This window comes from Mycolicibacterium pyrenivorans, from assembly GCF_025821625.1.
GTDB classification, from domain to species: Bacteria; Actinomycetota; Actinomycetes; order Mycobacteriales; family Mycobacteriaceae; genus Mycobacterium; species Mycobacterium pyrenivorans.
Window position 1 is genome coordinate 1 of record NZ_JACKSH010000089.1, and the last position, 57,671, is coordinate 57,671.

54 protein-coding genes, 1 tRNA gene, 3 rRNA genes and 2 pseudogenes (1 of these 60 running past the window's edge) are annotated in these 57,671 nt (G+C 66.4%); 14 read left to right on the plus strand and 46 right to left on the minus strand.

Annotated features, from left to right (window positions below; genetic code table 11):
• Nucleotides 1–9: 9 nt before the first annotated feature.
• The 4 genes from rrf to murA form a co-directional block, all read right to left on the minus strand.
• Nucleotides 10–123 (minus strand): 5S ribosomal RNA (gene rrf / locus H7I57_RS10840).
• 111 nt (nt 124–234) lie between these two features.
• Nucleotides 235–3,364: ribosomal RNA gene (locus tag H7I57_RS10845) — 23S ribosomal RNA — on the minus strand.
• A gap of 448 nt (nt 3,365–3,812) precedes the next feature.
• Nucleotides 3,813–5,335 (minus strand): 16S ribosomal RNA (locus H7I57_RS10850).
• The 16S, 23S and 5S rRNA genes sit together here, the layout of an rRNA operon.
• A 452-nt stretch (nt 5,336–5,787) precedes the next feature.
• Nucleotides 5,788–7,041, minus strand: coding sequence for a UDP-N-acetylglucosamine 1-carboxyvinyltransferase (gene murA, locus H7I57_RS10855; RefSeq protein WP_264023498.1), 1,254 nt, complete (start codon nt 7,039–7,041; stop codon nt 5,788–5,790).
• Between the two features lie 82 nt (nt 7,042–7,123).
• Between murA and H7I57_RS10860 the strand changes: the two genes are divergently transcribed.
• Nucleotides 7,124–7,699, plus strand: a complete 576-nt coding sequence (locus H7I57_RS10860; RefSeq protein WP_264023499.1) for a cob(I)yrinic acid a,c-diamide adenosyltransferase — start codon at nt 7,124–7,126, stop codon at nt 7,697–7,699.
• Here H7I57_RS10860 and H7I57_RS10865 read toward each other — a convergent pair.
• The 16 genes from H7I57_RS10865 to fadD1 all read right to left on the minus strand — a co-directional run bounded on the left by H7I57_RS10865 (nt 7,693) and on the right by fadD1 (nt 22,433).
• Nucleotides 7,693–8,139: a DUF2550 domain-containing protein gene (locus H7I57_RS10865; RefSeq protein ID WP_264023500.1), complete on the minus strand. Its 447-nt coding sequence runs from the start codon at nt 8,137–8,139 to the stop codon at nt 7,693–7,695. The two genes, H7I57_RS10860 and H7I57_RS10865, sit on opposite strands and share 7 nt — an antisense overlap.
• 11 nt (nt 8,140–8,150) lie before the next feature.
• Nucleotides 8,151–8,516 carry a F0F1 ATP synthase subunit epsilon gene (locus H7I57_RS10870; protein ID WP_264023501.1) on the minus strand — a complete coding sequence of 122 codons (366 nt, stop codon included), beginning with the start codon at nt 8,514–8,516 and terminating at the stop codon, nt 8,151–8,153.
• 27 nt (nt 8,517–8,543) lie between these two features.
• On the minus strand, nt 8,544–9,995 hold the full coding sequence (atpD, locus tag H7I57_RS10875; RefSeq protein WP_264023502.1) for a F0F1 ATP synthase subunit beta: 1,452 nt from the start codon (nt 9,993–9,995) through the stop codon (nt 8,544–8,546).
• A gap of 43 nt (nt 9,996–10,038) precedes the next feature.
• A complete protein-coding gene (locus tag H7I57_RS10880; RefSeq protein WP_264023503.1) occupies nt 10,039–10,968 on the minus strand; it encodes a F0F1 ATP synthase subunit gamma in 930 nt (309 codons plus the stop codon).
• Nucleotides 10,969–11,013: 45 nt separating this feature from the next.
• Entirely contained in the window at nt 11,014–12,660 is a 1,647-nt protein-coding gene (gene atpA / locus H7I57_RS10885) for a F0F1 ATP synthase subunit alpha (RefSeq protein WP_264023504.1), read from the minus strand.
• A gap of 51 nt (nt 12,661–12,711) precedes the next feature.
• Entirely contained in the window at nt 12,712–14,049 is a 1,338-nt protein-coding gene (locus H7I57_RS10890) for a F0F1 ATP synthase subunit B/delta (protein WP_264023505.1), read from the minus strand.
• The gene (locus H7I57_RS10895) at nt 14,049–14,561 is read right to left on the minus strand and encodes a F0F1 ATP synthase subunit B (RefSeq protein ID WP_264023506.1); all 513 of its coding nucleotides are present in this window, start codon (nt 14,559–14,561) and stop codon (nt 14,049–14,051) included. The genes H7I57_RS10890 and H7I57_RS10895 overlap by 1 nt, the downstream gene beginning before the upstream one ends.
• A gap of 8 nt (nt 14,562–14,569) precedes the next feature.
• The gene (locus H7I57_RS10900; RefSeq protein WP_264023507.1) at nt 14,570–14,815 is read right to left on the minus strand and encodes a F0F1 ATP synthase subunit C; all 246 of its coding nucleotides are present in this window, start codon (nt 14,813–14,815) and stop codon (nt 14,570–14,572) included.
• 68 nt (nt 14,816–14,883) lie between these two features.
• On the minus strand, nt 14,884–15,660 hold the full coding sequence (gene atpB, locus H7I57_RS10905) for a F0F1 ATP synthase subunit A (RefSeq protein WP_264023508.1): 777 nt from the start codon (nt 15,658–15,660) through the stop codon (nt 14,884–14,886).
• Between the two features lie 7 nt (nt 15,661–15,667).
• Entirely contained in the window at nt 15,668–16,138 is a 471-nt protein-coding gene (locus tag H7I57_RS10910; RefSeq protein WP_264023509.1) for an ATP synthase subunit I, read from the minus strand.
• 269 nt (nt 16,139–16,407) lie between these two features.
• Nucleotides 16,408–17,637 carry a glycosyltransferase family 4 protein gene (locus H7I57_RS10915; RefSeq protein ID WP_308204342.1) on the minus strand — a complete coding sequence of 410 codons (1,230 nt, stop codon included), beginning with the start codon at nt 17,635–17,637 and terminating at the stop codon, nt 16,408–16,410.
• 12 nt (nt 17,638–17,649) lie between these two features.
• Nucleotides 17,650–18,312 (minus strand): L-threonylcarbamoyladenylate synthase, encoded by a 663-nt coding sequence (locus H7I57_RS10920; protein WP_264023510.1) that lies wholly within the window; start codon nt 18,310–18,312, stop codon nt 17,650–17,652.
• Nucleotides 18,313–18,394: 82 nt separating this feature from the next.
• A complete protein-coding gene (gene prmC, locus H7I57_RS10925) occupies nt 18,395–19,237 on the minus strand; it encodes a peptide chain release factor N(5)-glutamine methyltransferase (protein ID WP_264023511.1) in 843 nt (280 codons plus the stop codon).
• A gap of 10 nt (nt 19,238–19,247) precedes the next feature.
• The gene (gene prfA, locus H7I57_RS10930; protein ID WP_308204343.1) at nt 19,248–20,321 is read right to left on the minus strand and encodes a peptide chain release factor 1; all 1,074 of its coding nucleotides are present in this window, start codon (nt 20,319–20,321) and stop codon (nt 19,248–19,250) included.
• 112 nt (nt 20,322–20,433) lie between these two features.
• Nucleotides 20,434–20,679: a 50S ribosomal protein L31 gene (rpmE, locus tag H7I57_RS10935; RefSeq protein ID WP_264023512.1), complete on the minus strand. Its 246-nt coding sequence runs from the start codon at nt 20,677–20,679 to the stop codon at nt 20,434–20,436.
• Nucleotides 20,680–20,840: 161 nt separating this feature from the next.
• Nucleotides 20,841–22,433 carry a fatty-acid--CoA ligase FadD1 gene (gene fadD1 / locus H7I57_RS10940; protein WP_264023609.1) on the minus strand — a complete coding sequence of 531 codons (1,593 nt, stop codon included), beginning with the start codon at nt 22,431–22,433 and terminating at the stop codon, nt 20,841–20,843.
• A 108-nt stretch (nt 22,434–22,541) separates the two neighbouring features.
• Between fadD1 and H7I57_RS10945 the strand changes: the two genes are divergently transcribed.
• Nucleotides 22,542–23,162, plus strand: coding sequence for a TetR/AcrR family transcriptional regulator (locus H7I57_RS10945; protein WP_264023513.1), 621 nt, complete (start codon nt 22,542–22,544; stop codon nt 23,160–23,162).
• Nucleotide 23,163: 1 nt separating this feature from the next.
• On the opposite strand, the gene H7I57_RS10950 is transcribed toward H7I57_RS10945, so the two are convergent.
• Nucleotides 23,164–23,763, minus strand: coding sequence for a maleylpyruvate isomerase family mycothiol-dependent enzyme (locus H7I57_RS10950; RefSeq protein ID WP_264023514.1), 600 nt, complete (start codon nt 23,761–23,763; stop codon nt 23,164–23,166).
• 72 nt (nt 23,764–23,835) lie between these two features.
• On the opposite strand from H7I57_RS10950, the gene H7I57_RS10955 reads away from it, so the two are divergent.
• Entirely contained in the window at nt 23,836–24,273 is a 438-nt protein-coding gene (locus H7I57_RS10955; RefSeq protein ID WP_264023515.1) for a MarR family winged helix-turn-helix transcriptional regulator, read from the plus strand.
• 50 nt (nt 24,274–24,323) lie between these two features.
• Here H7I57_RS10955 and rho read toward each other — a convergent pair whose 3' ends face one another.
• The 6 genes from rho to argS form a co-directional block, all read right to left on the minus strand.
• Complete coding sequence (gene rho / locus H7I57_RS10960) at nt 24,324–26,327, minus strand: transcription termination factor Rho (protein ID WP_264023517.1); 2,004 nt, start codon at nt 26,325–26,327, stop codon at nt 24,324–24,326.
• A 307-nt stretch (nt 26,328–26,634) separates the two neighbouring features.
• Entirely contained in the window at nt 26,635–27,579 is a 945-nt protein-coding gene (gene thrB, locus H7I57_RS10965) for a homoserine kinase (RefSeq protein WP_264023519.1), read from the minus strand.
• 11 nt (nt 27,580–27,590) lie between these two features.
• Entirely contained in the window at nt 27,591–28,676 is a 1,086-nt protein-coding gene (thrC, locus tag H7I57_RS10970; RefSeq protein ID WP_264023520.1) for a threonine synthase, read from the minus strand.
• A complete protein-coding gene (locus tag H7I57_RS10975; RefSeq protein WP_264023610.1) occupies nt 28,673–29,989 on the minus strand; it encodes a homoserine dehydrogenase in 1,317 nt (438 codons plus the stop codon). The genes thrC and H7I57_RS10975 overlap by 4 nt, the downstream gene beginning before the upstream one ends.
• A gap of 15 nt (nt 29,990–30,004) precedes the next feature.
• A complete protein-coding gene (gene lysA / locus H7I57_RS10980) occupies nt 30,005–31,423 on the minus strand; it encodes a diaminopimelate decarboxylase (RefSeq protein ID WP_308204344.1) in 1,419 nt (472 codons plus the stop codon).
• On the minus strand, nt 31,420–33,072 hold the full coding sequence (gene argS, locus H7I57_RS10985) for an arginine--tRNA ligase (RefSeq protein WP_264023521.1): 1,653 nt from the start codon (nt 33,070–33,072) through the stop codon (nt 31,420–31,422). Before argS ends, lysA begins: the two co-directional genes overlap by 4 nt.
• Before the next feature lie 104 nt (nt 33,073–33,176).
• On the opposite strand from argS, the gene H7I57_RS10990 reads away from it, so the two are divergent.
• A tRNA-Arg gene (locus H7I57_RS10990) sits at nt 33,177–33,249 on the plus strand.
• A 179-nt stretch (nt 33,250–33,428) separates the two neighbouring features.
• Nucleotides 33,429–33,695 (plus strand): hypothetical protein, encoded by a 267-nt coding sequence (locus tag H7I57_RS10995; protein ID WP_264023522.1) that lies wholly within the window; start codon nt 33,429–33,431, stop codon nt 33,693–33,695.
• Here the strand turns inward: H7I57_RS10995 and H7I57_RS33210 are convergent.
• Both H7I57_RS33210 and H7I57_RS11005 read right to left on the minus strand, forming a co-directional pair.
• A pseudogene (locus tag H7I57_RS33210) lies at nt 33,590–33,988 on the minus strand (pyridoxamine 5'-phosphate oxidase family protein); the annotation flags it as partial. The gene H7I57_RS10995 and the pseudogene H7I57_RS33210 overlap by 106 nt on opposite strands.
• Nucleotides 33,989–34,055: 67 nt before the next feature.
• Complete coding sequence (locus H7I57_RS11005; RefSeq protein ID WP_264023523.1) at nt 34,056–34,688, minus strand: GIY-YIG nuclease family protein; 633 nt, start codon at nt 34,686–34,688, stop codon at nt 34,056–34,058.
• A 240-nt stretch (nt 34,689–34,928) separates the two neighbouring features.
• Between H7I57_RS11005 and H7I57_RS11010 the strand changes: the two genes are divergently transcribed.
• Entirely contained in the window at nt 34,929–35,798 is an 870-nt protein-coding gene (locus tag H7I57_RS11010; RefSeq protein WP_264023524.1) for a hypothetical protein, read from the plus strand.
• 16 nt (nt 35,799–35,814) lie between these two features.
• On the opposite strand, the gene H7I57_RS11015 is transcribed toward H7I57_RS11010, so the two are convergent.
• Together H7I57_RS11015 and H7I57_RS11020 are read right to left on the minus strand one after the other, a co-directional pair.
• The gene (locus H7I57_RS11015; RefSeq protein ID WP_264023612.1) at nt 35,815–36,987 is read right to left on the minus strand and encodes a beta-propeller domain-containing protein; all 1,173 of its coding nucleotides are present in this window, start codon (nt 36,985–36,987) and stop codon (nt 35,815–35,817) included.
• Between the two features lie 44 nt (nt 36,988–37,031).
• Nucleotides 37,032–37,571, minus strand: a complete 540-nt coding sequence (locus tag H7I57_RS11020; RefSeq protein ID WP_264023525.1) for a hypothetical protein — start codon at nt 37,569–37,571, stop codon at nt 37,032–37,034.
• 139 nt (nt 37,572–37,710) lie between these two features.
• Between H7I57_RS11020 and H7I57_RS11025 the strand changes: the two genes are divergently transcribed.
• A complete protein-coding gene (locus H7I57_RS11025; protein ID WP_264023526.1) occupies nt 37,711–38,061 on the plus strand; it encodes a hypothetical protein in 351 nt (116 codons plus the stop codon).
• A 238-nt stretch (nt 38,062–38,299) separates the two neighbouring features.
• Here the strand turns inward: H7I57_RS11025 and H7I57_RS11030 are convergent, their stop codons facing one another.
• Nucleotides 38,300–38,926: a hypothetical protein gene (locus H7I57_RS11030; protein ID WP_264023527.1), complete on the minus strand. Its 627-nt coding sequence runs from the start codon at nt 38,924–38,926 to the stop codon at nt 38,300–38,302.
• Between the two features lie 584 nt (nt 38,927–39,510).
• Here H7I57_RS11030 and H7I57_RS11035 point away from each other — a divergent pair.
• Complete coding sequence (locus tag H7I57_RS11035) at nt 39,511–39,738, plus strand: hypothetical protein (RefSeq protein WP_264023528.1); 228 nt, start codon at nt 39,511–39,513, stop codon at nt 39,736–39,738.
• Between the two features lie 53 nt (nt 39,739–39,791).
• On the opposite strand, the gene H7I57_RS11040 is transcribed toward H7I57_RS11035, so the two are convergent.
• Nucleotides 39,792–40,682, minus strand: coding sequence for an SDR family NAD(P)-dependent oxidoreductase (locus H7I57_RS11040; RefSeq protein ID WP_264023529.1), 891 nt, complete (start codon nt 40,680–40,682; stop codon nt 39,792–39,794).
• A 49-nt stretch (nt 40,683–40,731) separates the two neighbouring features.
• Nucleotides 40,732–41,286, minus strand: coding sequence for a hypothetical protein (locus H7I57_RS11045; RefSeq protein ID WP_264023530.1), 555 nt, complete (start codon nt 41,284–41,286; stop codon nt 40,732–40,734).
• 173 nt (nt 41,287–41,459) lie between these two features.
• On the opposite strand from H7I57_RS11045, the gene H7I57_RS11050 reads away from it, so the two are divergent.
• Entirely contained in the window at nt 41,460–42,620 is a 1,161-nt protein-coding gene (locus tag H7I57_RS11050; RefSeq protein WP_264023613.1) for an acyl-CoA dehydrogenase family protein, read from the plus strand.
• Nucleotides 42,621–42,628: 8 nt separating this feature from the next.
• Complete coding sequence (locus H7I57_RS11055) at nt 42,629–43,735, plus strand: acyl-CoA dehydrogenase family protein (RefSeq protein WP_264023531.1); 1,107 nt, start codon at nt 42,629–42,631, stop codon at nt 43,733–43,735.
• Between the two features lie 35 nt (nt 43,736–43,770).
• Here the strand turns inward: H7I57_RS11055 and H7I57_RS11060 are convergent, their stop codons facing one another.
• The 5 genes and pseudogenes from H7I57_RS11060 to H7I57_RS11080 all read right to left on the minus strand — a co-directional run bounded on the left by H7I57_RS11060 (nt 43,771) and on the right by H7I57_RS11080 (nt 48,051).
• The gene (locus tag H7I57_RS11060; protein ID WP_264023532.1) at nt 43,771–44,445 is read right to left on the minus strand and encodes a DUF899 domain-containing protein; all 675 of its coding nucleotides are present in this window, start codon (nt 44,443–44,445) and stop codon (nt 43,771–43,773) included.
• Between the two features lie 18 nt (nt 44,446–44,463).
• The gene (locus H7I57_RS11065) at nt 44,464–45,345 is read right to left on the minus strand and encodes an LLM class flavin-dependent oxidoreductase (RefSeq protein WP_264023614.1); all 882 of its coding nucleotides are present in this window, start codon (nt 45,343–45,345) and stop codon (nt 44,464–44,466) included.
• A gap of 70 nt (nt 45,346–45,415) precedes the next feature.
• Nucleotides 45,416–46,100: pseudogene (locus H7I57_RS11070) on the minus strand (sterol desaturase family protein).
• Nucleotides 46,097–46,819, minus strand: a complete 723-nt coding sequence (locus H7I57_RS11075; RefSeq protein WP_264023533.1) for a FadR/GntR family transcriptional regulator — start codon at nt 46,817–46,819, stop codon at nt 46,097–46,099. Before H7I57_RS11075 ends, H7I57_RS11070 begins: the two are co-directional and overlap by 4 nt.
• An 89-nt stretch (nt 46,820–46,908) precedes the next feature.
• Nucleotides 46,909–48,051 carry a TDT family transporter gene (locus tag H7I57_RS11080; protein WP_264023534.1) on the minus strand — a complete coding sequence of 381 codons (1,143 nt, stop codon included), beginning with the start codon at nt 48,049–48,051 and terminating at the stop codon, nt 46,909–46,911.
• Between the two features lie 126 nt (nt 48,052–48,177).
• On the opposite strand from H7I57_RS11080, the gene H7I57_RS11085 reads away from it, so the two are divergent.
• The 3 genes from H7I57_RS11085 to H7I57_RS11095 are packed head-to-tail and all read left to right on the plus strand — an operon-like array spanning nt 48,178 to nt 51,042.
• Nucleotides 48,178–49,506: a sensor histidine kinase gene (locus H7I57_RS11085; RefSeq protein ID WP_264023535.1), complete on the plus strand. Its 1,329-nt coding sequence runs from the start codon at nt 48,178–48,180 to the stop codon at nt 49,504–49,506.
• Complete coding sequence (locus tag H7I57_RS11090; RefSeq protein WP_264023536.1) at nt 49,494–50,138, plus strand: response regulator transcription factor; 645 nt, start codon at nt 49,494–49,496, stop codon at nt 50,136–50,138. Before H7I57_RS11085 ends, H7I57_RS11090 begins: the two co-directional genes overlap by 13 nt.
• Nucleotides 50,139–50,169: 31 nt before the next feature.
• Nucleotides 50,170–51,042, plus strand: coding sequence for a restriction of telomere capping 4 family protein (locus H7I57_RS11095; protein ID WP_264023537.1), 873 nt, complete (start codon nt 50,170–50,172; stop codon nt 51,040–51,042).
• Nucleotides 51,043–51,076: 34 nt separating this feature from the next.
• Here H7I57_RS11095 and H7I57_RS11100 read toward each other — a convergent pair whose 3' ends face one another.
• Nucleotides 51,077–52,111 (minus strand): nitronate monooxygenase, encoded by a 1,035-nt coding sequence (locus tag H7I57_RS11100; RefSeq protein WP_264023538.1) that lies wholly within the window; start codon nt 52,109–52,111, stop codon nt 51,077–51,079.
• Nucleotides 52,112–52,184: 73 nt separating this feature from the next.
• Here H7I57_RS11100 and H7I57_RS11105 point away from each other — a divergent pair, with 73 nt between their 5' ends.
• The gene (locus tag H7I57_RS11105; protein WP_264023539.1) at nt 52,185–52,580 is read left to right on the plus strand and encodes a VOC family protein; all 396 of its coding nucleotides are present in this window, start codon (nt 52,185–52,187) and stop codon (nt 52,578–52,580) included.
• Here H7I57_RS11105 and H7I57_RS11110 read toward each other — a convergent pair whose 3' ends face one another.
• From H7I57_RS11110 to H7I57_RS11135, 6 genes are all read right to left on the minus strand, one after another.
• Entirely contained in the window at nt 52,581–53,057 is a 477-nt protein-coding gene (locus tag H7I57_RS11110; RefSeq protein ID WP_264023540.1) for an Rrf2 family transcriptional regulator, read from the minus strand.
• A gap of 9 nt (nt 53,058–53,066) precedes the next feature.
• Nucleotides 53,067–53,666: a cysteine hydrolase family protein gene (locus H7I57_RS11115; RefSeq protein ID WP_264023541.1), complete on the minus strand. Its 600-nt coding sequence runs from the start codon at nt 53,664–53,666 to the stop codon at nt 53,067–53,069.
• A gap of 32 nt (nt 53,667–53,698) precedes the next feature.
• Nucleotides 53,699–54,442, minus strand: a complete 744-nt coding sequence (locus H7I57_RS11120) for a 3'(2'),5'-bisphosphate nucleotidase CysQ (RefSeq protein WP_264023542.1) — start codon at nt 54,440–54,442, stop codon at nt 53,699–53,701.
• Nucleotides 54,439–56,289, minus strand: a complete 1,851-nt coding sequence (gene cysC / locus H7I57_RS11125; protein ID WP_264023543.1) for a sulfate adenylyltransferase subunit CysN — start codon at nt 56,287–56,289, stop codon at nt 54,439–54,441. Before cysC ends, H7I57_RS11120 begins: the two co-directional genes overlap by 4 nt.
• Nucleotides 56,290–56,320: 31 nt before the next feature.
• Entirely contained in the window at nt 56,321–57,250 is a 930-nt protein-coding gene (gene cysD, locus H7I57_RS11130) for a sulfate adenylyltransferase subunit CysD (protein ID WP_264023544.1), read from the minus strand.
• 195 nt (nt 57,251–57,445) lie between these two features.
• Nucleotides 57,446–57,671 carry the 3' portion of a beta-class carbonic anhydrase gene (locus tag H7I57_RS11135; RefSeq protein WP_264023545.1) on the minus strand. Its footprint extends 275 nt past the window's final position, so 226 of the gene's 501 nt are visible here — the last part of the coding sequence; the start codon falls outside the window, past its right edge; its stop codon occupies nt 57,446–57,448.

Consider the following 57,671-nt stretch of genomic DNA (forward strand, 5'->3'; position numbering starts at 1 on the left):
CCAATTTGTGTTCGGCGGTGTCCTACTTTTCCACCCGTGTGGGTAGTATCATCGGCGCTGGTAGGCTTAGCTTCCGGGTTCGGGATGGGTCCGGGCGTTTCCCTGCCGCTATGGACCGCCGTAACTCTATTCACTTTATTGTGTCCCCCGGTGTGTTGGGGGAAGTGTTTTTTGGTGGTGGGGTGTGAATCGTGGTTGATTCTTTGGTGTGGTGTGGTTGCGAGGTTTTGGGGTTGTTGTAAGTTTTCGGCCGGTTAGTGCCAGTTCCCTGCGGCTATTACTAGTCTTCTAGGTCTGGTCTATCGATCCCGTGGTCTGCGGGGGGCCTTATCCCACTTAATGGGTGAGAAGCCTGGTCTTGGAGGGGGTTTCCCGCTTAGATGCTTTCAGCGGTTATCCTGTCCGAACGTGGCTATCCAGCGGTGCCCCTGGTGGGACAACTGGTGTACCAGAGGTTCGTCCGTCCCGGTCCTCTCGTACTAGGGACAGGTTTCCTCAAGCTTCTGACGCGCGCGGCGGATAGAGACCGAACTGTCTCACGACGTTCTAAACCCAGCTCGCGTGCCGCTTTAATGGGCGAACAGCCCAACCCTTGGGACCTGCTCCAGCCCCAGGATGCGACGAGCCGACATCGAGGTGCCAAACCATCCCGTCGATATGGACTCTTGGGGAAGATCAGCCTGTTATCCCCGGGGTACCTTTTATCCGTTGAGCGACACCCCTTCCACTCGGGGGTGCCGGATCACTAGTCCCGACTTTCGTCCCTGCTTGACATGTACGTCTCGCAGTCAAGCTCCCTTGTGCACTTACACTCAACACCTGATTGCCGTCCAGGTTGAGGGAACCTTTGGGCGCCTCCGTTACTTTTTAGGAGGCAACCGCCCCAGTTAAACTACCCACCAGGCACTGTCCCTGAACCGGATATACGGTTCGAGGTTAGAGGCCCAATACGATCAGAGTGGTATTTCAACAACGACTCCACCCACACTGGCGTGTCGGTTTCACAGTCTCCCACCTATCCTACACAAACCGTATCGAGCACCAATACCAAGTTGTAGTGAAGGTCCCGGGGTCTTTTCGTCCTGCCGCGCGTAACGAGCATCTTTACTCGTAATGCAATTTCGCCGAGTCTATGGTTGAGACAGTTGAGAAGTCGTTACGCCATTCGTGCAGGTCGGAACTTACCCGACAAGGAATTTCGCTACCTTAGGATGGTTATAGTTACCACCGCCGTTTACTGGGGCTTAAATTCTCAGCTTCACCCCCGAAAGGGTTAACCGGTCCTCTTAACCTTCCAGCACCGGGCAGGCGTCAGTCCGTATACATCGTCTTGCGACTTCGCACGGACCTGTGTTTTTAGTAAACAGTCGCTTCTCACTGGTTTGTGCCACCCCCTCCCGCTGCCGGCCGCGAAGGCCATGACGGTGTGGGGGTCCCCCTTCTCCCGAAGTTACGGGGGCATTTTGCCGAGTTCCTTAACCATAGTTCACTCGTACGCCTCGGTATTCTCTACCTGACCACCTGTGTTGGTTTGGGGTACGGGCCGTGTGTGGACTCGCTAGAGGCTTTTCTTGACAGCATAGGATCACCGAATTCGCCTCAATCGGCTATGCATCACCTCTCAGGATTATATGAAACCCGGATTTACCTAGGTTTCTCCCTACAGGTTTACCCCAGTATTACCACTGACTGGTACGGCTACCTTCCTGCGTCACCCCATCGCTTGACTACTACCAGCGAAGGTCCCGCGCAGCCCCGGAAACCCGCACACCCGAAGGTGATTGGTGAATCCGGTTTTGGGCGGTTAGTACCGCTGATTCATCAGGGACGCACACACACGGGTACGGGAATATCAACCCGTTGTCCATCGACTACGCCTGTCGGCCTCGCCTTAGGTCCCGACTCACCCTGGGCGGACTGGCCTGCCCCAGGAACCCTTGGTCTTTCGGCGGGCAAGGTTCTCACTTGCCTTATCGCTACTCATGCCTGCATTCTCACTCCCACACCCTCCACCACTAGATCACTCTGTGGCTTCACCGGATGCAGGACGCTCCCCTACCCAGCCACACAAGGTGGCTGCCGCGGCTTCGGCGGTGTGCTTGAGCCCCGCTACATTATCGGCGCACAATCACTTGACCAGTGAGCTATTACGCACTCTTTCAAGGGTGGCTGCTTCTAAGCCAACCTCCTGGTTGTCTTCGCGACTGCACATCCTTTTCCACTTAGCACACGCTTAGGGGCCTTAGCCGGCGATCTGGGCTGTTTCCCTCTCGACGCACGGAGCTTATCCCCCGCCGTCTCACTGCCGCATTACACCGTGTCGGCATTCGGAGTTTGGCTGACGTCAGTAACCTTGTGAGGCCCATCGGCCATCCAGTAGCTCTACCTCCGACACGAACACTGCGACGCTGCACCTAAATGCATTTCGGGGAGAACCAGCTATCACGGAGTTTGATTGGCCTTTCACCCCTACCCACAGCTCATCCCCTCAGTCTTCAACCTAAGTGGGTTCGGGCCTCCACAACATCTTACTGCTGCTTCACCCTGGCCATGGGTAGATCACTCCGCTTCGGGTCCAGAACACACCACTACACCAACCCCTACGGATTGGATACGCCCTATTCAGACTCGCTTTCGCTACGGCTACCCCACACGGGTTAACCTCGCGACATGTCCCTGACTCGCAGGCTCATTCTTCAAAAGGCACGCCATCACCCCACGCTTTAACACGAAGGCTCTGACGGATTGTAAGCGCACGGTTTCAGGTACTATTTCACTCCCCTCCCGGGGTACTTTTCACCATTCCCTCACGGTACTAATCCGCTATCGGTCACTGGGAAGTATTCAGGCTTACCGGGTGGTCCCGGCAGATTCACAGCAGATTCCACGGGCCCGCTGCTACTCGGGGAAAACATTCCACAGGAGCTGTCAAGTTTTCGTCTACGGGGCTCTCACCCTCTACGGCAGGCCATCCCAGACCACTTCCACTAACCCAACAGTTTTTAACTCCTGCCCTCATCGGCGGATGAGAGAAGAAACGCCCCACAACACCGCACACACAACCCCCGCCGGGTATCACATGCACACGGTTTAGCCATCCTCCGCTTTCGCTCGCCACTACTCACGGAATCACTTTTGTTTTCTCTTCCTACGGGTACTGAGATGTTTCACTTCCCCGCGTTCCCCCCCGCCACCTATGTATTCAGTGACGGGTGACACGACATCACTCGTGCCGGGTTTCCCCATTCGGACATCCTCGGATCCACGCTCGGTTGACAGCTCCCCGAGGCATATCGCAGCCTCCCACGTCCTTCATCGGCTCCCAGTGCCAAGGCATCCACCATGCGCCCTTAAACACTTACAACACAAAACCAAAAAATGAGTCACTCAAAAAAATTTGAGATCAACAAAATTGCAATATCAGACGACCACCCACACAAAAAAACCCACCCCAAAGGGTGAACCCTTTCGCGCAAGCCGCCATCTAGATGCTCGCAACCACTATCCACAAATCAAACACCACACCCCACCACCAAAGCAGGGCAACAACAAGACCCCCACCCCCACCAAACCTCGGAGGACATGAAGGCCGGCACCAAACCCCCCAACGAGGACCGGGCCGCGGGCTTGTTGTCTCAAAGCCCAATAGTGTGTCTGGCAATCCCCCACCGATGTTTCCCCACCAGCAAGTACGCCTGTTGTTGTGCACCAGACCCGCCTCCACTACAGAGAACAGGCCATCTTCACGAATCGCTCAAGTCACCGAACCCCCACACGATGCGGGCGGGCTCAAGTCTCGTGGTGCTCCTTAGAAAGGAGGTGATCCAGCCGCACCTTCCGGTACGGCTACCTTGTTACGACTTCGTCCCAATCGCCGATCCCACCTTCGACGGCTCCCTCCCACAAGGGGTTAGGCCACCGGCTTCGGGTGTTACCGACTTTCATGACGTGACGGGCGGTGTGTACAAGGCCCGGGAACGTATTCACCGCAGCGTTGCTGATCTGCGATTACTAGCGACTCCGACTTCACGGGGTCGAGTTGCAGACCCCGATCCGAACTGAGACCGGCTTTGAAAGGATTCGCTCCACCTCACGGCATCGCAGCCCTTTGTACCGGCCATTGTAGCATGTGTGAAGCCCTGGACATAAGGGGCATGATGACTTGACGTCATCCCCACCTTCCTCCGAGTTGACCCCGGCAGTCTCTCACGAGTCCCCACCATTACGTGCTGGCAACATGAGACAAGGGTTGCGCTCGTTGCGGGACTTAACCCAACATCTCACGACACGAGCTGACGACAGCCATGCACCACCTGCACACAGGCCACAAGGGAATACCTATCTCTAGGCACGTCCTGTGCATGTCAAACCCAGGTAAGGTTCTTCGCGTTGCATCGAATTAATCCACATGCTCCGCCGCTTGTGCGGGCCCCCGTCAATTTCTTTGAGTTTTAGCCTTGCGGCCGTACTCCCCAGGCGGGGTACTTAATGCGTTAGCTACGGCACGGATCCCAAGGAAGGAAACCCACACCTAGTACCCACCGTTTACGGCGTGGACTACCAGGGTATCTAATCCTGTTCGCTCCCCACGCTTTCGCTCCTCAGCGTCAGTTACTGCCCAGAGACCCGCCTTCGCCACCGGTGTTCCTCCTGATATCTGCGCATTCCACCGCTACACCAGGAATTCCAGTCTCCCCTGCAGTACTCAAGTCTGCCCGTATCGCCCGCACGCCCACAGTTAAGCTGTGAGTTTTCACGAACAACGCGACAAACCACCTACGAGCTCTTTACGCCCAGTAATTCCGGACAACGCTCGCACCCTACGTATTACCGCGGCTGCTGGCACGTAGTTGGCCGGTGCTTCTTCTCCAGGTACCGTCACTCGCGCTTCGTCCCTGGCGAAAGAGGTTTACAACCCGAAGGCCGTCATCCCTCACGCGGCGTCGCTGCATCAGGCTTGCGCCCATTGTGCAATATTCCCCACTGCTGCCTCCCGTAGGAGTCTGGGCCGTATCTCAGTCCCAGTGTGGCCGGACACCCTCTCAGGCCGGCTACCCGTCGTCGCCTTGGTGAGCCGTAACCTCACCAACAAGCTGATAGGCCGCGGGCCCATCCCACACCGCAAAAGCTTTCCCCCACAAAACATGCATCCCATGAGGTGTATTCGGTATTAGACCCAGTTTCCCAGGCTTATCCCAAAGTGCAGGGCAGATCACCCACGTGTTACTCACCCGTTCGCCACTCGAGTACCCCCGAAAGGGCCTTTCCGTTCGACTTGCATGTGTTAAGCACGCCGCCAGCGTTCGTCCTGAGCCAGAATCAAACTCTCCAAACAAAAACAACCCAACCTGCAAAGCAGACAGGTGAATTCGAATCAGAACAAGCCTGACCTAACAAAAAGACACCAAAACTGGCATCAAAAACAGTCACACCCCCAAACGGGAAAAAGAGGACGCAACCCAAAACAAAAACAACAACAAACAAAAACCACCAAACACACTATTGAGTTCTCAAACAACACACCCAGTCACACCCCCAAACGGGAAAAAGAGGACGCAACCCAAAACAAAAACAACAACAAACAAAAACCACCAAACACACTATTGAGTTCTCAAACAACACACCCGGTTTTCAGGCAACCCTGCCACTGTACTGCATGTGACCAGGGAGGTCAAACCTCGTCCGCCAGTCTTTCGACCGGGGCCGTTGGCTTCTTCCGAAATACTACGCTCTGTCGGGCCTAAGTCCCAAATGGCCAGCACACGACCGGATTCGGGCTCGCGAACGCTACTGCACGCGCTCGATCTCCGCACCCAAGGCGACGAGGTTTTCCACGAACTTCGGGTAACCGCGGTCGATGTGAAAGACGTCGTGCACCTCGGTGTCACCATCGGCGACCAACCCCGCGAGAACCAGTCCGGCGCCGGCGCGGATGTCCGACGACCACACCGGGGCACTCGACAGCTGGGGGATGCCGCGCACGACGGCATGGTGGCCGTCCGTCCGCGCATCGGCCCCGAGCCTGATCATCTCCTCGACGAACCGGAACCGGGCCTCGAAGACGTTCTCGGTGATCATCGACGTCCCGTCGGCGATCGCGGCGAGACCGATCGCCATCGGCTGTAGGTCGGTGGGGAAACCCGGGAACGGCAGCGTGGCCACGTTCACGGCCTTGGGGCGTTCGTACTGCACCACCCGGAAACTGTCGTCTGTCTGCGTCACCGTGGCCCCGGCGTCGTGAAGTTTGTGCAGCACCAACTGCAGGTGCAGGGGGTCCACCCCGGTGACCGTGATGTCGCCTCGCGTCATCGCGGCGGCAATGCCCCAGGTGGCGGCGACGATCCTGTCCCCGATGACCCGGTGCTCGGTGGGATAGAGCCGATCGACACCGGTGATCGTCAACGTCGACGAGCCGGCACCGGTCACCTGGGCACCCATCTGGTTGAGCATCGTGCACAGATCGACGACGTCGGGTTCGCGGGCGGCGTTGCGGATCGTAGTGACCCCCTCGGCCAGCACCGCCGCCATCAGGATGTTCTCCGTTGCGCCCACCGAGGGGAACTCCAGCTGGATCTCCGCGCCGCGCAGCTGTTCGGCCTCGGCGACCACGCAGCCGTGCTCGATGTTGCACCGCGCCCCCAACTGACGCAGCCCGGACTGATGCATGTCGAGGGGACGTGACCCGATCGCGTCGCCCCCCGGCAGTGCCACCTTCGCGCGCTTGCACCGTCCGACCAGCGGACCGAGGACACACACGGATGCGCGGAACTGCCGGACCGCGGCGAAGTCCGCGTCGTACTTGAGCTCGTCGGGCGAGGTGATCCGCACGACGTCACCCTCGAGATCAACGGTCGCACCGAGACCACGCAACACCTCGGCCATCAACGGCACGTCGAGGATGTCCGGGCAGTTGGTGATGGTGCTCGTACCCTCAGCGAGCAGCGCGGCCGCCATCAGCTTCAACACGCTGTTCTTGGCGCCCCCGACGGCTACTTCGCCCGACAACCGGCTACCACCGGTCACCATGAAACGCTCGCTCACGCGGTCAGTGTAGACAGCGCCATGGGCGATGTCAGTCAGCGCAACCCCCTGCGCGCCGACGCGCACCGGTACCGTTTCGGGCATGGCAGTGCACTTGACGCGCATCTATACGCGAACCGGCGACGACGGGACGACCGGGCTGAGCGACTTCAGCAGGGTGCCCAAGAGCGACCCGCGACTGGCGGCCTACGCCGACTGCGATGAGACCAACGCGGCACTCGGCGTTGCGGTGGCACTCGGTGACCCGGACAAGCGGATTCTCGACGTGCTTCGGCAGATCCAGAACGATCTGTTCGACGCGGGCGCAGATCTGTCGACACCGGTGGCCGAGAACCCGGAGTACCCGCCGCTGCGGATCACGCAGAGCTACATCGACCGCCTGGAATCGTGGTGCGACGAGTTCAACGACGCGTTGCCTGCACTCAATTCGTTCATCCTGCCCGGCGGCACACCGCTGTCCGCGCTGCTGCACGTCGCCCGCACCGTGGCGCGGCGAGCCGAACGATCCGCATGGCTCGCCGTCGACACCTACGGCGAATCGATGAGCGTGCTGCCGGCGAAATACCTCAACCGGCTGTCGGACCTGCTGTTCATCCTGTCGCGCGTCGCGAACCCACAAGGGGACGTGCTCTGGCGCCCCGGCGAGCAGTCTCAGTAGGTGCGGCGCCGGGCCCGTGGTGACGGCCGCGATTCCAGCCACGAGGTGAAAGCCGTCAAGGCCCCGCGGTCCAGAGCGATCTCGTAGTCGCGTCCGCGGTCGGGTCCGACATCGCGCAGTTCGAGGATCACGATCTGCTCGGTCATGATGTCGAACTCGTCGCCTCGGGGCGCCCGCCGCGACACGATCTCAAGTCCTCGCCTGCTCAGTGTCCGGTCCGGCCACCAGCGGAAGCTCGACAACCGATAGAAACCGGCCTCGCCGCCGCGGTAACGCATCACCCCGTGCCGCCAGCCGTGACCACCGACAGCGGGAACGTCCCGCAGGATCGCCGCCGTGCCCCCGACCTGCCTCAGTTTCCACAACCGGTAGAAGAGGGCGACGACGACCACCAGGAGCACGCACACCAACGCGACCATGAACAGCATGGACGCGCTCACCGGCCCGCCTACTAGTCGATCTGACCCAGAGCGCGCAGTCGCGCCCTGCCCCACGCCGCGGTGCGCTCGTCATCGGACTCGGAATCCTGCTTGGCTTCGTCGGCGTTGATCTCGGACTCGAACTCCGCCTTCTCCACCAGGATCCGGACCGCTTCGTCGGTGACCGACAGAAAACCTCCGTCGACCGCGATGCGCAGGTCGTCCTCGCCCTCGCGCTCGACGCGCACCATCGCATCGTCGACGAGCTGAGCCACCAGCGGGATGTGCCGCGGCAGGATGCCGATCTCGCCGGCGGTGGTGCGGGTGAAGACGAACGTGGCTTCCCCCGACCAGAGCTCGCGCTCGACGGCGACGATCTCGACATTCAGTTCGGCCATGTCACACCGCCTTCCGCGTTCGCCGCGTCACAACTTGGCGCCGAGGGTTTCGGCCTTCTTCGCCAGGTCGTCGAGACCGCCGATGAGGAAGAACGCCTGCTCGGGCAGGTGGTCGAAGTCGCCCTTGCTCAGCTTGTCGAACGCCTCGATGGTCTCCTTCAGCGGCACCGTCGACCCCGGCTGGCCGGTGAACTGCTCGGCCGCCATCATGTTCTGGCTCAGGAAGCGCTCGATGCGTCGCGCCCGGTTGACCAGCTGCTTGTCCTCCTCGGACAACTCGTCGACACCGAGGATGGCGATGATGTCCTGGAGGTCCTTGTAGCGCTGCAGGATCCGGATGACTTCCTGTGCCACGCGGTAGTGCTCGTCACCGACCACCGACGGATCCAGGATCGTCGACGACGACGCGAGCGGGTCCACCGCGGGAAAGATGCCCTTGGAGAACACGTTTCGGCTGAGCTCCGTGGTCGCGTCGAGGTGGGCGAACGTGGTCGCCGGCGCCGGGTCGGTGTAGTCGTCGGCGGGCACGTACACGGCCTGCATCGAGGTGATGGAGCGACCACGCGTCGAGGTGATGCGCTCCTGCAGCTCACCCATCTCGTCGGCCAGCGTCGGCTGGTATCCCACCGCGGACGGCATACGTCCCAGCAGCGTGGACACCTCGGAACCGGCCTGGGTGAACCGGAAGATGTTGTCGATGAACAGAAGCACGTCCTGCTGCTTCTCGTCACGGAAGTACTCGGCCATGGTCAGCGCCGACAGCGCGACCCGCATACGGGTGCCGGGCGGCTCGTCCATCTGGCCGAACACCAGCGCGGTGTCCTTGAGCACGTCGGCATCGGCGAGCTCGACCCACAGGTCGTTGCCCTCGCGGGTGCGCTCCCCCACGCCGGCGAACACCGACGTGCCGCCGAAGTTACGGGCGATGCGGTTGATCATCTCCTGGATCAGCACCGTCTTGCCCACGCCGGCGCCGCCGAACAGGGCGATCTTGCCGCCGCGCACGTACGGGGTGAGCAGGTCGACGACCTTCAGGCCGGTCTCCAGCATCTCGGTGCGGGGCTCGAGTTCGGCGAACGGCGGCGGCTTGCGGTGGATCGACCAATGGTCGAAGTCCTCGCCGTAACCGGGGTCGTCCAGGCAATCACCCAGCGCGTTGAACACGTGCCCCTTGACGCCGTCGCCGACCGGTACCGAGATGGAGGTGCCGGAGTCGGTCACCTCGACGCCGCGCACCAGGCCGTCGGTGGGCTGCATGGAGATGGTGCGGACCAGGTTGTCGCCGAGGTGCTGCGCAACCTCTAGGGTCAACGTCTTGGCCAGGTCGCCGTAGGTGATCTTCGCGTTCAGGGCATTGAACAGCTCGGGCACCGAACCCCGCGGGAACTCGACGTCCACAACCGGCCCGGTGATACGTACGACGCGACCGGCTGAACCGCTCTTGGTGTCGCTCTTGGTGTCTTCTGCGGTAGCAGTCATTTCCTCTTCGCTTCCTACGGTGGCTTCTCGTGTTCGTTGTTGGCTAGCGGGCGTCGGCCAGCGCGTTGGCGCCGCCGACGATCTCGCTGATTTCCTGGGTGATCTGGGCCTGACGTTCGCGGTTCGCCTGCAGGGTCAGGTCCTTGATGAGGTCGTCGGCGTTGTCCGAGGCCGACTTCATGGCGCGGCGACGCGACGCGGACTCCGAGGCCGCCGCCTCCAGCAGCGCGGCGTAGACGCGGGTCGCGACGTATCGCGGCAGGAGCGCGTCGAACAGCGTCTCCGGGTCCGGCTCGAAGGAGAACAGCGTGCGCGGCCCCTCGTCTTCGGGCTCGTCCTCGACGTACTCGACCACCATCGGTGCGATCCGGCGCGCTGCCGCGGACTGCGACAGCATCGACTTGAACTCGGTGAAGACGATGTGCAACTCGTCGAGGCCGAGGATGCCGTCTTCGCCGGGGTCGTCGCCTTCGTCATCGACACCGGACATGAACGCAGTCACCAACGTGTCGGCGATCTCGCGGGCCTGGTCGTAGGTGGGCCGCTCCGAGAAGCCGGTCCACGACTCGGTGACCTCGCGCTGACGGAAGTTGAAGTAGCCCAACGCCTTCCGGCCCACGACGTAGACCACCGGTTCCTTGCCCTCTTCGCGCAACAGCGAGAAGAGCTCCTCGGACTGGCGCAGCACGTTGGCGTTGTACGCGCCGCACAGCCCGCGGTCGGAGGACACCACCAGGACGCCCGCCCGCTTGGGGTTCTCCCGCTGCACCAGCAACGGGTGATCCAGTGCGCTGGCGCTGGCAAGCTCGGTGAGCATGCTGGTGATCTCGCTGGCGAAAGGCCGAGCCGCCTCGACTCGGGCCTGCGCCTTGGCGATTCGCGACGTGGCGATCAGTTCCTGGGCCTTGGTGATCTTCTTGATCGACCCGGCGGAACGGATGCGCCCGCGGAGCTCGCGCAGTGTTGCAGCCATCTAGCTCTCCAGACCCTTTCCAGATCCCATGATTTCGGGTCGGTCCTACTTCTTCGGCGCCGGCTTGCGGACCTTGACGGACTCCTTCTCGACGTCCTCTTCGTCCATGGCCTCGGCCTCGGCCTCGTTCACCGCGACCGAACTCCCGTCGCTGGCCGAGAAGCCCTTCTTGAACTCGTTGATGATGTCGTTCAGCCGCTCCTGGGTCTCCTCGGGAAGCTTCTTGGTCTCCCGGATCTCCTTGAGGATGTCCTCGTGCGAAGCCTTGACGTGCTCGAGGACTTCCCGCTCGAAGCGCGCCACGTCCTCGACCGGAACGGAGTCCAGGTGGCCCTTGGTGCCGAGGAAGATCGCGATGACCTGATCCTCGACCGGGTACGGCGTGAACGCCGGCTGCTTGAGCAGCTCGACCAGGCGCGCGCCGCGCTCCAGCTGCGCCTTCGACGATGCGTCGAGGTCCGAGGCGAAAGCGGCGAAGGATTCGAGCTCGCGGTACTGGGACAGTTCCAGACGAAGCGAGCCCGCGACCTCTTTCATGGCCTTGATCTGCGCGGCGCCACCGACGCGGGACACCGAGACACCGACGTTGATGGCCGGTCGGACGCCCTGGTTGAACAGGTCGGACTCCAGGAAGCACTGGCCGTCGGTGATCGAGATGACGTTCGTGGGGATGAACGCCGAGATGTCATTGGCCTTGGTCTCGATGATCGGCAGCCCGGTCATCGATCCACCGCCCAGCTCGTCGGACAGCTTCGCGCAACGCTCCAGGAGCCGCGAATGCAGGTAGAACACGTCACCCGGGAAGGCCTCGCGACCCGGCGGACGGCGCAGCAGCAGCGAGATCGCGCGGTAGGCGTCGGCCTGCTTGGAGAGGTCGTCGAACACGATGAGGACGTGCTTGCCGTCGTACATCCAGTGCTGCCCGATGGCCGAACCGGTGTACGGCGCAAGCCACTTGAAGCCGGCGGCGTCGGATGCAGGGGCCGCGACGATGGTGGTGTACTCCATCGCGCCGCCCTCTTCGAGGGCGCGCTTCACGCTGGCGATCGTCGTGCCCTTCTGGCCGATCGCGACGTACACGCAGCGCACCTGCTGCTTGGGATCGCCGGTCTCCCACGCCTCACGCTGGTTGAGGATGGTGTCGACGCAGACCGCGGTCTTGCCCGTCTTGCGGTCGCCGATGATCAGCTGGCGCTGCCCGCGACCGATGGGGGTCTGCGAGTCGATGGCCTTGATGCCGGTCTGCAGCGGCTCCGACACCCCCTGCCGCTGAACCACCGACGGCGCCTGCAGTTCCAGCACGCGACGGGTGTCCGACTCGATGTCACCCTGGCCGTCGATCGGCTGACCGAGCGGGTTGATGACGCGTCCGAGGAAGGCGTCCCCGACCGGTACCGAGAGCACCTCGCCGGTGCGCTTGACCTGTTGGCCCTGTTCGATCTTCTCGAAGTCACCGAGGATCACGACGCCGACGCTGTTCTCGTCGAGGTTCAGCGCCACACCGAGGACACCACCCGGGAACTCGAGGAGCTCCTGGGTCATGACCGAGGGCAGACCCTCGACGTGCGCGATGCCGTCACCTGCGTCGACGACGATGCCGATTTCCTCGCGATCAGAATCGGCGGTGAAGGAGGAGACGTAGTCCTCGATCGCACCTTCGATGTCAGAAGCCGAGATTGTCAACTCTGCCATGGCTTTTCGTCTTCCTGCCTTTACGTTTGGTAATGCTCGAGTTCGTGCCGGTCAGTCCGGAAGCCCGGAGCGGGCCGCGTCCAACCGGGAAGAGATGGAACCGTCGATGACTTCGTCACCGACAGTGATCAGGAGTCCGCCGAGAACGGCGGGGTCGACGTTGAGCTGCACCGAGACCGGATGCGCGTAGATCCGGCTCAGCACCTCCGTCAGCCGCGTGGACTGCTCATCGGTCAGGTCCGCGGCGGCGGTGACCTCGGCGACGACCTCGCCGCGTCGGGCGACCGCGAGCTCAGCAAGCTCACTGACCGCCACATCAGCGGCCGCGCCCCGCAGCAGCTCGACGGTCTGCGTCAACAGCGCCGCCGTGGCGGGGTTCATCCCCCCACTGCTGTCGAGTATCTGCTTCAGCAGGTTGACCCGGTGCTCTGTCGGGACCATCTGGTCGGACAGCAGCCTGTTCAACCGCGACTCGGTATCGAGCACGCGGCCGAACCGGAACAACTGCTCCTCGACCTCTTCGGCCTGCCCGTTACGCTCCGCGCGCACCAGGATCGCGAGCCGCGCGACGTGCTCGACGGCGTCGACGAGGTTCGCCTCGCTCGACCACCGCTGTGAGACAGCCTTTTTGACCAGCTTCAGCGTGGTGCCGTCGACCTTGCCGTCGAAGAGCCGTTCGACCAACCGCTCCTTGGCCGCCGAGTCGTCGGTCCGCTCGGCGAGAAGCTTGTTGAGCGCCGACTCCTTGGCGAGCAGCTTCGCCACGGCCGGCAGGTTCTCGGCAAGCGCGGTCAGAGTGTCGTCATCGGCGCCGTCGGCGACCGACTCGAACTCCTTGACGACCTCGGCCAACGCCTCCCGGCTGGCGGCACGCAGCTTCAGCGAAGCCCCTGCCGTCAGCACCGCAGGGGACGGAGCCATCTCATCGAGATCATCGAGAAAACGGTCGACGGTCGCTGACTGCGCGGCCTCATCGGCGACGAAATCGCGAACGATCTGCTCGGCCTTCTGCACCGCCTCCACGCCCAGGTGCTGACGCAGCCCGCGAATGGTCTGTTGACGCAGCAGTTGAACTTGTTGCTCACCATGCAATTTGATGCGCTCAGCCTCGATGGATGCCTGCTCACGCAACTGCTCTGCGATGCGCTTCGAGTCCGTCCGAGCCTCGTCGGTCACCTTCGCCGCCTCGGACTTGGCGTCCTCGAGCGCTTTGGAATGCATCTGGTCGGCGTTGGCGAGCTTGTCGGCGGCCGACCTGCTCTCCTCGAGCGCCGCACGGATCGCTTCCTGCTGGTTGTGCATCATTTTTCTGATCAGCGGCACGAGCCACTTGACGGCAGCCCACACGATGATCGCGAATCCGATCAGATTTCCGATGAACGTCGACATCAGCGGCTCCCGGTCGAACTGTCCGCATCCGAGACGTCGCGCCCGAGGATGCGGCTGGCCAGACGCGTAGACAACGTCCCGACTGCGGGCTGCAACTGCTCGCTGGTGGTCGAGGCGTTCTGCGACAACTGCCCGCCCGCGTTATCCAATTCCCGGGACACCACGTCACTCGCCTCGGCGCGCGACTCGTCGACGACTTTGCGGCCTGCCGTACGGGCCTCGTCGCGAATCGATGACGCCTCGCCGCGCGCGGCTTTCATCGCCTCGTCGTAGTCCGCCTCGGCGGCGGCCAACTGCTCCGCCGCCCTCTTGTTGTCGGCAGCTGTCTTGGCCAGCATCGCTTCGCGTTCGGCCAGCACCTTGCTGACCGGCGGCACCACCCACTTGGAGATGACGGCGAGCACGATCAGGAAGATGAGCAGCACGACGAAGAAGGTGCCGTTCGGGATGAGGAAGTTGCTCGTCCCCCCGGACTCCTCGGCCGCCAGGATCGTTGCTGTCGATTCACCCATGGCGCTGATTAGGCAACCGGGGTGGCGAACACGAACAGCGCCATGAAGGCCAGGTTGATGAAGTAGGCGGCCTCGACAAGGCCGACGGTGATGAAGAACGGAGTGAAGAGCCGACCCTGTGCCTCCGGCTGCCGGGCAACACCTGAGATCAGCGCGCTACCGGCGATGCCGTCACCGACACCGACACCGATCGCGCCACCGGCCATCATGAGACCACCGCCGATGAGTGCGCCGGCAGCGATTGTGGGATCCATTCCTTATCCTCCTTGATAACTGGCTTGGTGTCGCCAGGTTCTGTGTGGGTCTAGCTGGTACTGCTTGGTCAGTGCTGATCCGCGGTGCTGTGTTCGTCGCTGTGGTCGAGTTCCATTGACTGACCGAAGTACAGAATGGTCAACAACGCGAAGATGAACGCCTGGATCAGACCGACGAACAGGTCGAAGGCTTTCCAGATCGAGTTGGGAAGCCAGAGAATCCACGCGGGGAACAGGGCGATCAGCGCAATCATGATGCCGCCGGCAAAGATGTTGCCGAAAAGTCGGAGCGACAACGAAATCGGCTTGGCGATCTCCTCGACGAGGTTGATCGGCGCCAGGAAGGCGACGTGGCCCTTGGCCACCTTGATCGGATGTCCGACAAGTCCGCGGCGCCAGAATCCGGCGAGGTGATAGCAGATGAACACGAAGAGCGCGAGTGCCAGGACGAAGTTGATGTCAGCCGCCGGCGCCTTGAGCAGTTCGTGAGTGCCGGTGGAATCCGAGTACTGCACAGGCAGCACCGCCAGCCAGTTCGCCACCAGGATGAATATGAACAGCGAGACCGCCAGGGGCAGGACGAACGGTGCGACCCGCATCCCGATAGCACTCTCCACCTGACTGCGCATCTGGATCGTGATGGCCTCGAAGAACAGCTGCACACCGCCGGGGGCGTCGGTCGATGTCACCTTCGACCGCAGGAAGAAGGCAAGGCCGAGGACGATCAGCGCGGCGATGGAAGTCGAGATGACGGTGTCGCCATTGATCGACATCCCGAACAAGTGCCAGATCGGGGCATGATGCCCGACGCTTATGGCCGCCTCGGCGAGGGTCAGTTCAGTCATGTGCAGATCAGTCCTTCGGTGCTAATCCGTCGTTGAAAGCAGACGCCGGCCCGTCCACGTCGTCAGCCGTCCCGGCGCGCAACTTCTTGAGCACCGGCAGGGATGTGCTGAGGACCAGCAGGACCTGGAAGAACGCAAGGCCCAGAAGAACCCCCAACCCGAGGGGGCGGAAGATGTAGGCGATCACCAGACCGATCACGGAGATCGCCAGCACCCGAGTTGCCGAGTTCAGAGCCATCTTCTTCTTGAGGGGATGATCGTCGGCGGTGATCGAGAAGACCGCCCTGCGCACGAGCAGGGCGTTTATCAGGCCCAGGCCCAGGCCGACACCGAAGAACGCACCGAACAGAGGGTGCCCCAGAAGCCCAGCGACGATCGTCGTGACACCGGTCAGCGCGAGACAGATCACGGACAGGCGCACCGGCCTGAAAGCAACGGACGGAAACACCAACGGCGCGTCTTGCGCTGGCGTCGTCACTGCTTCACCTCAATCCCGCGGTCGTGAAACTTTTGTGGGAGCAATCCCTGATGATTCTGTGCGTGGCGCCCGTAGCGTATCGGAGGGCGGCGGGCGCGCGGGAATCACCCAAGGGGCAGCTCCTGTGGTCGGTCAAACTGTCGGTCGTTTTTCCGCTCCGGTCGGCGCGAGGTCGATACGCCGAACGGCTCGGAGGCCGGCAACCCGCGAGGTTTTTTCGGGTTCTAACTGAACCCTAACATATGGTGAGAGCCCCAAAAGAGGGCCTACTACTTTTTGTCGTACACCTCGTCGACGGACCTGTCCCGGCGCCGCAGAAGCGGGATGAGGGTGACCACGGTCGCCACCAGGATCGCGCCCGCCATGACCGCCGCGGTGTGTCCGGGGTCGAAGAAGATGGTGCTGGCCGCGCCCAGCGCGGCGATGCCCACCCACAGGTAGATGAGCAGTACCACCCGCCGGTGGGAGTGCCCGATCTCCAGCAGTCGGTGATGCAGGTGCATCTTGTCGGGGCTGAACGGACTCAGCCCGGCACGGGTGCGTCGGATGATGGCCAGCAGCATGTCCAGGGCGGGCACGAACATCACCGCGACCACGAGCAGGAACGGCGACAGCAACGCGAACACGTCGCGCGCCCCGTAGGCGGTCTGCGAGATCGGCCCTGCTGCGGTCGTCGAGGCGGCGGCCAGCATCAGACCGATCAACATCGACCCCGAGTCCCCCATGAAGATCCGGGCCTTGTGGAAGTTGTGCGGCAGGAAACCCAGGCAGGCACCGGCAAGCACGACGGAGATGACGGCGGGCGGATAGAACAGCACGTCGCCGCCGTGGTCGCGCAGCAGACCGACCGAGAAGATGCAGATTGCCAAGGCGGTGATGAGACCCAGGCCCGCGGCGAGGCCGTCGAGGCCGTCGACGAAGTTCATCGCGTTGACGATCGCGACGGTGAGCGCCAGCGTCAGCAGGATCGAGGACACCTGGTCGAGCACGATGGTGCCGACGCCACCGATCGGGATGTAGAGCACGCTCCAGGCCACGCCCATCGTGACGAGCACGCTCGCCGCCGTGATCTGCCCCGCGAACTTCGTCAGTGCGTCCAGCCCCCACCGGTCGTCGATCAACCCGACGACCATGATCAGCCCGCCGGCCACGACCACCGCCGGCATACCCGACGAATAGACGAAGCCGCGCGTCAGCGCGGGCAGCTGGGAGGCGAGCAGAACCGCGGCCGCCACCCCCACATACATCGCGAGGCCACCCATCCGCGGGGTGGGCTGCAGGTGGACGTCGCGCTCCCGCGGGTAGGCGACCGCTCCCCACCGGGTGGCCAGCACCCGCACCCAACTGGTCGCCAGGTAGGTGATTATCGCCGCGGTCAGCCCGACCAGCGCGAGCTCTCGCAGCGGTACGCCCGCGCCCCGGTCCGAGAGCGCCAGCAGCGTCGTCGACAGGGGCTCCGCCGAGGGCGTCGCCGAGATCAACGCTGAACCGTATTGCACGAAACTCCAAGCCTAATCCGTCTGCGCGATCAGGGACGCCGCCTCGACGCCCAGCACGCCGGCGATCGCCTCGATGGTCACCGGGCCCTCCCGCAGCACCCGCGGGTGCGCACCGGTGAGGTCGACGATCGTCGATGCGGCCTGCTGCTCGGCGGGGCCACCGTCGAGGTAGACCTCGACGAGATCGCCGAGTTGCTCGCGCGCCTGGGCGGCGGTGACCGCAGCGGGACGGCCGGAGATGTTGGCGCTCGACACGGCCATCGGGCCGACCTCGCGCAGCAGCTCGATGGCGACCGGATGCAGCGGCATGCGCAACATGACGGTGCCGCGCGCGTCTCCGAGATCCCATTGCAGCGACGGCGCCTGACGGACCACCAGGCTCAGTGCGCCCGGCCAGAACGCGCGGATCAGTTCACGTGCGCTTTGTGGAACCGAGTAGACCAGCCCCTGGATCGTGTGCCACGACCCGACGAGCACCGGCACCGGCATGTCGCGGCCACGCCCCTTGGCCGACAGCAGTGCGGCCACCGCGTCGTTGTCGAAGGCGTCGGCACCGATGCCGTAGACGGTGTCGGTTGGCATCACCACGAGGCGTCCCCCCTTGAGCGCGCTGATCGCCGACGCGATGCCCGCCTCCCGCTGCGCGGGATCGGTGCAGTCGAACGTCTCTGTCATGCGCGATCCGCCTCCGCTTCTCGCTGGCTCGTCATGCGCGATCCGCCTCCGCTTCTCGCTGGCTCGTCACGAGAGCACCCTCTCACCCACCGCGTACCGCCGTCACGAAGCGGGGGCGACCGGTGAGGTCGTGTCGTGCGGTGACCTCGACGAATCGTCCTGTACGGGTGAACGCCTCGACGGTGCGCTGCGAGGTGCTGTCGTCGTGCTCGACGGCGCAGGAACCACCCGGCCGCAGCAGACGAGCGGCCAGCACGGCGATGTGGTCGACAACCGCCATGCCGTCCTCGCCGCCGAACAGCGCATGTGGTGGATCATATTGAGCGACTTCGGGTTCCAGCTGGGCGCCGTCGGGGATGTAGGGCGGGTTGGCCACCAGGAGGTCGACGGTGCCGTCGAGTTCGCTCAGCAGACCCGCGGTGGTCACATCGGCACGAAGCAACTCCACGGACGTGTCGCGCACGTTGCGCCGCGCGTACGCCAGCGCCTCGTCGGAGTCGTCGACGGCGATCACCCGCGCTCCGGGCCGGTGGCGCCACAACGCCAACGCGAGCGCTGCGGACCCCGTGCACAGATCCACCACCAACGGCTGCCGCGACAACGGTTGGGCGAGAGCCCATTCCAGCAGCGACTCGGTCTCCGGCCGCGGGATGAACACCCCGGGGCCGACCTGCACGGTGACCGAACCGAACGCGGCGGTACCCGTGAGGTGCTGCAGCGGCACCCGCTCGGCGCGCTTGGCGACGAGTTGCTCGAAACGTTCGACGAAGTCGGCGTCGGGTTCGAGCAGCGCGAGGCGGCCGCGGTCGGTCCCGGCAGCGTGGGCGGCCAGCAGTTCGGCATCCGCGCGGGGGGACCCGACGCCGGCTCTGGCCAGCGTCTTCGTCGCGGCATCGATCGCATGATGCAGCAGGCGGGTTCTCATCGCCGTTTCGTCACGTGTTCTGCAGCCTGGATTGCCTGTCGGCGGCGGCGAGCGCGTCGAACAGAGGATCCAGGTCGCCCTCGAGCACCTGGTCGAGGTTGTGCGCCTTGTAGTTGATGCGGTGATCGGCGATCCGGTTCTCCGGGTAGTTGTACGTCCGGATCCGTTCGCTGCGGTCGACGGTGCGGATCTGGCTGGCACGGTCGGCCGATGCGTCTGCCTGCGCCTGCTCCTCGGCCAGCAACTGCAGCCGGGCGGCGAGCACCTGCATCGCGCGGGCCTTGTTCTGCAACTGCGAGCGTTCGTTCTGGCAGGTGACGACGATGCCCGTCGGCAGGTGGGTGATGCGCACCGCCGAATCGGTGGTGTTGACGCCCTGGCCGCCCTTGCCCGAGGAGCGGTAGACGTCGACACGCAGATCGGACTCGTCGATCTGGACCTGCTGGATCTCTTCGGGTTCCGGGTAGACGAGCACGCCCGCCGCGGAGGTGTGGACCCGACCCTGCGACTCGGTGACGGGCACGCGCTGGACCCGGTGCACCCCGCCCTCGAATTTCAGCCGCGACCACACCCCGTCGGCGGAGTCACCCTTGCTGGTGATCGACAGCGTCGCGTCCTTGTAGCCGCCGAGGTCCGACGTCGTCTCGTCGAGCACCGTGACGTTCCAGCCGTGGCGCTCCGCGTAGCGGATGTACATCCGCGCCAGGTCGGCGGCGAACAGCGCCGACTCCTCACCACCCTCACCGGACTTCACCTCCAACACGATGTCGTCGGCGTCGTGGGGGTCCCGCGGGGCGAGCAGATCAGTGAGTTGGGTGTCGAGGTCGCGGACGGTTGCGGTGAGCTCCTCGACCTCGGCAGCGAAGGAGTCGTCGTCGGCGGCCAGTTCGCGCGCCGCCTCCAGGTCGCCCTTCGCCGTCTCGAGCTTGCGGTAGGTGGCGATGATCGGAGACAACTGCGCGAAGCGACGACCGACCTTGCGGGCGGCGCCGGCATCGGCGTGCAGTTCGGGATCGGAAAGGCGACGCTCGAGGTCGGCGTGCTCGGCGAGCATCGCCTCGATCGCCGGTGCCGTATCGGTCACCTCGCCTCCTTCGGCAACGCGCTCTGCATGCCCCGCTCGGACCCAGTACTCCTACCCACGAAACGGCGCCCGGCCTGCGCGTAGAGCGACAGAGCGGGCGCCGATCGGAGAGCTACTTGTCGTCGGAGGCCTTGGTTTCCGCCTTGGCGCCGGCGCGCTTGCCATAGCGCTTCTCGAAACGGGCCACGCGGCCGCCGCTGTCGAGGATCTTCTGCTTGCCGGTGTAGAAGGGATGGCACTGCGAGCAGACCTCGACGGTGATCTGCCCGCTCTTCTTGGTGCTGCGGGTCGTGAAGCTGCTCCCGCAGCCACAGAGCACGGTGGTCTCGACATACTCAGGGTGAATACCCGATTTCATGGTTTCCTCTTCGATCGTGGGCCCCGGGTCGCCCTCCCGTCCTGGGAGGCAGCGGCGTGAACCGGAACCGGTGTCGGCGGTCCACCCGGCCGGAGGCCGGCAGACTGACACGCATTATGCCAGGTCAACCGCCAGTCGCCTAAACGCCCACAACGAGGGGCCTATTCCCCGGCGAGTTCCGCACGGTCGACGATCCGGTACGTCTTGTCGTCACGCTTCCAGAGCACCCGGCCTGCGGGCCGCACCCCCATCGCGACGAGTTCGCGCTTGAGCACCTTGTTGGTGGCAGTGCTCGGCAGTTCGTCGGCGACCCAGACGTGGCGCGGCCACGCCTTCGGCGACAGGTCCGGTTGGGCGGCGAGGAACTCACCGAACTCCTCCGGCGTCAACGTCGCGCCACTCTGCAGGACGATCGCGGCCATCACCTGGTCACCGACGTGCTCGTCGGGGACCGGGTAGACCGCGACCTGGCTGACCGCCGGCTCCCGGATGAGGATGCGCTCGATGGGCGCCGCCGTCATGTTCTCGCCGTCCACCCGCATCCAGTCCGCCGTGCGCCCGGCGAGATAGATCCAGCCGTCGGCATCCCGGTATGCCAGGTCACCGGACCAGAACATGCCGTGCCGCATGCGTTCGGCCGTGGCGCCCTGATCGTTGTAGTAACCCGCGAACATCCCGGCGCCCTGGGTGTTGACCAGTTCGCCGATCGCGTCGTCGCCGTTGACCAGGGCGCCGTGTTCGTCGAACTGTGCGACGGCGCACTCGGTCAGCGTCTCCGAGTTGTAGACCGCCACGCCGGGGAAGCCCTTGCCGATGGACCCTGCCGGGCAGCCCTCCTCGCGCGTCACCGTCACCGCGTTCTCGGTGGAACCGAAACCGTCCCACACGTCACACCCGAACCGCCTGGCGAACTCCGCGATGTCGCGGTCGCTGGCCTCGTTGCCGAACGCCACCCGCAGCGGATTGTCGCGGTCGTCGGGACCTTCGGGGCTGGCCAGGATGTAGGCCAGCGGCTTGCCCACATAATTCATGTAGGTCACGCCGTAGCGCCGGACGTCGTGGATGAATCGCGTCGCGGTGAACTGCGCCGGAGCCATCGCCGCACCCGAGTTCAGCGCGACCGACCACCCCGCGAGCACGCCGTTGCTGTGGAACAACGGCATCGACAGGTAGCAGACGTCGTCGGTGCTCAGTTCGTATCGGCCGGCCAGCGCCGCCCCGGCCAGCAGCACCATCGCGTGCATGACCCGCACGGCCTTCGGATCGCCGCTGGTGCCGGAGGTGAAGATCAGCATGAACGTGTCCGTCGCGTCGACTTCGCGGTGCGGTGTCAGCGCGCCCGCCCGCGCCAACAGCTCCTGCCATTCGGGGCGACCGACGACCAGCACCCGGATGCCGGCCAGGTCGAGGCCCTCGAGAAGCGCGAGGTGGTGATCGTCGGTCACCAGGATCTGGCAGTCGGCGCGGCGGATGTCGCGCGCGAGAGCTTCCCCGCGGCGGGTGTTGTTGATGCCGCAGAGCACATAGCCGCCCAATCCGGCGGCGGCCATCGCAGTCAGCATGTCGGGGGTGTTGCCCAAAAGGACGCCGACGTGCAGCGGCCGTTGCGGATCGGCGACGCCGATCAGTGCCGCGGCCTGCCTCGCGGCGTCGTCGAGGTGTTCGCGCCAGGTCCAGGTCCGGTCGTCGTACTTGACCGCCACCGCGTCGTCGCCACAGCGCTCCCGCAGCAGCTGCTGCACGGTCTCGGCCACCTGCCTGCCCTTCACGTCGGTGAACAGATCTCTATACGTGTCTACTCGATCGGTCGCCGGCATCGCGCATCGGCCCACCGGAGACCGCTCATTTGCGAAGATAGGTCCGTGACAGTCGGTGCTGCGGCAGAACCCGCAACCAGATCCGTTCGTGATCGCCTGATCGATGCGGCCGAACAGTGCCTGACCGCCAAGGGGATTCGCACGACCACGGTGTCCGAAGTGGCCGAGGTGGCCGGGGTCAGCCGCGGCTGGCTGTACCGGCACTTCCCCGACAAGGCCGAACTGCTCGGCGCGGCCATCGTCCGGCTCAACGATGCGTTCTGGACCGAGTCCCGCGCCCGGCTGGACGCGGTGAGCGGACTCGACCGGCAGATCGCGGTCGGCGTCGCGCTGGCGCGCAGGGAATCCGAGACCCCCGGGGCGCTGGTCCTCAAGCTGCGACAGGAGGAACCGGAGGCGTTCACGGCGTGCGTCGGCCTCGGCGTGCGCGGGCTCATCCCGGAGATCGCCGCGTTCTGGGTTCCCTACATCCAGGCCGCGGTGGACAGCGGAGAGATCCATGCGGGCACCGAAGTCGCGGAGGCCGCCGAGTGGATCGCGCGGATCATGATGAGCCTGGCGACCGTTCCCGGGGAACAGTGCGACGTCGACGACCACGATTCGGTGCTGCGCCACGCGCGCCGCTACATCGTGGCGGCGCTGCGCTGCGACCCGACCGTGAGCTGAGTCAGGCGGCGCCGGAGACCCGCACGGGCCGTCCCGTCAATAGCAGCAGGATCTCGCGGATCGGGGCGGCGACCTCGCGTCCCTCCCCCACCGCGAAATCGACATCGGTGGCCACGAGCCTGGTGCCGGAGAGCCGTCGACGGGCATGGAACGGAGATCCCATGTCCCACACGTGTTCCGCGGCGGCGACGGCGGCGTCGGATGGCATGGCCCGGTCGATACCCAGCGGGATGCAGATGTCCTGAGCGTGCACCAGCACGTCGGTCAACGGATCGAGCACGGTGGTCCCCGGCGGGTGCCGTCTCGAACCGGCGACCTCGCGTAAATTCGCCGCGATCGCTTGGGGCGACCGCTCGTCGCTGACGGCCAGGCGATTCACCACGGCGTTGAGCCGGAAGCCGCTGCGGGCGGCCTCCAGAAATATCCGTGGCATCCCGATGGTCGAGTGGGTCAGGTGCGCGGCGACATTCCTGACGGTCCAGCCCGCGCACAGCGAGGGTGTCGACCACTGCGCCGGATCGCGGGCATCGATCGCGTCGATGAGATCGGCGACCTCGATGCGCTGCTGGTCGATGTGTCGCCACACGGCCTCGGACTCCATGGCGACCTCCCACGGTCGATTTAGTCAGGAACACTGACGAATATAGTCAGGTTTCCGTACTAAAGTCAATGCATGGACGACGATCAGCCGGGCACCGCGGTATTGATGTTCGTCGCGCACCGCGACGTCGAGAGCCGGGTGATGGCGGCGCTGGCCGAGGCGGGCATCGACGACCTCACGATCGCCCAGTCACGGCTGCTGCAGCGCCTGAATCCTGCGGGAATGCGGCTGACCGATCTCGCCGAACAGGCGCGCGTCACCAAGCAGACCGCCGGTGCACTGGTCGATCAGCTGGAACGGGCCGGCTACGTCGTTCGCAGGCCCGACCCGTCCGACGCCAGGGCGCGGTTGGTCACACTCAGCGACACGGGACTGCAGGCCTGCCGAATGGCCGCCACAGAAGTCGCCCGGGTAGAGGCGACATGGCGAAAGTACCTGGGCGACAGCGCTTTCGATCAGTTGAGAACGGCACTGATCTCGCTGCGCGAGATCACCGACCCCTACCTGTGACTTCGGTGCCGCTGGTGGCGCTGAGCGCGACCGGCGACACCGAAACCCGCTCAGTCGTTGTCGTTGCCGCCGGGGGTGTTCTTCGAGACCTGAACCAGGAACTCATAGTTGGTCTTGGTCTTGCGCAACTGGCTCATCAGCAGATCGATGGCCTGATGCGGATCCAGACCCGACAGCACCCGACGCAGCTTGTGCACGACGGCGAACTCGTCGGCACCCAGCAGCAACTCGTCCTTGCGGGTACCCGACGGGTTGACGTCGACCGCGGGGAACACGCGCCGCTCCGAGATCTTGCGGTCCAGTTTGAGCTCCGCGTTGCCGGTGCCCTTGAACTCTTCGAAGATCACCGTGTCGCCGGTGGATCCGGTCTCGACCATCGCAGTGGCGATGATCGTCAGCGAGCCACCCTCTTCGATGTTGCGGGCCGCACCCAGGAATCGCTTCGGCGGGTACAGCGCTGTCGAGTCGACGCCACCGGAGAGGATGCGGCCCGACGCCGGTGAGGCGTTGTTGTAGGCGCGACCCAGGCGGGTGATCGAGTCGAGCAGCACGACGACGTCCTTGCCCTGCTCGACCAGGCGCTTGGCCCGTTCGATGGCCAGCTCGGCAGCCTGCGTGTGGTCGGACGGCGGGCGGTCGAAGGTCGAGGCGATGACCTCACCCTTGACCGAGCGCTGCATGTCGGTGACCTCTTCGGGACGCTCGTCGACCAGCACCACCATCAGGTGGCACTCCGGGTTGTTCCGGGTGATCGCGTTGGCGATGTCCTGCATGATGGTGGTCTTACCGGCCTTGGGCGGCGACACGATCAGCGCGCGCTGCCCCTTGCCGATCGGCATGATCAGGTCGATCACCCGGGTGGTCAGCTTGTCGGGAGTGGTCTCCAGGCGCAGCCGCTGATTCGGGTAGAGCGGCGTGAGCTTCTGGAACTCCGGCCGCTTCCTGGCCTCTTCCACCGGCTTGCCGTTCACGGAATCGAGGCGCACCAGCGGGTTGAACTTCTGCCGCTGGTTGGAGGTATCGCCCTCCTTGGGCACCCGCACGGCACCGGTCACGGCGTCACCGCGGCGCAGGCCGTTCTTGCGCACCATGTTCATCGAGACGTAGACGTCGTTCGGCCCCGCGAGATACCCCGAGGTGCGCACGAACGCGTAGTTGTCGAGGACGTCGAGGATGCCGGCGACCGGTTGCACGACGTCGTCTTCGCGCAGTTCGGTGTCACGGTCGCCACCGCCACCACCGCCGCCCTCGCCGCCGCGCTCGCGCCGCCTGCGGTCACGGAATCGACGCCCGCGCCTGCCCTGCCGGCCTTCGCCGTCGTCGTCGGCGTTGCCGCCGCGGTTCTGGCCGCCCTGCTGGTCGGAGTTGTCGCCGCGGTTGTCGCTGTCCTTCTCGGACCTGTCGGACCTGTCCGACCTGTCGGACCTCTCGGACCTGTCAGGCCTGTCGGACCTGTCGGGCCTGTTGTCCTTCGGAGCCTTGGTCTCGCCTGCATCGTTGCTGGCGGGCTGGCCGCCGCCGTCTTGCTTGTTCTGGTCCTTGGCCTGCTCGTTACCGGGGCCACCGGCCCCGCGAGAAGCCGAACGACGCTCGCGCCGCTGCTGGGGGGCCTGCGATTCGGCGTCGGCCCGTTGTTCGGGTGCGGCGCTGTCGGCCGGAGGATTCTGGGCGGCGCCCTCGTCGGCACCGGTGTCAGCGGAAGGTGCGGGCGCCGTGTCGGTCGCGCCACCCTTGGCCTCGCCGCCGGTGCGGCCCTTGGACTCGCCGCGGCGCTCACGGATGGCGGCGATGAGCTCGCTCTTGCGCATTCCGGAGGAGCCTTCGACGCCGATCTCCTTGGCCAGGGCACGCAACTCGGGCAGAACCAAGCTGCTCAGGGCGCCACGCCGCTCGCCGGAGGTGGCGGGGGCTTCCTTCGCAGGCTCTTTTTCCGCTGGGGGCGTCGCGACAGGCGCGTCTGCCTCCGCGGGAGAAGAGATATCTGCGCTCACGGTGCTCGGCAGCTCACCGCTTTCGGAGCTGCCACCAGCCGTGATGAGGTCCGTATCAGTCACGGATTTCCTTTCTTCCCCTGCTGATCGATTCACGCGGGGGTTCTGTGCGTTCAGCCAATCCGCTGAACGCGGAGGTCACACCATTGCCACCGCAACGGTGATCGCCGGGTTTCGCCGAAACGGCAAACCGTCAGTCCACTAATTTGAACACCTGAAAGAAGAAGTGGTTGTCCTATGGGTCCGCAGTCGGCGCAGCTTCAGACGCTGCGATTGCTGGACGAGAGCGAGGATAACCCGCATCCGAGCCGGAAGCAACAATCGCGGTGATTCACGTGTTGCGTGTGTTACTCAGCGGATCGCTACCGGACTACGGCCGGGCCACCACGCCGGACGTCCACTTCACGCCCTCGCCGACCGACATTCTGCTGACCGCGAAACCCTTCTCGCGGCCGTACTCCAGGACATCTCCCGGCAGTTCGGTCTCCGTGCTCAGAGCCAGCACCGCAGGTCCGGCGCCCGAAAGTACTGCTGCCAGGCCACAACGCCGGAGCATCGCCAGGTATTCCGCCGACGCCTGCATCGCGGCGGCCCGCTGCGGCTGGTGCAGGACGTCCTCGGTCGCCGCCATGAGCAGGTCGGGCCGCTCGGTCAGCGCGACGATCAGCAGCGCGGCCCGGCTCAGGTTGAAGCGTGCGTCGGTATGGCTGACCTGCTCGGGCAGCAGCACCCGGGTCTCCGCAGTGGACGAACGCACCTGCGGTACCGCGGCGAACACATTGATATCGGGGTGCAACCGGATCGGCGCCGCCGCGTAGCGCGGACGCCCGCCGGCAGCCTCCGTCCATGAGACCACCGCGCCGCCGAGCACTGCGGCGGCCGCGTTGTCGGGGTGGCCCTCGAACTCGGAAGACACCTGGACCAGCTGCTCAACGGTCATCGCATCCGAACCACCCTGCACCGCAAGGCCATTGGCAGCCGCGAGACCGCCGACCACGGCAGCGGCCGAGGAACCGAGCCCGCGAGAGTGTGGAATGTCGTTGCGGCAGCGGACGGTCAGGCCCGTTGCGACCACCCCGGACTCCCGCAGACCGCGTTCGATCGCGCGCACCACCAAGTGGGACCCGTCGAGCGGAACCTGACCGGCCCCTTCGCCGTCGACCTCGACATGGAGGCCGGATTCGGTTGTCTCGACCACGATTTCGTCGTACAGGCCCACGGCAAGGCCCAGGCTGTCGAAGCCGGGGCCGAGGTTGGCGCTCGAGGCTGCGACGACGGCGGTGGCCGTCAACCCGGGCGGCAGTGTGCGTGTCACCGGAATCCGTTCTAGACGAGGCCGAGCTTGGCGACCACGGCGACTGGATCGACGGGCACGGGAATGACCGCGGGCATGCCCTTCAGCGCAGTGTCGGGATCCTTGAGCCCGTTGCCGGTGACGGTGCACACCACGGTGGAACCCTTGGCGACCCAACCGTCTTCGATCGACTTCAGCAATCCGGCGATGCTCGCCGCCGACGCCGGTTCGACGAACACGCCCTCGGCGCGGGCTACCAGATGATAGGCGGCGAGGATCTCCTCGTCGGTGGCGGCCAGGAAGCGTCCGTCGGACTGCTGCTGGGCCTCCACCGCCGAGGTCCACGACGCGGGCGAGCCGATCCGGATGGCGGTGGCGATGGTCTCGGGATCACTGACCGGTTCGCCGAGCACCAGTGGCGCGGCGCCGGCGGCCTGGGTCCCCAGCATCCGCGGCAGCCGGTCGGTCAGACCGTCGCGGTGATACTCGGTGTAGCCCTTCCAGTACGCCGTGATGTTCCCCGCGTTGCCCACCGGCAACGCATGCACATCGGGCGCGTCGCCGAGAGCATCGACGATCTCGAAGGCCGCCGTCTTCTGGCCCTCGATCCGAAAGGGGTTGACCGAGTTGACCAGTGAGACACTGGGGAAATCAGCGGTGAGCTTGCGCGCGAGCTCGAGGCAGTCGTCGAAGTTCCCGTCGATCTGGATGATCTTGGCGCCGTGCATGACCGCCTGGGCCAGCTTGCCCATCGCGATCTTGCCCTGCGGCACCAACACAGCGCACGTGATGCCTGCGCGGGCCGCATACGCCGCGGCGGACGCCGAGGTGTTTCCGGTGGACGCGCACAGCACCGCCTGCTGACCGCGCGACACCGCCTCGGTCACGGCCACCGTCATGCCGCGGTCCTTGAACGACCCGGTCGGGTTGAGACCCTCGACCTTGAGATGCACCGTGCAACCGGTGTATTCGGACAACCGCGGGGCAGGCAGCAGCGGTGTGCCACCCTCGCGCAGGGTGATCGGTGTCCAACTGCTTTCGACGGGCAGCCGGTCACGGTAGGCCTCGATCAGACCCGGCCACGGCTGGTGCACGGCTCGGGGGGCAGTGGTACTCACTCGGTGGTCCCTTCCATCCGAAGGACGCTGTTGATGCTCTGAACGACCTCCAGATCGGCCAGCGCTTCCACGGTTTCGGACAACGCAGCGTCGGTCGCCCGGTGGGTCACGACGACGATACGCGCGCCGCAGCGCTGGCCGCCCTCGTCGACCATGCCCTCCTGACGCACCTCGGCGATGCTGACCTCGCGCTTGCTGAACTCCGCTGCCACGGCGGACAGGACGCCCGGCCGATCCGCGACGTTCATGTTGACGTAGTAGCGGGTCGGGATGAGGCCGATGGGCGCGATGGGCAGCTTGGCGTACTTCGACTCGCGGGGTCCGCGACCGCCCTGCACCCGGTTACGCGCGGCCATCACCAGGTCGCCCAGCACCGCCGACGCCGTCGGTGCTCCCCCGGCCCCCTGGCCGTAGAACATCAACCGTCCGGCCGCCTCGGCCTCGACGACCACCGCGTTGAAAGCGCCGTTGACCGAGGCCAACGGATGATCCAAGGGCACGAGCGCCGGGTAGACGCGAGCCGAGACCCGCTGCTGCCCGTCGTCGGTGGTGAGCCGCTCGCAGATCGCCAGCAGTTTGATCGTGCAACCGAGCGCGCGCGCCGACCCGAAGTCCGCCGAGGTCACCTTGGTGATGCCCTCGCGGTAGACGTCGTCGGCGCTGACGCGGGTGTGGAACGCGATCGACGCGAGGATGGCCGCCTTGGCCGCGGCGTCGTAACCCTCGACGTCGGCGGTCGGATCGGCCTCGGCGTACCCCAGCGCTCCGGCGTCGGCCAGCGCGTCCGCGTAATCGGCGCCGGTGCTGTCCATCTCGGAGAGGATGTAGTTGGTGGTGCCGTTGACGATCCCGGCCACCCGGAGCACGGTGTCGCCGGCCAGTGACTGGGTCAGCGGGCGGATGACGGGGATGGCGCCTGCGACTGCCGCCTCGAAATACAGGTCCACATGGGCGTGCTCGGCGGCCTGGGCGAGTTCACCCGCGGACACCGCCATCAGCGCCTTGTTGGCGGTGACGACCGACTTGCCCTGCTCCAGGGCGGCCAGGATCGCCTTGCGTGCCGGTTCGACCGGCCCCATGAGCTCGACGACGATGTCGACGTCGTCCCGGGAGACCAACTGCTCGATGTCGTCGGTCAACAACTCCGAGGGGACGCCACGATCACCGTCGACCCGCCGGACGCCGATCCCGCGCACCACCAGCGGCGCGCCGATGCGGGCGGTCAGGTCGTCCGCACTGTCCTGGATGATGCGCACCACCTGGCTGCCGACGTTGCCCAAACCCAGGACGGCTACTCCGATTTCACTGTCGATCGTGTTAGTCACCGTTCACCTCACTTCCAGACTCAAGAGATCGTCGACCGTTTCCCGGCGCAGGATCAGGCGTGCCCGCCCGTCGCGCACGGCCACCACGGCCGGTCGGCCGATCAGGTTGTAACGGCTCGACATCGAATAGCAGTATGCCCCGGTGGCTGCGACTCCCAGAAGGTCGCCCGGCGCGACATCGTCCGGCATCCATGCGTCGCGCACGACGATGTCGCCGCTCTCGCAGTGCTTTCCGACGACCCGCGACAGTGTCGGGACGGCGTCGCTGACCCGCGACAGCATCCGCACGTCGTACTCGGCGCCGTACAGCGACGTCCGGATGTTGTCGCTCATCCCGCCGTCCACGCTGATGTACCGACGGTGCCTGTCGGACGCCACGGCTACGTCTTTGACGGTGCCGACCTCGTAGAGGGTGATGGTACCCGGGCCGGCGATCGCGCGCCCCGGCTCCACCACCAGCTTGGGCGCGGGCACCCCGACGGCGGCGGACTCATTGCGCACGATCACCTGAAGTTTGTCCGCCAGTTCGTCCATCGGGGGCGGGTTGTCCTGCGGGAGATACGAGATCCCCAGTCCCCCGCCGAGGTCGACGATCGAGATCTGCGAGGTCTTGTCGACGCCGAACTCGGCGACGACGTCCCTCAGCAGTCCGATGACCCGGTGGGCGGCCAGCTCGAAGCCTGCCACGTCGAAGATCTGCGAGCCGATGTGGCTGTGCAGCCCGACCAGGCGAAGATGGTCGGCCTGGAAAACCGCACGCACCGCGGCCATCGCGGCCCCGCCGGCCAGCGACAGCCCGAACTTCTGGTCCTCGTGGGCGGTGGAGATGAACTCGTGGGTGTGCGCCTCGACCCCGACCGTGACGCGCACCAGCACGTCCTGCACCACGCCGGCTTCAGCCGCGATCCGATCGAGCCGCTCGATTTCGGTCATCGAGTCGAGCACCACGTGGCCGACACCGCTGGTCACCGCCGCGGTCAGTTCGGCGACGGATTTGTTGTTGCCGTGCAGAGCAATTCGCTCGGCGGGGAAGCCCGCGTGCAGCGCGACGGCCAACTCGCCGCCACTGGCGACGTCAAGGGACAGGCCCTCCTCGTCCACCCAGCGCGCCACCTCGGTGCACAGGAACGCCTTGGCGGCGTAGTGCACGTGCTCGCCACCGCCGAAGGCCGCCGAGATCGCGCGGCACCGTGCCCGGAAGTCGTCCTCGTCGATGACGAACACGGGGGTGCCGAACTCCGCCGCGATCTCGGGCACCGGGACACCGGCGATCGAAACCACACCGTCCTCGCCACGAACAGCGTTGCGCGGCCACACATTAGGAGCCAGGCGCAGAACCTCGGCGGCACTGCCCGGGCGGTCGGGGGCCCCGGCGTGGTGGATCTCCTCGGCATGCCGGGGACCGGCCGGGTGCGCGATCACATCCGCTCCGGGGCACTGACGCCGAGGATGGCCAGCCCGTTGGCGATGACCTGACGGGTGGCCGCACACAGCGCCAGCCGGGCAGCGTGCAGGTCACCCGGGTCCTCGTCACCCTGCGGCAGCACCCGGCACGAATCGTAGAACCGGTGATAGTCGCCTGCCAGGTCCTCGAGATACCGCGAGACCCGATGGGGCTCCCGCAGGTCGGCGGCCGTCTTCAGCACCCGGGGGAACTCGCCGATGTTGCGGATCAGCGTGCCCTCCTTGTCGTGGGTGAGCAGATCGAGATGCGCGGTGTCGGCCGCGATACCCAGTTCGGCGGCGTTGCGGGCCAGCGCGGAAAGCCGCGCGTGCGCGTATTGCACGTAGTAGACCGGGTTCTCGGCCGACGCCGAGGACCACAGGGCCAGGTCGATGTCGATCGGGGTGTCGACCGAACTGCGGATCAGCGCGTACCGGGCTGCGTCCACGCCGATCGCGTCGACGAGGTCGTCGAGCGTGATGACCGTGCCCGCGCGCTTGCTCATCCGGATGGGCTGCCCGTCGCGGACCAGGTTGACCATCTGGCCGATCAGCACCTCGACGGTGTCGGGGTCGTCCCCCAACGCGGCGGCGGCAGCCTTCAGACGCGCGATGTAACCGTGATGGTCGGCACCGAGCATGTAGATACAGAGATCGAAGCCGCGCTGACGCTTGTCCAGGTAGTACGCGAGATCGCCGGCGATGTAGGCGGGCTGGCCGTCGCTCTTGATCACGACACGGTCCTTGTCGTCGCCGAAGTCGGTGGTGCGCAACCAGACCGCGCCGTCGGCCTCGTAGATGCTGCCGGTCTCGCGCAGCTTGGCGATCGCCTGTTCCACCCTGCCGGAGGTGTGCATCGAGTCTTCGTGGGTGAACACGTCGAAGTCGGTGCCGAATTCGTGCAGCGAGCTCTTGATGTGGTCGAACATCAGGTTCACCCCGAGGGACCGGAACGTCTCGCGCATGTCGGCGTCGGGCAGGCTCAGCGCGTCCGGGTCCTTGGCCAGCACCGCCGATGCGATGTCGGCGATGTAGGTGCCCGCGTACCCGTCCTCCGGGGTGGGCTCGTTCTTTGCGGCGGCGATCAACGAGTTGGTGAACCGGTCGATCTGCGCGCCGTGGTCGTTGAAGTAGTACTCGCGTACCACCGTGGCGCCCTGGGTGCTCAACAGCCGGCCCAGCGCGTCGCCGACGGCGGCCCACCGGGTGCCGCCGATGTGGATCGGCCCGGTCGGATTGGCGGAGACGAACTCGAGGTTGACCTGCAGCCCCCCGAGGTCCGCCGAATCGCCGTAGCCTGCGCCGGCGGCGATGACGTCGCCGACGAGGACGTTCTGCGCCGACGCCTCGATCCGCAGGTTGACGAACCCGGGCCCGGCGACGTCCGCGGCGGAGATTCCGTGCTGCGCGGCGAGCGCGGCGGCCAGCCAGCCGGCCAGTTCGCGCGGGTTGACGCCGACCTTCTTGCCCAGCTGAAGCGCCAGGTTGGTGGCGTAGTCACCGTGTTCCGGATTGCGGGGACGCTCGACGGTGACAGTCGTGGGCAGCGCGGCGGGGTCCAGGTCGTGCTCGGCGAGCACCGCGGTGGCGGTGGACTTGAGCAGCTCAGCCAGATCGGCGGGGGTCACGGGGGTCCATCCTATGGTCTGAGGTCATCACGCCCCGAATCCATTTACCCTCGTGGGGATGCGCTACGCTAGCCACGCCCATTGGCGCAGTCAGTTCCGCATGCGCCCCCGTAGCTCAGGGGATAGAGCGTCTGCCTCCGGAGCAGAAGGCCGCAGGTTCGAATCCTGCCGGGGGCACCCCATTCGCCCAGGTGACACGGCGTTCTACCGAACGCCCAACGCATCCTCTGCTGATAGCGCGACCGGCATTTCCAAGCGCCTGCGATCGACCGATTCGCCCGTCAGGCGCCAGCACCGACCGCGGTGTCGGCACGTCAGCGGGGCAATCAGGGGCGCGCCTGGGCTCTCCGTAGCGGGTGCTCAACGGCACCGCGCCGGCCCAGGCTCCCGCCGCGACGTCCTCCTCAGGGTCGTCGGGCCAGCCGCCACTCACCTTCAGCGACCAGTTGTCGTCGCCGATCGCGAGCCGCAACGCCATGGTGGCGGCCAGTTCCTTGCGGCTGCTGGGGCGCAGCTCGGCCACCCGGCCGGGTATGAAGGTGTCGGTCAGGGCTTCCAGATACGCGGCCTTCTGCTCGGCACCCACCACATCGAACGTCCCGAAAACCACCGCACTGCGGTAGCGGAACGACGACTCGAAGGCGCTGCGCGCCACCACAACTCCGTCCAGCGTTGTCACCGACACCGCCACCGCGGCCCCGTCGGCGACGGCGCGCATCCACGGCGATCCGGTGGAGCCGTGGATCACCAACGAGTCCTCGATGCGGGCGAATCCGGTGGGAAAGGCTGCGGGAAGGCCGTCGCGCACCAGGGCTATCGTCGCCAGCGGTGTGGCATCGAGCAGCGCATTCAGCTCCGCGCGAGACGCGCTCTGCTTTTCGGCGAGGCGGGATGTTCGGGTCGGTGGCGGACGCACGGCAGCAAGCCTCGCACCATCGGCGTTCGTGCACGCGCCGTTTGCTGCTCCGACGACCAGACCCCGGTTACGACCATTCCGCAAGCACGCGCATCTTGCCGGCCTTGACGGCTGCGTCCCGGCGCAGCCTCTTGAGCTCGGCCGCGAAGGCGTTGCTGTCGTTGTCCTGGAAGTTCAGCGGCAGCTCAAGTGCGTCGATCAGCTTGCGTTCGAGGTGCCACGGCTCGGGATGCAGAACCCACGACACGGCGGCGTTCTCGGCCATCCACTGGTTCAGGACGCTTTCGCCTCCCGCGAAGGTCATGCGCTTGCCCGATCCGACCCGGCGCAGCACGAACCCGAGCTCACCCCCGAGCAGAATGCCGAGAGACTTGCGCAGCGTGGAACCGTCCGCACTGGCGCCGCCGGCACCGAAGTGATACCTGATCCGTTTGCGTAGATCCTGGGGCGCCCGCGGCTTGCCGTCCGGCCGTGGCGGCCCGGAGGTGATCCCCACGTAGAGCAGTGTCCAGCCGTCTTGCTGTTGGCAACCCCCGACGTCGATTCCGCCAGGGATGTCGCGAAACCACCAGCCATGGACACCCGCCTCGGCGGGTACCGGACACGGTTCGCTGAACACCTCGTCACACGTGTACCGCTGAGCCGCGAGGAACCTGGAAACGGCATCAGCGCTGCGCTTCGCAGAGATCGACTCGGCCATCGCCTCACCCTAGCTGCCGGTCGGACCGGGCGAGGTGTCGCTCTGCTGTCCCCCACCCCTCGGACGTACCGTCGCCCCCAACCAGTTCGCCCAGCTCACTGCGGGTTCATCGCTACGTCGTCCCGGCGGGTGCGCTCTGGACCCCCTGTCGGTGAATCCGTTCGTCTGTTCACCGGGATGCGGCAGCTTCGAGTGCTGTACTGAGTAATGCGGTCAGCGGCTCTGCTTGTTCTCTGCTGCGTGCTGGCGTCGGCACCGGTGGTGTCTGCGCAGGCCGAACCGCCGGCGACGCCGGACCTGCGCGGCTATCGCACCGTTCCGGTTGACGGCTTCGTCGTCGACGGTGCGGCCTACTTCCAGACACCCGACGGACTTCGGTGCGCGATCCTGCCGACGAACGGGACAGCCGGCTGTGACGGAGCCCTACCTGCCACACCGGCCGGCGTCAACGAAATAGTGCTGGCCGCCGAGGTCAACACGCGGGGCCTTCGCGCAACAGCGAATCCCTCGTTCCTGACACCGTCCGGCAGCGCTGCCCCGGTACTGCCAGAGGGCGCGAAGATCGCATACGGCGACGTCGAATGCGCTGTCGACGCCGGATCGATCACGCTGTGCGCCAAGGGGACCCCGGCGATGCAGTGGATGGTGATCTCCGCCGAGCGCACCGGAATCGGTCCGGCAACGGAAGGTCTCCCACCAGGATTCCCCGATCCCAACGATTTCATCGTCGGCGACGACGACTACGTCGTCGGTACGGGGCCGAAGAACATGTTTCCGGTCTTCACCGCCGGGGGCGGCCTCACCTGCTCGATCGTCACGTTCAGTGGCGGCGAGATCGGCTGCAATGGGCCGCTTCCCGGGGTCAGCGGCGGCGAGAACGAGATCTTCGCGCAGCTGCCGGGCACCACGGGAATCCGACGCACGGACAACCCGAAGTTCAGCACACCCGACTACCCTGGGCAGGTCCGGCAGCTGCCTGTCGGGAACAGGGTGAACGGGATCGGCGGCATCTGCATGGCGATTCCCGGAGGGGTCGCCTGTTACGGCGCCCTCGCCGACCAGGTGCAGGGATTCGAGGTATCGGCGACGGAAACGTCGACATTCGGGTGAGACCGCAGCAGTTCGGCTAGCGCGGCGCGTTGTCGCCGCCGGACGTCGGCCTGCCCGTCCGTGGCGGCCATCCGAAAGTGTCCACCCCGGTATCGATCGATTCGGGCGTGCGGTTCTCGGAATCGGTGACGATCAAGCGCTTCGGAGTCGACGCGTCGACGTAGGCGACCACATCGCCACGTCCCCAGACGGGCCCGGGGCTGTCGGCGGCCACATCGGCGATCGTCGTGCGCGGCAGCGGTGACCGGGCGTCCAACACCTGAATGGTCTTCGAGTATCCGTCCGCACTCGTTTGAGTGAAGGCAACCGCACCCGATTCGAGGGCTGCGACGTCTCCGAACAGTGCCTGGCCGACGAACAGCGATGTCGGTGAGGCGGCCGGATCACCAGCCTTTGCGCCGCCGGGGGCGGCGACGGAGTAGACGCCGCCGTCGCGGAGTGTGAACGGGATGTCGGCGAACAGCTCACCGGACGCGTCGCCGTCAGCGAACAAGACTGCCTGACCGTCATCGCTGTAGGTCACCGAAAAGGCGTTGGTGTCTTTGGCCACGGAAGTCGAGGGGCCGCCCACCGCGAGGACGTTGACATCGACCGGGGACACGTCGCTACGTCCACCCGTCCAGGCGATGTGTTGGCCGTCGGGCGCCCAGGCGTACCCGGCGTCGGCGAACAGTCGCTGGTCGGGCGAGACGATCTCACCACTGACGGCGTCGGCGACGAAGAGAAAGCCGCCCCCTTCCCCGGCCTGCAGGAAAGCGACCTGGTTCCCGGTGGGCGACCAGCGCGGCGACACGATCCTGGTGGACACATCGCCGGACTCGGGCGCGCCGGACAGCGACGGCAGTGCTGCCGGCTCGACGAGCCGCCGCGGTGGCCCCTCAGGTATGCGGTCAGGCGAGAGGTCGCGCACCCACAACTCGCCGCCGTAGTCGGACGCATCCGCCTTCCGGATGTAAGCCACATGCGCGAGGTCGGGCGAAGGCGCGGGATCGGTGTCCGCCGGCCCGTCGGTGAGCTTGCGACCCGGGGTCCCGGCGGGATCGCTGACGTAGAGCGAACCCGCCTTCGAGTAGAAGAGCGCGGGCTGGGCGAGCAGCGGGGCGGTCGTAACGGCGTCCGGTGTCGAGGGTGCAGTCGCATCCTGACTCGTCGTGGGTGCAGGGGTGCAGGCGGCAAAGACCAAGACCACAACATGCGCCGATATCCAGACGGTCGCGATACGCCGAGGCACTTTCATGGCCGACTCCCGTCACCCGTGTTCAATTGCGCTGCGGCCCAAGCGAACAGGTCGGCAGGGAACGCCTGGCCTTGGTATCCGACGTATGCCACCCCGAGAAAACGGTCGGCATCGTGGGTCCACGCCACCGCGCCGTCTTTGAGGTGCCAGTCGGTTCCGGTGTTCCGCCCGCAGGCGATCAGGCCGTACCGGTCGCCGTCCACTCCCAGCACCGGGGTGGGTTCCGGCGACGCTCTCCCGGGGCATGTCGCGGGCGCCCAGTCCGGACGCATGAGGTAGGCCGCGAACGCGTCGCGGAGAGCGGTGTCGTCGCCGAACAGCCAGTAGGCCGCGTATGTCGGGCCGCCGGCCAAGGAATTGTCTCGGCAGGTGACGGCTGCCAGCGCGCCCGTCGAATCGGCCGGTGCGCAGGAGTCGCTGCCATACCCCGAAGGGAGCATGCCCATCAGATCGGCGGACGGGTCGGCGCCGGCCGTGGGAATCACGCTGACGGCGGCCACGGCTATGGCCGCAGCGATGCATGATCCGCGAAGCACGAAAGCCAGCTTCGGCCCAAGGCTGGTTCGGCAGAAGGGACTTTCGGCCTGCGCGAATGCGCCATAGGGCCCTCACGCAGAGCGACACCGACGGGTTTGAGTGCTAGGACGCGCGTTGGTTTTCGGGGAGGAGCTTCCGATGATTTCACGTTCCGTCGCCCGACTGGCGGTGGCAACATTGCTGCTTTCCCCGCTCGCCGGCGTCTCGGTGAGCCCGGCGGCGGCCCAGCCGTCGACGGCGCCCTGCGTCAGCGGAGACCAAGCAGTCGACCCGCTCTCCCTGATCCTGTTTCAGGACTCGCTCTTCGAACCGCCGCTGGAGCAACCGGACACACCGTCACCGAGCTGTGAAGACCAGCGGCAGGAATGCTTCTCGGGAAGTGCGCAAGAAGGCATTTACGGCGAGAGGTATGTGCCGGTGGAAGCTGTCCGGATGTGCATGGAGCAATACCGGGCCTGCCTCGGCTCGCAATCCGAGGGGGAAGGGTAGGGATGACGGATCGGCGAAGCTTGTGACAGCGTCGATACGGTTGCGCTGCTGTCGCAGAACGCGGTGGCCGGCAGCGAATCCTCGAGTTTGGCGATGGCTTCCGCTGCCCAGTCGAGGTCGGCGAATGAGCCTGTCCACGGTGACACGTTTCCGAACATCACATCCGCGCGCAATCACCGCCCGCGCCCCTGTCGGGACACGGGCGGTGACTTGGACGAGCTATTCGAATCCGGGCGCTTTACAGATTGCCCAGGATCTGGTTGAGCAGGTTGATGATGTTCTGCAGGATGCCGCTCAAGATGCCCTCAGGACCGGCGAGCGCACACAGCAACTGCCCGAGCAGGCCATCGGACGGGATCGCGGTGATCACCAGGTCCACCTGGTTCAGCTGAACCCTCAGGCCCAGCAGATTCAGGTCGAGCGGCCCCAGCGTCAGGTTCAGGACCGAGCAGCTTGCCTGTTGGCTCGCGAGCTGGACCTGATCCTGGCCAGTTGCTGATGACCATGCCGACGGCTGGCCTTCCTGGGGGAACGTGATGTCGGCGACCGGCATCGCCACTTCCTGCTTCACATTGCCTTGGCCCGGGTTTCCCGGTGCACCCGGTCCTCTGTCCGGCTTGGGACCCTGTGCCTGAGGGGGCATGACCTGTCCGGTCAGTTCGCCGACGAGAGCGATGCCTTTAGGAGCCGACGGATCCTCCTTGGCACTGTTCGCCGTGAACGTACCGGTGAACACCTGTTGTCCGGTGTCGAGGTCGATACCCGTGACAGCGACGGACCGCTGTGAACCGGGCGCTTCCGGAGGTTGGGCTTGTGCGACGTGGCCGGTGATCATGCCGAAAAGCGCGATCATGGCGGTGCTCAACACGACGATGAGCGGCCTTACTAGTCGTGACATTTGGAACTCCTTTGTCTTCCTGCGGGTTTGTCTTCCTGCTGGGTGGGAGGTGACCCTGCGCCGGTTTGCGCACAGCCCGCAGATCGGAGCCCGACCCCCCAAGGCGGCTCGTCCTGCCCCGTTCCTGTTTTGCCGGGAAGCACACGTCCAAACCCTTTCAGGCGACGCTCTTTTCACCGGCGTTAGTTTGCTATGAGCGGCTAATTAACTGGCCTGAAGATGAAGGTGGGCGAAACTCCCAGGTCCGAGCATCAACGGTGACTGGCGGTCACTGCTTGGCGATTAGCCACCAATCCGAATCTCGTCGATCAGCCGCACGGCGCCGATATTGTTGGTTGCGGAGGAGCCCGGGTGGATCACGGGACCTACACGCGCCAGGTTGGCCCCTGCGTCACCTCTCCTGGGTTTGCGGTGGCTCGGCAAGTCCGCAAGAACCCCCGAGCACCGCCCGACCAGCGCCTTTGCCCCCTGAGGAAATGCCTGCGGCGCCGAATGCGATACAACATACGTAACCCCTGAACGACGCATCCACCCAGGCAAAGGAGTGCACGATGCAGGTGAAGAAATATCTCGCCGCCACAGCGATCTTCAGCGGTCTCGGAGCGACAGCCCTCGGGTTCGGTGCGGGCCAGGCCAACGCCGACCACGACTGGTGGCTGCCGAACCCGCCACCCCCAGGGCACGTCGGGCACGTCGTCGGCGTGCCGCCCGGTCACATCGGGCAGTGGGTCGGGGTTCCCCCCGGGCACTGGGACAAGCCGTGGAAGTGGCTCACGTAGCCGCTCAAGCAGTTCCGGAGGAGCCGCGCATCCGTCGAACAGACAGACCGTGGTCAAACGACAAGCGTTGTGCCGGTTTCGGTTTCGGCGAACTCCCAGAGCCGTCCGGCGACGTCGTAGTCGCACGCGTTGGGGGTCCGGCCGCTCAGTGTCGGGCCGCCCTTGAAGCCGAACCTGCCGTCGATGCCCACATAGCTGCCCGGCGGGATGGGCTCGGCGATGCAGTACAACGTCGGCGCGGCACCGGCATCGATGTCGTTTCCGATCCTGTTCGCGACCGACTGCGCCACCGAATGAACCATCCCCATCACCCGCGTGTCGGACACGTTGGTCAGGTTGGACGCGACCCAGCCGGGGTGCGTCAGCTGGCTCACCACCGGTGAGCCTGCCGCGCGCAGCCGCCGGTCCAGTTCCAGTCCCCACAGCATCACGGCCAGCTTCGAGCGGGCGTAGGCCGGAAACGACGACCATTTGTCGGAGCGCAGGTGCGGGTCGTCGAACGCGATCGTCGCCGACTTGTGGGCGTCGGATCCGACATTGATGATCTGCGACCGCACCCGGTCGAACAGCAGGTTGGTCAGCGCGAAGGGCCCAAGGAAGTTCGTGCCGATCGTGATCTCGAACCCGTCCACGGTGTCGCTTCGATGCTGCGCGACCAACCCCGCGTTGTTGATCAGGATGTCGACGTCGCCCCCGAACAGCCCGGGGAAGGCCCGCACCGACCCCTGATCGGCCAGGTCGAGCTTCACCACCTCGGTATCGCCGCCCATCTCCGCGGCACGCCGAGCACCCAGCTCGAGGTTGCGAACCGCCAGGATCACGTGGGCACCCGCGCGCGCGAGCGCACGTGCCGTCGCCAGCCCGACGCCGTTGGTTGCGCCCGTCACGATGATGCGCTTGCCACTGAGATTGCCGAGTCGGCTCGGCGACCAGTCCGATGTCACGCAGCGAGAGTAGCCGCGGGATCGGTCGGCTCTGCCCCGCTGGCTCCAGCTACATGCCCGGTTGCCGGTGGATCGCCGTCGCCTGGTCCTGTCCGTACTGGGTGGCGAGGTCGGCAGGCACCGGATCGTTGGTGGGGCCGTCGAATTGGACCTCGACCGCCGAATTCCCTTCGGTGAACAGCAGGACACTGACCGACTGCGTCCCGTCCGGGGACATACCCGTCACCAGCGTCCCGCCGGCGCCGACCGGTACCGGCTGGCTCCCCTGTTCGGCGACGATCGACGCCAGGCCGCCTCGCAAGGCGTCCATGGAGCCGGCCGCAGCCTGCGGGGTGGGCAGCACCAAGATCGTCGTGGTGATCCCCCGGCTCCCGTCGCGGTGGGTGAACTCCTGCTCGACACCTTGCTGACCGTCCGGGTTCAACACCGGCGCCATCGGCACGTAGGCCGACGAGTCCGTGATGGCGTTGGGGTTCACCGGCAGCGCGGTGTAATCGGGCGCGGCCACGGCCGTTCCCATGCCGGCGGTGGTGAGGGCGACGACGACGGCAACGCCGCCGAGCCATGAAGTCCCCCTCCGGGATGAGTTCGGTGGCCTGAACAACTCGTGAGATTACGCCCCCAATTGACGTGACAAGCAATAACTCCGCGCTGCGCAGCAACGTGTCTCAGTCGTCCCCGACGGCCCGCCGGACCGGGATTACGGCGTCCGTTCGTGTGCCGACCAACCAGGTGGTTAGTCTGCAGTGGAGTCCATCGATGGAGCAGGAGGCCGCCATGCAGTTGGCGTTGACACCCGAGGAAGCTGCTTTCCGCGACGAGCTGCGCACCTTCTACCGGACCGAGATCCCGGCCGAGATCCGCGAACGCACCCGCGCCGGCGCAGAGGTCAGCCGCGACGACATCGTCACCAGCAACAAGATCCTCAACGACCACGGGCTCGCGGTGCCCAACTGGCCGGTCGAATGGGGTGGCAAGGACTGGACACCCACGCAGCAGCAGATCTGGCTCGACGAGATGCAGCTGGCCAGCGTGCCGGAACCTCTGACCTTCAACGCCAACATGGTGGGCCCGGTGATCGCCGAGTTCGGCTCCCAGGAAATCAAGGAGCGCTTCCTGCCGCCGACCGCGGCGGTGGACATCTGGTGGTGCCAGGGGTTCAGCGAGCCCGAGGCCGGCTCGGATCTGGCGTCGCTGCGGACGACGGCGCTGCGCGACGGAGACAGCTACGTGGTCAACGGCCAGAAGACGTGGACCACGCTGGGCCAGTACGCCGACTGGATCTTCTGCCTGGTCCGCACCGACCCTGACGCCCCGAAGAAGCAGGCAGGCATCTCATTTCTGCTCATCGACATGAACACCCCGGGCATCACGCTGCGGCCGATCAAGCTGATCGACGGAAGCTACGAGGTGAACGAGGTCTTCTTCGAGGACGTCCGGGTGCCCGCCGACCAGCTCGTCGGTGAGGAGAACCAGGGCTGGACGTATGCGAAGTTCCTCCTGGGCAACGAACGCAACGGCATCGCCCAGGTCGGCCGCACCAAGCTTCGCCTCGCCGAGGTCAAGGAGCGCGCGACGGCCGGCGGGCTCATCGACGATCCACTGTTCGCCGCCCGGCTGGCCGAAGCCGAGAATGACATCCTGGCACTGGAACTGACACAGATGCGGGTCGCCTCGGGCTCGAAGGGCGGCAAGCCGAACCCCGCCTCGTCGGTGCTGAAGCTGCGCGGCAGTCAGTTGCAGCAGATCGCCACCGAGTTGCTGGTGGAGGTCGCCGGACCGGACGCGCTGCCGTTCGATGCCGGGGACGCCATCGCGTCGCCGGACTGGGCACAGCACAGTGCACCGCGCTACCTCAACTACCGCAAGACATCGATCTACGGCGGCAGCAATGAGGTGCAGCGCACCATCATCGCGTCGACCATCCTCGGATTGTGAGATAAGCCATGGACTTTCAACTGAGTGAAGAGCAGACCCTGCTCCGCGACACCACCAGGGACGTGCTGTCGCGCACGTACGACACCGAGAACAGGCTCAAGGTCCTCGACACCGATCTGGGCTGGAGCCGCGACGTGTGGAAGCAGCTGGCTGAGATCGGCATCCTCGGGCTGGGGTTCGACGAGGACGCGGGCGGTCAGATCGAGATCCAGGTGGTGCTGACCGAGGTCGGTCGCCGCCTCGCACCCGAGCCGGTGGTCCATGCGGCGCTGGGCCCGGGTTCGCTGATCGCCGAGGTCGGCACCGCGGAACAGCGCGGGCTGCTCGACGAGATCGCCGCCGGTGAGCGACTGCTGGCCTTCGCGCACTCCGAACCGGGCATGCGCCGGCCGACGGCTGGGGTGACGACAAGCGCTGTCCGCGAAGGAGATTCGTGGGTGATCAACGGGCTGAAGAGCCCCGTCCTGGCCGGCGACTGCGCGGACACGCTGGTGGTCAGCGCCGCGTTGCCCGACGGCGGCACCGGGCTGTTCCTCGTCGACGCCGCGGCGGTGACGCGGACGCCGTACCGCACCTTCGACGGTCAGCGCGGCGCACAACTCGGCTTCGACAAGACACCCGCAGAACCGTTGGGCGAGGCTGCGGATGCCTCCGCCGCGATCGGCCGCACGCTGGTGCGGATCTCCTCGGCCCTGTGCGCCGAGGCGCTCGGCGCGATGGAGGAGGCGCTGCGCCTGACGGCGGAGTACCTCACCCAGCGCAAGCAGTTCGGCGTCACCCTGAGCAAGTTCCAGACACTCACCCAACGCGCCGCCGACATGTACGTCTCGCTGGAACTCGCGCGGAGCATGGCGTTGTACGCGGCGATGTCGATCGCCGACGGCGACCTCGACCCGACCATCGCGGCGCGCGCCAAACTGCAGATCGGCCGGTCCGGTCGCCACATCAGCCAGGAGGCCATCCAGCTGCACGGCGGGATCGGCGTGACTGCCGAATACCCGGTCGGCCATTACGCGGCGCGGCTCACCGCGATCGAGCACACCCTCGGGTCCTCGCAGGACCAGCTGCACGCGCTGATCGGCCAACTCGGCGACTACGGAGTCGTCACCATCTAAGCCACCCGTCGGCCGCAGGTTCGGGCTCCCACGGGTCAGTACGAGTCGCTCAGCCGGATCCACTCGTAGGGGGGTTTCTGCGGCCACCCCTGCGGTGAGTCCTCCCAGCTCTCCTGGCGCCCGTACGGCGTCAAGTCGAGCAGGTCGAACACCATCATGAAGGGTTCCTCGCCGCGGTTGAAGGTCTGCCAGGTGTGGAACACCCGGTCACCGTCGCGCAGGAACACGCTGATGGAGTGGTGTTCCTCGCCGTCGACGGTGGCATGGAAGTCCTCGTTGAACGTCGACCGCCCGGACGACACCCACGGCAGGTCCCAGCCCATCCGGTCCTTGAACGCGATCAGCTTGCCCACCGGGGCGCGCGAGATCAGCACGAAGGACGTGTCCTTGGCGTGCAGGTGCGACAGTGGACCGATGTGATCGGCCATCATCGAGCAGCCCGGACAGCCCTCGTCCCAGTCGGGCCCGAACATGAAGTGCTGCACGATCAGCTGGCTGCGGCCGTCGAAGAGGTCCAGCAGCGACAGCGGGCCTGCCTCGGTGTCGAACGCGTACGGTTCGCTGATCTCCACCATCGGAAGCCGCCGTCGCGCCGCGCTCACCGCATCCTTGAGCCGGAAGAGTTCCTTCTCGCGGACGAGCAGTTCGGCGCGTGCCCGCTGCCACTCGTCCCTCGACACGACCGGCGGCATGGCTCTGACGGTGTTCATGCCACGAGCTTGCGCGACTCAGGCGAGGTCGGCAACCACCTCGGCCACCCTGCGCACCTGATCGATGTCCGAGCTCGTCGGGATCAGGTGCACCTCGTCGGTGCCGATCGCGGCGAACCGCTGCAGCACCGCCCGCAGCTCGTCATCGGTGCCCGCCCATCCGGTGGTCGGGGCCATCGCGTCGACGATCTCGGCGGGAATCCAGTTCATGTAGCGCCGCAGGTGGCGGTGCACCTGCTCCCGCGGACCGTCGCCGTCGCCGATCGCGAACCAGAACGACGTCGCCAGATGCGGGGCCGGCCTGCCCGCCTCCCGCCAGGCGTCGCGCGCCACGTCGAACAGCTCGTTCTGCTTGTCGACGTCCAGATCCAGGGTGGTACCGGCAAGCCCGTCGGCCCAACCGGCCGCGTGCCGCGTCGTCTTCGGTCCCATCGTGCCCACCAGCAGCCTCGGACCGCCGGCCTGTACCGGCGGCGGACCGACCGGCAACGTCGAGTCCGTCACGTTCTCGCCGGACCACACCCGCCGCATCACCGCCACCCGGTCGGCCATCTCGCGCATCGTCTGCGTGGCGGGGTCCGCACCGGCGGCACGGTAGTCCTCGTGGCGTCCGCCGACTCCGACACCGACGGTGAGCCTGCCGCCGCTGAGCATGTCGCCGGTGGCCAGCGCCTTGGCCAGCATCACGGGGTCGTGCAGTTGCGGGATGATCACCGTGGTCACCAGCTGCACCCGGTCCGTCCACGCCCCCAGCGCCCCGAGCAGCGTCAGGCTCTCGGGATTGTCGAACGCCATCCGCTCGCCCCAGCACAGCGACGAGAACGGGCCGCCGTCGACGAGCAGCGCCCAAGCCTTCAACGTCGCGGCGTCGAGGTCGGGCTCCATCACCGGCAGGGTCATCCCGATATGCACGACCGCGATTCTGGCACGCCGGGCGGATCGGGCGCGCACACGCACCGCGGCGGTCGGTTTACCCGCCGGATTCGCCGCGGGCCGACCCGTGCAGGTTCTTCGCCGTCGGTGACGTGGCGACGGTGGCCGGATCGGGGTGGGTACCGAGCACCCGGTCGGCCGTGCCCGCGCTGGTGACTGTGAACCAGTAGTGCTCGTTCTTGAAGTGGTGCTGGCGAGTGATTGCGCCAGATCGCCCGGTACACCGCGGTCTTGGGTTTGTAGTCACTGTGGACGAGGTAGTGGCACCACTCGTAGCACAGGCCCAGCACCGTCAGGAACGTCAGGAACGTCAGGCCGAGTGCCGTCCGTGGGAACGCCAGCAACGCGATTCCCACCGCCACGGGCAGCACCCACAGCAGGGCCTGCCACGGGATGAAGATGAGCGGGATGTCCCGCGGATCGACGTGGTGCTCCCGGTGTTTGCGCGCCAGCAGGGGGTCCAGGCGCAGCACGCCGACCTGCCGTGGCCGCCAATGCAGGATGCACACGTGCACAAGCCATTCGAAGAACGGGAACGCGGCAAGCATGATCGCCGGAACGAGCGCGTCGGTGATCTGCCAGTCGCCATGGGCGATCCGGGCACCGGACGCCACGACGAGCGTCGCGCCGATCATCCAGGGCGACGGATGACGCCAGAACTCGCGTCCCGCGTCGACCAACGTGAACTGCTTCCGGGCTGGTCGTGTCGGCGTGGTGGTCATCGAGGTTCCTCCAGGTCGTGCAGCGCATCCAGCAGCGCCGTCGTCGCGGGTTCCAGAAGACGGCAGGCGTTGTCGCGGGCCGCAGCCGGATCGCCGGCGAGCACCGCCTCGCCGAGCGCACGGTAGGCGTCCACCCGCCCGACCTCGCCTGCCATCATCGTGGCCAGGGCGGGCAGCGCGGGTTCGTAGGTCGCGCGCAGCGTGTTGAACATCAGCCGGAACGCGATGGAGTCCGCGCCGTCGACGATGTGATCCCAGAAGTCCAGCGCATGCCGTTGCGCGGCAACGGGATCGGATTCATCCTCGAGGGCGCGAACGGCGGCGTTCAACTGCTCGGAGAGCCCGGGACCCTGACGCTGGGCGGCAAGCTCGGCGACCTTGGGCCCGTTGTGCAACCTCGTCTCGAGGATGCTGCGGACGACGGCGACGTCGAGCTCGCCGTTGCGGATCAACAGCCGAGGGAGCAGGTCCAGCCCCGCGGTGCGCCGGAAGTCGCGCACCGTGGTGGCGTCACCTTGACGAACCTCGATCAGCCCGGCGGCGGACAGCCGCTTGAGCGCCTCACGGATCGTGGGCCGCGAGACCCCCAACACCTCGGCCAGGCGACGTTCGCTCGGCAGCGTCTCTCCGGGCTGCATCTCGCCGCTGAGGACATCGGTGATGATCTGGTCGAAGACGTCCTCGGGTACCGAGCGACGGTTCACCGGTTGCAGCGCCATGCCTACCAGGATGCCGGACACCCGGCCAGAGGTCAAGTGGTCAGACCAGTACGTGGTGATGGCTGCGAGGCGAGGGCGAGATCAGAGCTTCAGCGCGCCGGATTCGTGGCGGGAGGGTCCTTGTGAGCCCGGACGGGGTCAGCCGAAGGGGGCGCGAACAATCCGCCACGCAGCCCGCCGCCGAAGGTGCGCACCGCGACCAGAAACCAGGTGCCCAGCAGCCCGATGTACGCGATCGCGGCGGCGACCCGGAACGCCGGCAGATCGGTGTGCAGCGCCAGCTGCGTGGTGCCGGTGACGAAGGTGCCGACCGGGAACGTCAGGCTCCACCAGGTCAGCGCGAACGGCATCCCGCGCCGCAGCGTGCGCACGGTCAGCGCGGTGGCCAACCCGATCCACAGCACGGCGAAGCCCCACACCGGAACCCCGTACAGGATCGCGAACACGCTCATCCCGTCGGCCAGGATCGGGTCGACGGCCAGGGCCGCATCGGTGGCGAGCAGCCCGGCCACGGTGATCGACTGGCCCAGCGGTCCGAGGACGATCCACAGTGTGGGCACCCGCGCGGTGCCCGAGGTGCCGAAGTGCGCCAGACGGCTCCAGATGATGGTGATGATGATCAGCGACGCGATCAGCGACAGGCCGAACATCGCGTAGCAGCCGTAGAACATCGTGGTGCGACCTGTCCCCTGCGCCATGTGTGGGATCAGCATCGCCCCCGTCGCGGCCGACACCATCGGCGGCACCACCGGCATCAGCCAGCCGCCGAACGCGGCGTCAGGTTCGACCCGGTACTGGGTGAACATCATGAAGGGGATGCTCATCGCAGTGAACAGACCGCCGAGAGTCCCTGCGGTCCACAACACCCAGGCCAGGTCGACCGCCGCGCGTTCACCGATCAGGTCCACACCCACCAGGAGGGCGCCTGCACCGACGGTGAGCAACGCCATCGGGGCGGCACCGTAGAAGTGCGCCATCTGCGGGTTACGGACATGACTGCGCGCCACCGTGGGGTTGCGCACCCAGTGGGCGATCATCGCGACGACGAGCAGCACCAGCCATACCGTCGACGCCACCCACACCACCAGCGCGAACGTCCTCAACCCCGGGACGTGCACCGGCAGCGTCGCACCCGCCGTGGCGACGATGCCCGTCCCCATCACCGACGCGAACCAGTTCGGCCCGAGGTAACTGAGTGGGTGGGGCCGGTCGCTGATCAGGTCGCCGGTCATCGAGCCAGTATGGCCGCCGCGAGCGGACGCGCGCGGGGCCCGGTGGGGTCGGAGGGGGGGTAACCCCCGGCGGACGTTGAGGAAAACGCTGTGTCGCCGCCGCGCGCCGGTCCATAGGTTGGTGTCATGGCCGCAGTTACAGACTTGGATGCCGTCACCGACCCGGCGCCCGCCGGCACGCAGGAGTCGGGTGACCCGCCGGTGTCACGGACCCGCGGGATCGGCCTGGTGCCGAGCGCGTCGCTGATCACCGGCGGCGTGCTCGGGGCAGCGTGGTTCTGGATTCCGTTGGCAATTCTGGTCGTCGGCATCACCTCGATCCCGAGTGTGATCGGATTCGTCCTGGCCGCGGTGGTCTTCATCTACCTGATGCGCGGTGTCGACCATGTCGAGCGGGTGCGCAGCGAAGCGGTGTTCGGCATGGGCATCGGGATTCCGGCGCGGCGCCTGTCACCGCACACCGGCTTCCAACGTTGGGCCCACCAGCTGTGGCTCGATGTGAGCAGCGCACGGTTCTGGAAATCGGTGGCCCACCACTACCTTCGGATGGCCTACGACATTCTGGTCACCGGGCTGGCGCTGGCGCTCCTGGTGTTCGCGTTCCTCGCTCCAGCCGCCGCGATCGCCATCGGCCACAGCGATCCCGATGCCGGGTTGTCGTTCCTCCCGACGCCGGCCGCCTGGTTGTTGGCCCTGGCGGCGCTCGCCGCCGCCGTGGTGTTGCTGGTGTTCGCGCCGGCACTGGACGCGACCATCGACCGCTGGCTGTTGTCTCCGTCCCCCACCGCCGAGCTGCAGTACCAGGTCAGTGCGCTCGCCGACGCGCGCCAGGGCGCGGTGACCTCCGCGCACACCGAGCGCCACCGCATCGAACGCGACCTGCACGACAGCGTGCAGCCGCGGCTGGTTTCGCTCGCGATGACGATCGGGCTGGCCCAGACCAAACTCGACGCGGACCTGCCCGCGGCCAAGGCGCTGATCGCCGAGGCGCACGACGAGGCCAAGAACGCCCTGGTGGAGTTGCGCAACGTGGTCCGGGGTATCGCACCGACCATCCTGTCGGACCGCGGCCTGGACGCGGCCCTGTCCTCGGTGGTGCAACGTGCGACCAACTCGGGGGTTCCGACGACGCTGAGCGTGCACCTGCCTTACCGGCTGCCCGAGGAGGTCGAGGCGTGCGCGTACTTCGTGGTCGCCGAGGCGCTGACGAACGTCACCAGGCATGCCGAGGCATCCCATGCGGCGGTCACCGTACGACTCGACGAGACCGCTAACGAGTTGCACGTCACGGTGTTCGACGACGGGCGCGGGGGTGCCCGGATCACCGACGACGACAACACCACCGGATTACGCGGCCTCGACGAACGGGTGCGCGCCGCCCGTGGCACGTTCGCGGTGTCCAGCCCGGTCACCGGACCCACCATCGTCACCGTGGTGCTGCCATGCGGATCGTGATCGCCGAGGATTCGGCTCTGCTGCGCGCCGGCATCGAGCGGATCCTGACCGATGCCGGCCACGAGGTGGTCGCCGGCGTGCCCGACGCCACCAACCTGCTGCGGCTGGTCAGTGAGACCCGCCCCGACCTGGCGATCCTCGACGTGCGGATGCCCCCGACGTTCACCGACGAAGGCATCAGGGCCGCGGCGCTATTGCGCAGCCAGAACCCGGAATCACCGGTGCTGGTGCTGTCGCACTACGTCGAGGAGCGTTACGCTGCCGACCTGATCGCCTCGGACACAAAGGGTTTCGGCTACCTGCTCAAAGACCGGGTCGCCGACGTGCCCGCGTTCCTCGACGCCGTGGCGGTCGTGGGAGCCGGCGGCACCGTGCTCGACCCCGAGGTGGTCTCCCAGATCCTCGTCCGCTCCCACCGGCGCAATGTCCTCGATGCGCTGACACCCCGCGAGCACGAGGTGCTGCAGCTGATGGCCGAGGGCAGGACCAACTCCGCGATCGCAGTGGCACTGCACATGTCGGTCGGGTCGGCCGAGAAGCACATCGCGTCGATCTTCGCCAAGCTGAACCTCGCTCCTGACGAGAGTGAGAACCGCCGCGTCCTCGCAGTGCTGCGATACCTCGAATCCTGAAGCGCCGAAAGGACTTGTAAAAGTGACGACCATGACCACCCCGCCCGCCCCGGCGGCACCGCCGCCACCGCTGTCCCCCGGTCGCCGCACCGCCGTTCGCGTCGCGTTGATCGTCGCCGCCGCCGTACTGGTCGTCGGCACCGTCACCTCGCTGGGCACCCTCGCCTGGGGGGTCAGCACCTTCCGGGTCGTCGCCGACTCCACCGCGCTGCCGGCCAATCTGCGCTCGATCACCGTCGACACCGGGTCGGTTCCGGTGGCCATCCGCATCACCAGCGATCGCGATGCTCGCGAACCCCGTGTGGACATGCGGATGGTGAACTCCGTCCGCGCGGGCTCGGATCCCCTGTCGGTCAGCACCGATGGCCCCACCGCGCGGGTGAGCATCGACGCCGAGGACTCACCGATCCTGGGCTGGGGCAGAGCTTCGCAGATCACGCTCGTATTGCCGCCCGAGCTGGCGCGCCGGCTGACGGTGACCACCCAACAGGAGATGGGTGTGGTTCTCGCCGAGGCCGATGTCGACCAGCTGATCGCGCGGACCCGCGAAGGGGCCGTGGTGCTGAGTGGCTCGGCCCGTCACATAGAGATCACCAACGAGCACGGCGACATCGCCAGCCGGGAGCCGATCTCGGTGTCCGAATCGTTCCGGGCGGTCACGCAGACAGGCGATGTCAGCGTCGACTTCGCCGGGGCTCCAACGACGCTGGACGCCGAGACCGGGCACGGTGACATCGTCCTCGCGCTACCTTCGCCGGGTCCCTATGTCGTGAACGCGACCACGGGCCAGGAGCGGGGCTCGACGGTCGTGCGTGTTCCGCAGACCCGGGAACGCGGCGACGCCGCGTCGGTCGTGACCGCACGGTCGGAAACCGGTGACGTGGTCATCGAGGAACTGGACTGACCAGTCCGCGGGGTTGCGCTCCGGCTGGGCCGGCTCAGTCCGCCCGCCCGCCCGGGTCGGTCAGCTTCTCGATGATCGCGGCAACGGGGGCGGCCTCGGCCTTCCGGTATCCCGTCCCCGCCCACACGTTGACCCCGTGGGGATCACCCGCACGCACCGCCGCCGCACGCACCGGGCTGGTGAGGTGGTGAACCTCGGGATACCCGAACGGCGCCTCGACCTCGTGCTCGTCGACGAACCGGTTGCGCAGCCCGCGCGCGTACCGGCCCGAGAATGCCCGGGTGACAACCGTTTCCGTGAACTGCGGATCGCGCAGCGCGGACCGATGCACTGCGCTGCTGCCTGCTTCGTCGGCGAGCAGGAACGCGGTCCCGAGCTGGGCGGCCACCGCCCCCGCCCGCAGCACCCGGCGCACGTCGCCGGCGTCCATCAAGCCTCCGGCGACCACGACCGGGATCTCGAGATCGGCCAGGATCGAGGCCAGCAGATCGTCCAGCGGCTGCTCCGATGGTGGCGCGGTCACGTCGAACGTGCCGCGGTGCCCACCCGCCGACGGCCCCTGGGCGGCCACCGCGTCCACGCCGCGCGCGGCCGCAAGCCGCGCCTCTGCCAGCGTGGTGACCGTGCCGACGGTCGTGATGCCCGCGTCGGTGAGCCGCCGCCGTTCCTGGGCGCTCGGCAGACCGAAGGTGAACGAGGCCACCTGCGGGCGCAGGTCCAGCAGCACCTCGAGCTTGGCGTCCCAGTCGTCGTCGTCGAAGCGGGGCTCCCCGAGGGCGACGCCATAGCGTTTCGCCTCGACCTTCAGCGCGTCGGCGTAGCCCTCGACGGCAGCGGGGGTCGCGGCACTGGGCTGCGGCACGAAGAGATTGGCCCCGATGGGCCCGGTGCTCAACCGGCACACCGCTTCCAGTCGCTCGGCGAACGCCTCGGCGGTCAGATAACCCGCGGGCACGAACCCCAGGCCGCCCGCGTCGGTTCCCGCCGCGGCCAACTCAGGCGTGGACGGCCCGCCCGCCATGGGGGCGACCAGGACGGGTACGTCCAGATCACGAAAATCGAACGCCACGCGCTCTTCGTATCACGGTCGCCCGCTGCCGCTGCAGGAACGGCAATCAGAATTCGTCCTATCCTGGATGGCGATGGCCATCACGTTCAACCACACGATCGTCGCCGCGCGGGACAAGACGGCGTCGGCGGAGTTCCTCACCGAACTGTTCGACCTGCCAAGCCCGGAGCCGTTCGGCCATTTCCTGGTGGTGAAGGTCGGCTCGGAGCATCCCGTCAGCCTCGACTACGCGGAGGTGGGTGACGGTGAGATCCATCCGCAGCACTACGCGTTCCTGGTCTCCGAAGAGGAATTCGACGCCATCTACGGGCGCATCCGGGCGCGCGGACTGCAGCACTGGGCAGACCCGCGAGGGGCGCGACCGGGCGAGATCAACCACAACGACGGCGGGCGAGGGGTGTACTTCCAGGATCCGGGCGGGCACTACATGGAGATCCTGACCCGGCCCTACGGGTCGCGCGCGGGCTGACTAATCATCTGAATGCCCGCGCGCCCCTTCCTGGCGGCGGTAGTCGTCGGCCAGCACGCACACGTGCTCGGGTAGCGCACCCGCCGCGACGTCGGCGAGGGTGGTCTGCTCCAGCACCGAACGCATGCTGGCGCGCAGCGCGCGCCAGACGTCCGTCAACGACGCGGTGGGACCGGAGTACGGCAGATCCCCGAGACCGATGTCCCGCACGCTGGCCAGCGGCCCGTCGATGCAACGCAATACGTCGGCGATGCTGATGTCGGCGGCCGCCCGGGCGAGCTCGTACCCGCCGTCACGGCCGCGGTGGCTCTTCACCAGCCGGTCGGTGCGCAGGTCGGAGAGGATGTCGACGAGGAACTGCGGCGGGATGCCCTGGGCCTTGGCCAGGTCGTCGGTCTTGACCAGAGTGCCGTCGTCGACCGTGGCCAGCTGCACCATGGCCCTGACGGCATACTCCGCCTTGGCCGACATCCGCATAAGCAGAGGCTAGTCGGGAATGTTCGCGGCTCCGGCAACCACCACGGCGAACAGGTCGGCGATCGCGGCCAGGCTGGCGGTGTGGATCGCCTGAGCGGGCACCGGATCGCCGCCGATGCCGGGCAGCGCGCGCGTCGCGGTGGCGCCGGCGACGACGGTCGGTGCGTAGCCGAGGTTGAAGGCGCCGCGCGCCGTGGAGTTCACGCACATGTGCGTCATGAACCCCGCCAGCACCAGGTTCGACGCGTCGAAGGCCTTGAGGACGTCGTCGAGGTCGGTCTGCACGAACGAGTTCGGATAGTTCTTGATGACCACCGCTTCACCGTCGCGCGGCGCGACCTGCGTGACGATCGCCCCGCTCTCGCCCTCGATGTCGTAGAGCGATCCGGGGCCGTCGTCGTGCTGGATGTGGATGACCGGGATTCCCGCCGTACGGGCCCGCTCCAGCAGCACCGCGGCCTCGTCGAGGGCGGACTGGACGCCCTCGAGTTCCATGACCCCACGGGTGTAGGTGTTCTGACAGTCGATCAGAATGAGCGCCGAGTCGGCCAGGCTGACCGGGGCGACCGGAAGGCCCGCCATCGCACGCATCGTGTTGAGATCAGACATCCTTGGAGCCTACGCGGGCCCGATCGGCCGGCTCAGCGTGCGGTGACCGCCAGTACCGCGTCGGCGAGTTCGGGCCGGCACACGATCAGGTCGGGCAGCTTGGAATCGCGCTGGTTGTAGGTCAGCGCGGAACCGTCGATGCGCGAGGTGAACAGCCCGGCGGCCCGGGCGACGGCGACCGGGGCCGCCGAGTCCCATTCGTACTGGCCCCCCGAATGCACGTAGGCATCCGAGAGGCCTTGCACCACGGATGCGACTTTCGCTCCGGCGGAACCCATTTCGACGAGGACGCCGTGCAGTGCATCGCGCACCTCGAGCGCAACGGCGGGGGGCCGGGTGCGTGAGACCACGATCCGCGGAACCTCGGGAGCAGCGGGAGGGGCGGCCACCGTCGGGGTGGCCAGCGTGACGCCCTGCGCCGGTAGCGCGACAGCGCCGGCGATCAGCTCGCCGGAACCGCCGTTGCGCTCCCAGAGAGCCACGTGCACCGCCCAGTCCGACCGGCCGAGCTCGGAGAACTCCCTGGTGCCGTCGAGTGGGTCGACGATCCATACCCGTTGCGCGACCAGCCGCACCGGATCATCGACACCCTCTTCCGAAAGCACCGCGTCCTGCGGCCGCTCAGCGTTCAGCGCGGCCATCAGGAAGTCATGGGAGCGCTTGTCTCCCGCGGCTTTTCTCTCCTCGGCGCTCGCCTCCGCCAGTTCGGCGCGAACATCGAGCAGCAGCGCGCCGGCCTCGGTGGCCAGGTGTGCGGCGAGTTCGTGGTCGTTCACTTCTGCCCTCTGCTCTCGAGAAGATCGATGACCGAGGCTGCCAGTTCGTCGACCGTGCGGTCCGACGAGAGCCGCAGGTCCGGGTTCTTGGGTCGCTGATAGGGACTGTCGATCCCGGTGAAGTGGGTGATCTCGCCGGAACGGGCCTTGGCGTACAAGCCTTTCGGATCCCGGCGTTCACAATCCTCCAGTGGCGTGTCACAGAACACCTCGAAGAACTCGACGCCGGCATCGGTGGCCACCTTGCGCGCCAGTTCGCGGTGTTCGGTCAGCGGGCTGATCGCCGGAACGAGCACCACCTGACCGGAATCGGCGAGGATCGCGGCCACATGTGCCAACCTCCGCAGGTTCTCCGACCGGTCGGCCATCGAGAAGCCCAGGTCGGCGTTGAGCCCGTGACGCAGGTTGTCCCCATCGAGAACGTAAGCGGGAATCCCCTTTTCGAGCAGCTTCTGCTCGACGAGCATCGCCACCGACGACTTACCCGACCCGGACAGCCCGGTGAACCACACCGTCCTGCCCTTCGTCAGGCGGTCCTCTGCGGTGCACAGCGACTCATGACGCACCGTGTTCGGGCTTGCGTCCCGTACGGTGCCGTCGCGCAGCACCATGCCCGCCGCGACCGTGCCGTTGGTGTTCGGGTCGATCAGGATGAACGAACCGGTCGAAGCGTTGCGGCTGTACTCGTCCAGTAACAACGGCACCTGGGTGCGCATCGAGATACGTCCCAGTTCGTTGAGCTTGAGCGCCGTGGCCGACTTGTCCCGATGCAGGGTGTTGACGTCGAGGCGGTAGTCCAGACCCATCACCTTGGCCCGCGTCGTGCGGGTGGTGTGCTTGATCAGGTAATCGCGACCGGGTTCGAGCGCTGCGCCGTCGGCCATCCAGCACACCGTGGCGTCGAACTCCTGAGTGACCCTGGGGTGGTTGTTGGGGCGGGCGATCAGATCACCGCGCGAGATGTCGATGTCGTCGGTGAGGCTCACCGACACCGCCATCGGCGGAAACGCTTCCTGCACCGGCCCGCCCGGGCTCTCGATCGCGGCGACCCGGGTCGTCTTGCCCGTCGGCAGCACGACGACGTCGTCTCCGACCCGCATCACGCCGCTGGACACCGTGCCCGCGTAGCTGCGGTGATCATGGTGGTCGTGGGTCTGCGGCCGGATCACGTACTGCACCGGGAACCGCACGTCGACGAGGTTGCGATCCCCGGCGATGTACACCTCTTCGAGGTGGGTGAGCAGCGGCGGACCCTCGTACCACGGCGTCACGTCGGACTTGGTGACCACGTTGTCGCCGTTGAGCGCCGACAGCGGAATGGTCGTCACGTCGTGGACGTCCAACCGGGCGGCGAAGTCATGAAAGTCGTCGCGGATCGTCTCGAATATTTCCTGGTCCCAGCCGACGAGGTCCATCTTGTTGACCGCGAGCACGACGTGCTGGATCCCCAGCAGCGAGGCCAGGAACGCGTGCCTGCGCGACTGCTCCAGCAACCCGTGGCGCGCGTCCACCAGGACGATCGCCAACTGCGCGGTCGAGGTCCCGGTGACCATGTTGCGGGTGTACTGGATGTGCCCCGGGGTGTCGGCGATGATGAATTTCCGCTTGGCCGTGGCGAAATAGCGGTAGGCCACGTCGATGGTGATGCCCTGCTCCCGCTCGGCGCGCAGCCCGTCGGTGACCAGAGCCAGGTCGGTGTAGTCGTGCCCGCGTTCCTTGGAGGTGCGCTCCACGGCCGCGAGCTGATCCTCCATCACGGCCTTGGAGTCGAACAGCAACCGGCCGATCAGCGTGGACTTTCCGTCGTCGACCGAACCTGCGGTCGCGATGCGAAGAAGCGTCGCCATCGTTATTTCCCCCGTCGCTTCGCTCGCCCCATCAGAAGTACCCCTCGCGCTTGCGGTCTTCCATCCCGGCCTCCGAGATCCGGTCATCGGCGCGGGTGGCCCCGCGCTCGGTGAGCCGCGAGAGCGCGGTCTCGGCGATCACCTCGGACACCGTCGCCGCCGTCGATTCGACGCAGCCGGTGCAGGTGACGTCGCCGACCGTGCGGAACCGCACCGTCTTCTCGATGATCGGCTCGTCCTGACGCGGCTGCAGGTACTCGTGCACCGCCAGCAGCATGCCGTCGCGTTCGAACACCTGCCGTTGATGGGCGTAGTAGATCGACGGAAGCTTGATGTTCTCGGCACCGATGTAGGACCAGATGTCGAACTCGGTCCAGTTCGACAGCGGGAACACCCGGATGTGCTCACCCTTGTGGTGGCGGCCGTTGTACAGGTTCCACAACTCGGGGCGCTGCGCCTTGGGGTCCCACTGCCCGAACTCGTCACGGAACGAGAAGACGCGCTCCTTGGCGCGGGCCTTCTCCTCGTCGCGGCGCGCACCGCCGAACGCGGCGTCGAACTTGTGCTCGCGAATGGCACGAAGAAGCGTGAAGGTCTGCATCGGATTGCGCGAGGGAATCGTCTCGACGACCCGGCCCGCGTCGATGTCGTCCTGCACCTTGGCGACCACCAGCCGCACCCCCGACTCCGCGACCAGTTCGTCACGGGCGGCCAGCACCTCGTCGAAGTTGTGCCCGGTGTCGACGTGCATCACCGGGAACGGCAGCCTGCCCGGGCGGAAAGCCTTGATCGCCAGATGCAGCATCACGATCGAGTCCTTGCCGCCGGAGAACAGCAGGACAGGCCGCTCGAACTCCGCGGCCACCTCCCTGATGATGTGGACGGCCTCGGCCTCCAGCGCTCGTAGATGGCTCAGTTCGTAACGGCCCGCGTTCTCGGTGAGTTCCTCGATCGTGGTCACAACTCACCCACAAAGTTGGTAGAAATGACCAAGTTAACAATCATGCCCTGAAATCTAGCGAGCCGACGGCGGCGCTGTCAACGTCGAGCGGGTGCCCAGCCGTTCACCCAGGCACGCCGAAATCCGACTTCTGCAGCAGTGTTGCGAGTAAGGGCCTGCAAAAGTCGGATCTCGGCGCGCTCGGGGTCGGGGTGACTAGAGAGTGACCTCTTCGAGCGCACCGGTCGCGACGTCGAAGACGAAGCCGCGCAGCGATTCGTGCTTGGTGACGAACGGACTGGCCTCGATGCGCCGCAGCGACTGGCGCACATCCTCGTGGACGTCGGGGAAGGCCTCGGCCGCCCACTCCGGCTTCAGCCCGGTCTCGTCCTGGATGGCGCGTTTGAAGTCGTCGTCGGTGAAGGTCAGCATTCCGCAATCG

Coding starts and splice junctions, on each gene's coding strand:
- H7I57_RS10860 (WP_264023499.1), top strand. CDS start 7,124: ATGGCAGTGCACTTGACGCGCATCTATACGCGAACCGGCGACGACGGG.
- H7I57_RS11060 (WP_264023532.1), bottom strand. CDS start 44,445: ATGAACACCGTCAGAGCCATGCCGCCGGTCGTGTCGAGGGACGAGTGG.
- H7I57_RS11115 (WP_264023541.1), bottom strand. CDS start 53,666: ATGTCTGATCTCAACACGATGCGTGCGATGGCGGGCCTTCCGGTCGCC.
- cysC (WP_264023543.1), bottom strand. CDS start 56,289: ATGGCGACGCTTCTTCGCATCGCGACCGCAGGTTCGGTCGACGACGGA.
- H7I57_RS10880 (WP_264023503.1), bottom strand. CDS start 10,968: ATGGCTGCAACACTGCGCGAGCTCCGCGGGCGCATCCGTTCCGCCGGG.
- atpB (WP_264023508.1), bottom strand. CDS start 15,660: ATGACTGAACTGACCCTCGCCGAGGCGGCCATAAGCGTCGGGCATCAT.
- rpmE (WP_264023512.1), bottom strand. CDS start 20,679: ATGAAATCGGGTATTCACCCTGAGTATGTCGAGACCACCGTGCTCTGT.
- H7I57_RS11090 (WP_264023536.1), top strand. CDS start 49,494: ATGCGGATCGTGATCGCCGAGGATTCGGCTCTGCTGCGCGCCGGCATC.
- H7I57_RS10920 (WP_264023510.1), bottom strand. CDS start 18,312: ATGACAGAGACGTTCGACTGCACCGATCCCGCGCAGCGGGAGGCGGGC.
- H7I57_RS10950 (WP_264023514.1), bottom strand. CDS start 23,763: ATGGAGTCCGAGGCCGTGTGGCGACACATCGACCAGCAGCGCATCGAG.
- H7I57_RS11025 (WP_264023526.1), top strand. CDS start 37,711: ATGATTTCACGTTCCGTCGCCCGACTGGCGGTGGCAACATTGCTGCTT.
- H7I57_RS11055 (WP_264023531.1), top strand. CDS start 42,629: ATGGACTTTCAACTGAGTGAAGAGCAGACCCTGCTCCGCGACACCACC.
- H7I57_RS11105 (WP_264023539.1), top strand. CDS start 52,185: ATGGCCATCACGTTCAACCACACGATCGTCGCCGCGCGGGACAAGACG.
- H7I57_RS11080 (WP_264023534.1), bottom strand. CDS start 48,051: ATGACCGGCGACCTGATCAGCGACCGGCCCCACCCACTCAGTTACCTC.
- H7I57_RS11005 (WP_264023523.1), bottom strand. CDS start 34,688: ATGGCCGAGTCGATCTCTGCGAAGCGCAGCGCTGATGCCGTTTCCAGG.
- H7I57_RS11065 (WP_264023614.1), bottom strand. CDS start 45,345: ATGACCCTGCCGGTGATGGAGCCCGACCTCGACGCCGCGACGTTGAAG.
- H7I57_RS11035 (WP_264023528.1), top strand. CDS start 39,511: ATGCAGGTGAAGAAATATCTCGCCGCCACAGCGATCTTCAGCGGTCTC.
- H7I57_RS10890 (WP_264023505.1), bottom strand. CDS start 14,049: ATGTCGACGTTCATCGGAAATCTGATCGGATTCGCGATCATCGTGTGG.
- H7I57_RS10895 (WP_264023506.1), bottom strand. CDS start 14,561: ATGGGTGAATCGACAGCAACGATCCTGGCGGCCGAGGAGTCCGGGGGG.
- H7I57_RS11085 (WP_264023535.1), top strand. CDS start 48,178: ATGGCCGCAGTTACAGACTTGGATGCCGTCACCGACCCGGCGCCCGCC.
- atpD (WP_264023502.1), bottom strand. CDS start 9,995: ATGACTGCTACCGCAGAAGACACCAAGAGCGACACCAAGAGCGGTTCA.
- H7I57_RS10955 (WP_264023515.1), top strand. CDS start 23,836: ATGGACGACGATCAGCCGGGCACCGCGGTATTGATGTTCGTCGCGCAC.
- H7I57_RS11110 (WP_264023540.1), bottom strand. CDS start 53,057: ATGCGGATGTCGGCCAAGGCGGAGTATGCCGTCAGGGCCATGGTGCAG.
- H7I57_RS10870 (WP_264023501.1), bottom strand. CDS start 8,516: ATGGCCGAACTGAATGTCGAGATCGTCGCCGTCGAGCGCGAGCTCTGG.
- H7I57_RS11075 (WP_264023533.1), bottom strand. CDS start 46,819: ATGGCGCTGCAACCGGTGAACCGTCGCTCGGTACCCGAGGACGTCTTC.
- H7I57_RS11050 (WP_264023613.1), top strand. CDS start 41,460: ATGCAGTTGGCGTTGACACCCGAGGAAGCTGCTTTCCGCGACGAGCTG.
- atpA (WP_264023504.1), bottom strand. CDS start 12,660: ATGGCAGAGTTGACAATCTCGGCTTCTGACATCGAAGGTGCGATCGAG.
- H7I57_RS11095 (WP_264023537.1), top strand. CDS start 50,170: ATGACCACCCCGCCCGCCCCGGCGGCACCGCCGCCACCGCTGTCCCCC.
- H7I57_RS10900 (WP_264023507.1), bottom strand. CDS start 14,815: ATGGATCCCACAATCGCTGCCGGCGCACTCATCGGCGGTGGTCTCATG.
- prmC (WP_264023511.1), bottom strand. CDS start 19,237: ATGAGAACCCGCCTGCTGCATCATGCGATCGATGCCGCGACGAAGACG.